Annotated in this window: 54 protein-coding genes (1 of these 54 cut by a window edge); 22 read left to right on the top strand and 32 right to left on the bottom strand. The window is 67.8% G+C overall.

Annotated features, from left to right (window positions below):
* Positions 1–2,279, bottom strand: the 5' portion of a protein-coding gene (locus tag D7X99_RS19105; RefSeq protein ID WP_121779024.1) for a YncE family protein. Its footprint begins 607 nt before the window's first position; only the first 2,279 of its 2,886 coding nucleotides appear in the window; the start codon lies at positions 2,277–2,279; the stop codon falls past the left edge of the window.
* A gap of 236 nt (positions 2,280–2,515) precedes the next feature.
* Between D7X99_RS19105 and D7X99_RS19100 the strand changes: the two genes are divergently transcribed.
* A complete protein-coding gene (locus tag D7X99_RS19100) occupies positions 2,516–5,230 on the top strand; it encodes a LuxR C-terminal-related transcriptional regulator (RefSeq protein ID WP_121779023.1) in 2,715 nt (904 codons plus the stop codon).
* Here D7X99_RS19100 and D7X99_RS19095 read toward each other — a convergent pair.
* Together D7X99_RS19095 and D7X99_RS19090 are read right to left on the bottom strand one after the other, a co-directional pair.
* Positions 5,227–5,487, bottom strand: a complete 261-nt coding sequence (locus D7X99_RS19095) for a hypothetical protein (RefSeq protein WP_121779022.1) — start codon at positions 5,485–5,487, stop codon at positions 5,227–5,229. The genes D7X99_RS19100 and D7X99_RS19095 overlap by 4 nt on opposite strands.
* Positions 5,488–5,498: 11 nt before the next feature.
* Complete coding sequence (locus D7X99_RS19090; RefSeq protein WP_121779021.1) at positions 5,499–6,377, bottom strand: hypothetical protein; 879 nt, start codon at positions 6,375–6,377, stop codon at positions 5,499–5,501.
* Positions 6,378–6,511: 134 nt separating this feature from the next.
* On the opposite strand from D7X99_RS19090, the gene D7X99_RS19085 reads away from it, so the two are divergent.
* Positions 6,512–7,381, top strand: coding sequence for a hypothetical protein (locus tag D7X99_RS19085; RefSeq protein ID WP_121779020.1), 870 nt, complete (start codon positions 6,512–6,514; stop codon positions 7,379–7,381).
* A gap of 41 nt (positions 7,382–7,422) precedes the next feature.
* On the top strand, positions 7,423–8,313 hold the full coding sequence (locus tag D7X99_RS19080; RefSeq protein WP_121779019.1) for a hypothetical protein: 891 nt from the start codon (positions 7,423–7,425) through the stop codon (positions 8,311–8,313).
* A gap of 9 nt (positions 8,314–8,322) precedes the next feature.
* On the opposite strand, the gene D7X99_RS19075 is transcribed toward D7X99_RS19080, so the two are convergent.
* Positions 8,323–9,108, bottom strand: coding sequence for a helix-turn-helix transcriptional regulator (locus D7X99_RS19075; RefSeq protein ID WP_121779018.1), 786 nt, complete (start codon positions 9,106–9,108; stop codon positions 8,323–8,325).
* 70 nt (positions 9,109–9,178) lie between these two features.
* Here D7X99_RS19075 and D7X99_RS19070 point away from each other — a divergent pair, with 70 nt between their 5' ends.
* A complete protein-coding gene (locus tag D7X99_RS19070) occupies positions 9,179–10,114 on the top strand; it encodes a DMT family transporter (RefSeq protein WP_120575334.1) in 936 nt (311 codons plus the stop codon).
* A 72-nt stretch (positions 10,115–10,186) separates the two neighbouring features.
* Positions 10,187–12,838 carry a pentapeptide repeat-containing protein gene (locus tag D7X99_RS19065; protein ID WP_121779017.1) on the top strand — a complete coding sequence of 884 codons (2,652 nt, stop codon included), beginning with the start codon at positions 10,187–10,189 and terminating at the stop codon, positions 12,836–12,838.
* Here the strand turns inward: D7X99_RS19065 and D7X99_RS42860 are convergent.
* Positions 12,835–12,987, bottom strand: coding sequence for a hypothetical protein (locus D7X99_RS42860; RefSeq protein WP_158627034.1), 153 nt, complete (start codon positions 12,985–12,987; stop codon positions 12,835–12,837). The two genes, D7X99_RS19065 and D7X99_RS42860, sit on opposite strands and share 4 nt — an antisense overlap.
* 101 nt (positions 12,988–13,088) lie before the next feature.
* Between D7X99_RS42860 and D7X99_RS19060 the strand changes: the two genes are divergently transcribed.
* Complete coding sequence (locus tag D7X99_RS19060; RefSeq protein WP_120575332.1) at positions 13,089–13,676, top strand: hypothetical protein; 588 nt, start codon at positions 13,089–13,091, stop codon at positions 13,674–13,676.
* A gap of 322 nt (positions 13,677–13,998) precedes the next feature.
* The gene (locus tag D7X99_RS19055; protein ID WP_233596720.1) at positions 13,999–14,409 is read left to right on the top strand and encodes a hypothetical protein; all 411 of its coding nucleotides are present in this window, start codon (positions 13,999–14,001) and stop codon (positions 14,407–14,409) included.
* Between the two features lie 47 nt (positions 14,410–14,456).
* Here D7X99_RS19055 and D7X99_RS19050 read toward each other — a convergent pair whose 3' ends face one another.
* The 4 genes from D7X99_RS19050 to D7X99_RS19035 all read right to left on the bottom strand — a co-directional run bounded on the left by D7X99_RS19050 (position 14,457) and on the right by D7X99_RS19035 (position 18,365).
* Entirely contained in the window at positions 14,457–14,939 is a 483-nt protein-coding gene (locus D7X99_RS19050; protein ID WP_121779016.1) for a tyrosine-protein phosphatase, read from the bottom strand.
* A gap of 42 nt (positions 14,940–14,981) precedes the next feature.
* Positions 14,982–15,482, bottom strand: a complete 501-nt coding sequence (locus D7X99_RS19045; RefSeq protein WP_139919297.1) for a hypothetical protein — start codon at positions 15,480–15,482, stop codon at positions 14,982–14,984.
* Between the two features lie 13 nt (positions 15,483–15,495).
* Positions 15,496–17,301: a peptidoglycan-binding protein gene (locus tag D7X99_RS19040; protein WP_158627033.1), complete on the bottom strand. Its 1,806-nt coding sequence runs from the start codon at positions 17,299–17,301 to the stop codon at positions 15,496–15,498.
* A 218-nt stretch (positions 17,302–17,519) separates the two neighbouring features.
* A complete protein-coding gene (locus D7X99_RS19035) occupies positions 17,520–18,365 on the bottom strand; it encodes a hypothetical protein (protein WP_147476182.1) in 846 nt (281 codons plus the stop codon).
* 165 nt (positions 18,366–18,530) lie between these two features.
* Between D7X99_RS19035 and rph the strand changes: the two genes are divergently transcribed.
* A complete protein-coding gene (gene rph / locus D7X99_RS19030; protein WP_121779013.1) occupies positions 18,531–21,125 on the top strand; it encodes a rifamycin-inactivating phosphotransferase in 2,595 nt (864 codons plus the stop codon).
* Positions 21,126–21,136: 11 nt separating this feature from the next.
* Here rph and D7X99_RS19025 read toward each other — a convergent pair whose 3' ends face one another.
* The 6 genes from D7X99_RS19025 to D7X99_RS19000 all read right to left on the bottom strand — a co-directional run bounded on the left by D7X99_RS19025 (position 21,137) and on the right by D7X99_RS19000 (position 24,309).
* Positions 21,137–21,475 carry a hypothetical protein gene (locus tag D7X99_RS19025; protein WP_120575327.1) on the bottom strand — a complete coding sequence of 113 codons (339 nt, stop codon included), beginning with the start codon at positions 21,473–21,475 and terminating at the stop codon, positions 21,137–21,139.
* Positions 21,472–22,308 carry a DUF2092 domain-containing protein gene (locus tag D7X99_RS19020; RefSeq protein ID WP_158627032.1) on the bottom strand — a complete coding sequence of 279 codons (837 nt, stop codon included), beginning with the start codon at positions 22,306–22,308 and terminating at the stop codon, positions 21,472–21,474. The genes D7X99_RS19025 and D7X99_RS19020 overlap by 4 nt, the downstream gene beginning before the upstream one ends.
* Positions 22,309–22,421: 113 nt before the next feature.
* Complete coding sequence (locus tag D7X99_RS19015; protein ID WP_121779011.1) at positions 22,422–23,015, bottom strand: HMA2 domain-containing protein; 594 nt, start codon at positions 23,013–23,015, stop codon at positions 22,422–22,424.
* Positions 23,016–23,024: 9 nt separating this feature from the next.
* Entirely contained in the window at positions 23,025–23,264 is a 240-nt protein-coding gene (locus tag D7X99_RS19010) for a hypothetical protein (protein ID WP_120575324.1), read from the bottom strand.
* Positions 23,261–23,614, bottom strand: a complete 354-nt coding sequence (locus D7X99_RS43160; RefSeq protein ID WP_199756352.1) for a hypothetical protein — start codon at positions 23,612–23,614, stop codon at positions 23,261–23,263. The genes D7X99_RS19010 and D7X99_RS43160 overlap by 4 nt, the downstream gene beginning before the upstream one ends.
* Before the next feature lie 167 nt (positions 23,615–23,781).
* The gene (locus tag D7X99_RS19000) at positions 23,782–24,309 is read right to left on the bottom strand and encodes a hypothetical protein (RefSeq protein WP_147476181.1); all 528 of its coding nucleotides are present in this window, start codon (positions 24,307–24,309) and stop codon (positions 23,782–23,784) included.
* Between D7X99_RS19000 and D7X99_RS42855 the strand changes: the two genes are divergently transcribed.
* The 4 genes from D7X99_RS42855 to D7X99_RS18985 all read left to right on the top strand — a co-directional run bounded on the left by D7X99_RS42855 (position 24,302) and on the right by D7X99_RS18985 (position 27,552).
* Positions 24,302–24,445 carry a hypothetical protein gene (locus tag D7X99_RS42855; RefSeq protein WP_158627031.1) on the top strand — a complete coding sequence of 48 codons (144 nt, stop codon included), beginning with the start codon at positions 24,302–24,304 and terminating at the stop codon, positions 24,443–24,445. The genes D7X99_RS19000 and D7X99_RS42855 overlap by 8 nt on opposite strands.
* A 218-nt stretch (positions 24,446–24,663) precedes the next feature.
* Positions 24,664–25,197: a hypothetical protein gene (locus tag D7X99_RS18995; RefSeq protein WP_121779009.1), complete on the top strand. Its 534-nt coding sequence runs from the start codon at positions 24,664–24,666 to the stop codon at positions 25,195–25,197.
* A gap of 23 nt (positions 25,198–25,220) precedes the next feature.
* On the top strand, positions 25,221–26,237 hold the full coding sequence (locus tag D7X99_RS18990; protein WP_171805212.1) for a hypothetical protein: 1,017 nt from the start codon (positions 25,221–25,223) through the stop codon (positions 26,235–26,237).
* A gap of 1 nt (position 26,238) precedes the next feature.
* Entirely contained in the window at positions 26,239–27,552 is a 1,314-nt protein-coding gene (locus D7X99_RS18985) for a Dyp-type peroxidase (RefSeq protein ID WP_121779007.1), read from the top strand.
* 36 nt (positions 27,553–27,588) lie between these two features.
* Here D7X99_RS18985 and D7X99_RS18980 read toward each other — a convergent pair whose 3' ends face one another.
* Both D7X99_RS18980 and D7X99_RS18975 read right to left on the bottom strand, forming a co-directional pair.
* Positions 27,589–28,563, bottom strand: a complete 975-nt coding sequence (locus tag D7X99_RS18980) for a M91 family zinc metallopeptidase (RefSeq protein ID WP_121779006.1) — start codon at positions 28,561–28,563, stop codon at positions 27,589–27,591.
* Positions 28,564–28,767: 204 nt separating this feature from the next.
* The gene (locus tag D7X99_RS18975; RefSeq protein ID WP_121779005.1) at positions 28,768–29,580 is read right to left on the bottom strand and encodes a hypothetical protein; all 813 of its coding nucleotides are present in this window, start codon (positions 29,578–29,580) and stop codon (positions 28,768–28,770) included.
* A 140-nt stretch (positions 29,581–29,720) separates the two neighbouring features.
* Between D7X99_RS18975 and D7X99_RS18970 the strand changes: the two genes are divergently transcribed.
* Together D7X99_RS18970 and D7X99_RS18965 are read left to right on the top strand one after the other, a co-directional pair.
* Complete coding sequence (locus D7X99_RS18970; RefSeq protein ID WP_121779004.1) at positions 29,721–30,542, top strand: TIGR02452 family protein; 822 nt, start codon at positions 29,721–29,723, stop codon at positions 30,540–30,542.
* Positions 30,543–30,622: 80 nt separating this feature from the next.
* Entirely contained in the window at positions 30,623–32,281 is a 1,659-nt protein-coding gene (locus tag D7X99_RS18965; protein ID WP_121779003.1) for a choice-of-anchor D domain-containing protein, read from the top strand.
* Between the two features lie 10 nt (positions 32,282–32,291).
* Here the strand turns inward: D7X99_RS18965 and D7X99_RS18960 are convergent, their stop codons facing one another.
* Positions 32,292–33,185 (bottom strand): LysR family transcriptional regulator, encoded by an 894-nt coding sequence (locus tag D7X99_RS18960; RefSeq protein WP_121779002.1) that lies wholly within the window; start codon positions 33,183–33,185, stop codon positions 32,292–32,294.
* Here D7X99_RS18960 and D7X99_RS44290 point away from each other — a divergent pair.
* From D7X99_RS44290 to D7X99_RS18940, 4 genes are all read left to right on the top strand, one after another.
* Positions 33,165–33,464, top strand: a complete 300-nt coding sequence (locus D7X99_RS44290) for a tautomerase family protein (protein WP_255429427.1) — start codon at positions 33,165–33,167, stop codon at positions 33,462–33,464. The two genes, D7X99_RS18960 and D7X99_RS44290, sit on opposite strands and share 21 nt — an antisense overlap.
* Entirely contained in the window at positions 33,464–34,216 is a 753-nt protein-coding gene (locus tag D7X99_RS18950; protein WP_121779001.1) for an alpha/beta hydrolase, read from the top strand. The genes D7X99_RS44290 and D7X99_RS18950 overlap by 1 nt, the downstream gene beginning before the upstream one ends.
* A 62-nt stretch (positions 34,217–34,278) precedes the next feature.
* Positions 34,279–35,109 (top strand): HEAT repeat domain-containing protein, encoded by an 831-nt coding sequence (locus tag D7X99_RS18945; protein ID WP_121779000.1) that lies wholly within the window; start codon positions 34,279–34,281, stop codon positions 35,107–35,109.
* 159 nt (positions 35,110–35,268) lie between these two features.
* A complete protein-coding gene (locus D7X99_RS18940; RefSeq protein WP_121778999.1) occupies positions 35,269–36,054 on the top strand; it encodes a carbonic anhydrase in 786 nt (261 codons plus the stop codon).
* Between the two features lie 19 nt (positions 36,055–36,073).
* Here D7X99_RS18940 and D7X99_RS18935 read toward each other — a convergent pair whose 3' ends face one another.
* Both D7X99_RS18935 and D7X99_RS18930 read right to left on the bottom strand, forming a co-directional pair.
* Entirely contained in the window at positions 36,074–37,063 is a 990-nt protein-coding gene (locus D7X99_RS18935; RefSeq protein ID WP_121778998.1) for a hypothetical protein, read from the bottom strand.
* 212 nt (positions 37,064–37,275) lie between these two features.
* The gene (locus D7X99_RS18930) at positions 37,276–37,878 is read right to left on the bottom strand and encodes a TetR/AcrR family transcriptional regulator (RefSeq protein WP_121778997.1); all 603 of its coding nucleotides are present in this window, start codon (positions 37,876–37,878) and stop codon (positions 37,276–37,278) included.
* A gap of 163 nt (positions 37,879–38,041) precedes the next feature.
* On the opposite strand from D7X99_RS18930, the gene D7X99_RS18925 reads away from it, so the two are divergent.
* On the top strand, positions 38,042–38,833 hold the full coding sequence (locus D7X99_RS18925) for a polymer-forming cytoskeletal protein (protein WP_121778996.1): 792 nt from the start codon (positions 38,042–38,044) through the stop codon (positions 38,831–38,833).
* 33 nt (positions 38,834–38,866) lie between these two features.
* Here the strand turns inward: D7X99_RS18925 and D7X99_RS18920 are convergent, their stop codons facing one another.
* The 4 genes from D7X99_RS18920 to D7X99_RS43760 all read right to left on the bottom strand — a co-directional run bounded on the left by D7X99_RS18920 (position 38,867) and on the right by D7X99_RS43760 (position 42,770).
* Complete coding sequence (locus D7X99_RS18920) at positions 38,867–39,433, bottom strand: ester cyclase (protein WP_121778995.1); 567 nt, start codon at positions 39,431–39,433, stop codon at positions 38,867–38,869.
* A 196-nt stretch (positions 39,434–39,629) separates the two neighbouring features.
* Complete coding sequence (locus D7X99_RS18915; RefSeq protein WP_121778994.1) at positions 39,630–40,247, bottom strand: glutathione S-transferase family protein; 618 nt, start codon at positions 40,245–40,247, stop codon at positions 39,630–39,632.
* Between the two features lie 44 nt (positions 40,248–40,291).
* Entirely contained in the window at positions 40,292–42,235 is a 1,944-nt protein-coding gene (locus tag D7X99_RS18910; protein WP_121778993.1) for a DUF1566 domain-containing protein, read from the bottom strand.
* A 79-nt stretch (positions 42,236–42,314) separates the two neighbouring features.
* The gene (locus tag D7X99_RS43760; RefSeq protein WP_233613526.1) at positions 42,315–42,770 is read right to left on the bottom strand and encodes a hypothetical protein; all 456 of its coding nucleotides are present in this window, start codon (positions 42,768–42,770) and stop codon (positions 42,315–42,317) included.
* A gap of 74 nt (positions 42,771–42,844) precedes the next feature.
* Between D7X99_RS43760 and D7X99_RS44665 the strand changes: the two genes are divergently transcribed.
* Together D7X99_RS44665 and D7X99_RS42850 are read left to right on the top strand one after the other, a co-directional pair.
* Positions 42,845–43,279, top strand: coding sequence for an LCCL domain-containing protein (locus D7X99_RS44665; RefSeq protein ID WP_368667771.1), 435 nt, complete (start codon positions 42,845–42,847; stop codon positions 43,277–43,279).
* Positions 43,280–44,067: 788 nt separating this feature from the next.
* A complete protein-coding gene (locus D7X99_RS42850) occupies positions 44,068–44,277 on the top strand; it encodes a hypothetical protein (RefSeq protein ID WP_158627030.1) in 210 nt (69 codons plus the stop codon).
* A 197-nt stretch (positions 44,278–44,474) separates the two neighbouring features.
* Here the strand turns inward: D7X99_RS42850 and D7X99_RS18890 are convergent, their stop codons facing one another.
* The 5 genes from D7X99_RS18890 to D7X99_RS18870 all read right to left on the bottom strand — a co-directional run bounded on the left by D7X99_RS18890 (position 44,475) and on the right by D7X99_RS18870 (position 50,146).
* The gene (locus D7X99_RS18890; protein ID WP_233613525.1) at positions 44,475–44,915 is read right to left on the bottom strand and encodes a S26 family signal peptidase; all 441 of its coding nucleotides are present in this window, start codon (positions 44,913–44,915) and stop codon (positions 44,475–44,477) included.
* Complete coding sequence (locus D7X99_RS18885) at positions 44,912–46,777, bottom strand: ABC transporter ATP-binding protein (RefSeq protein ID WP_121778990.1); 1,866 nt, start codon at positions 46,775–46,777, stop codon at positions 44,912–44,914. Before D7X99_RS18885 ends, D7X99_RS18890 begins: the two co-directional genes overlap by 4 nt.
* The gene (locus D7X99_RS18880; RefSeq protein ID WP_121778989.1) at positions 46,774–47,295 is read right to left on the bottom strand and encodes a hypothetical protein; all 522 of its coding nucleotides are present in this window, start codon (positions 47,293–47,295) and stop codon (positions 46,774–46,776) included. The genes D7X99_RS18885 and D7X99_RS18880 overlap by 4 nt, the downstream gene beginning before the upstream one ends.
* Positions 47,296–47,303: 8 nt before the next feature.
* Complete coding sequence (locus tag D7X99_RS18875) at positions 47,304–47,855, bottom strand: MauE/DoxX family redox-associated membrane protein (protein WP_255429425.1); 552 nt, start codon at positions 47,853–47,855, stop codon at positions 47,304–47,306.
* A gap of 542 nt (positions 47,856–48,397) precedes the next feature.
* Positions 48,398–50,146 (bottom strand): serine/threonine-protein kinase, encoded by a 1,749-nt coding sequence (locus D7X99_RS18870; protein ID WP_121778987.1) that lies wholly within the window; start codon positions 50,144–50,146, stop codon positions 48,398–48,400.
* A gap of 124 nt (positions 50,147–50,270) precedes the next feature.
* Between D7X99_RS18870 and D7X99_RS18865 the strand changes: the two genes are divergently transcribed.
* Positions 50,271–52,232 carry an ABC-F family ATP-binding cassette domain-containing protein gene (locus tag D7X99_RS18865; protein WP_121778986.1) on the top strand — a complete coding sequence of 654 codons (1,962 nt, stop codon included), beginning with the start codon at positions 50,271–50,273 and terminating at the stop codon, positions 52,230–52,232.
* 5 nt (positions 52,233–52,237) lie between these two features.
* Here D7X99_RS18865 and gspC read toward each other — a convergent pair whose 3' ends face one another.
* From gspC to D7X99_RS18850, 3 genes are all read right to left on the bottom strand, one after another.
* Entirely contained in the window at positions 52,238–53,113 is an 876-nt protein-coding gene (gspC, locus tag D7X99_RS18860; RefSeq protein ID WP_147476180.1) for a type II secretion system protein GspC, read from the bottom strand.
* A 162-nt stretch (positions 53,114–53,275) separates the two neighbouring features.
* A complete protein-coding gene (locus D7X99_RS18855) occupies positions 53,276–54,802 on the bottom strand; it encodes a M35 family metallo-endopeptidase (RefSeq protein WP_121778984.1) in 1,527 nt (508 codons plus the stop codon).
* A gap of 90 nt (positions 54,803–54,892) precedes the next feature.
* Positions 54,893–55,594: a zf-TFIIB domain-containing protein gene (locus tag D7X99_RS18850; RefSeq protein WP_120580343.1), complete on the bottom strand. Its 702-nt coding sequence runs from the start codon at positions 55,592–55,594 to the stop codon at positions 54,893–54,895.
* Positions 55,595–55,738 lie beyond the last annotated feature (144 nt).

The raw sequence follows: 55,738 nt of genomic DNA, 5'->3' as shown, positions 1-55,738 counted from the left end.
TACATGTTGCGCACGTGGGGAATCTTCATGATCTGGCTGATTCCCTCGAAGCTGGCCTGGCCGTCGGTGCCAAAATGTCCCTGTGCGGCGTCGATGGTGTGACAGCCATTGCAGTTGAAGCCGGTGTTGGTGCCAATCGCCAGACCGTCCACGCGGCGGCTGCCGAAGTAGAAGTCGCGGCCAGATGCCTGCGTGGACGTGAGCGAGTTGTCCAGCTTGCGGATGGGGTTGGGCGGCAGCTGCACCTGGAGCTGGTAGTTCGTGAACTGGTTCATCTCCGCCTCGGTGGGTTGGTCCACGCGGCCGAGCAGCCCCGGGAAGGCGACGACGAAGTTCTTGAACGACAGGGCTTCGTCATACGAACCCGAGCCGAAGAAGCCCGTCGACCGGTCCCCGCGCCAGTGCATGGCGCCCGAGGTGGACATGCCGCGCAGGGTCTGCGTCGTCATGGGCCCCTTCATCGGGTGGAAGGAGTTCTGGTTGCCGGTGCCGTTGACGTCCGAGCTCGGGTGGCCGGTGAGCAGGCGGAACGCGCCAATCTCCAGGCTGCTCGCGAGCCGCTTGTCGATGGCGTTGGTCGTCACCGCGTCATCCGGGTTGCCCAGGTCCCAGGCGAGCTCGTCCTTGTCGCCAAAGATGTGGCAGCTGGCGCAGGAGGCTTCGCCGTTGGCCGAGGAGAAGTTCGCGTCGTAGAGGAACGGACGGCCCTGCACGACGGAGGCGGGCTCGGGGTTGAAGAGGGCCGCCGAGGCCACCTGGCTCTTCGTGGCCAGGTCGATGACCTTCACCGCGTTGTCGAAGCGGGTCATCACGTAGAGGCGGTTGCGCGCCTCGTCCAGCACCAGTCCGCTGGGGCCGCCGCCGCTCACGGGGATGTAGTTGGCGCTCGCCGTCCGGGGGTTGAAGGTGTCCGCCTCCAGCGCCGCGGTGTCGAACACGCCGACCTTGCTGGAGCTGAACGCGGCCACGTACAGCTTCGCGCCGTCGCTGGAGATGGCCATCTCCGTGGGCGTGGAGAGGCTGTGGTTCTTCGCCGTGGAGTCAAAGCCGGGGGCGCCGGCCAGCTTCGAATAGTCGATGTGCTTGTTCAGGTGGCGCGGAGACACCGTCGTCCCCTTGATGACGGTGATGCGCATCTTCGCGATGTTGCCCTGCACCGTGCTGCCCCCGAAGGTGCCGGGGCCCTCGAAGCGGGTGTGGTTGTTGGCGTCGCTGTTGGTCGCGTACAGCGCGCCCGTCCGCGGGTTGGTGGCCAGGTTGAAGACGGTGGTGCCCACGCCCGTGTAGAACGCCTTCTGCTGCAGGCCATCCGCGTCGATGGCGAAGACGTCCTTGTCCGGCAGGTTGAAGCGCACGCCGTTGTTCCAGTTGCGGCCGAGCGTGTCCTCCCAGCGGCTGAGGGCGCTGTTCCATTTGACGATGAGGCCCGTCTCCGGTGCCTTCGCACCCTGGGCGTTCGTGGAAGGGCCGGGCAGGCCGCCCAGGAAGAGGTTGTTGCCCCACGGGAACGAGTCCGGCTGGACCAGGCACACGCCCGCGCTGCCAAAGCCGTTGCACACGCTGTCCATGTTGATGGTCGTCGTCCGGTTGCCGGACTGCGCGATGGCCGCATAGACCGTCTTCTTGTCCGGGCTGACGGCGAGGCCTCGCGGCGTGTCGCCGAAGAGGGTCAGGATGCGGACGGGCGTGCCGCCCAGCGTCGTCCCCAGGGACGCGGGGTTGAAGACCCAGATGTCCGCCCGGCCCACGCCCGGCGTGGTGAGCTGCGGATCCCCCGCGCCGGGCACGGAGGCGATGGACGGATCCGTGCGCTGCTGGCCCCGGTGCGCGGTGGTGATGAACGCATTGCCGTTGGCGCCGGCGAACACGATGTCGCGCGGCTCGTCACCCACGAGCAGCGTGCGCACCACGTGCGGTGTGCCGCTCACGCTCACCACGCTGATGCTGTCGGACAGGTGGTTGACCACCCAGACCTCGGTGTTGTTGCGCACGGCGACGGACACGGGCTCCAGGCCCACCGGCACCGCGGCCGCGAGCGACAGGCCCGCGCTGGTGACGTTGAAGACCTCCAGGCGGTTGTCCGGCGTGTTGACGGCGAACAGCTTCGTCCCGTCCAGAGAGAGGGCCAACGGACGCACGTGCGCGCTTTCGAACTCGATGAACGAGGGCGCCTGGGCTGCGGAGGGGGATGCGGCGAACAGCGATGCGGCGGCGCACAGCAGACCGGCTCGGGTGCGCCACCGGTTCTTGCTCGGGCCCACTTGCGGGGTACGGACCATGGGGATCTCCTGGGTGAGCGTGTAAGAGCTGCGCACTCGGGATTACCAGCTAGGCCCGCGACATCGCCCCCTCCGAAGGGAGGGGGTGGGGGAGGGCAATGCACGCCTTGGGAGTGTGGGGATGAGACGCACTTCGGTGTTCGCTGGTTGACGCTGGAGGCGTCCCGGCCCCGGTCCCCGCCCGAGTGGCGCGTGGTCTACTTGGGCAATCAATCGGTCACAGGGGGAACGTGCCCATGGGCGATCCGCTCTCGCACCTGCTGCCGACGAAGCTCACGCCGCCGCGGACGGCGTCGGTGCTCGTGTCGCGGAGCGCGGCGCTCCGGAAGATTGAACGGGGTGTTGGCGGCACGCTCGTGCTGGTGACCGCGCCGCTGGGCTCGGGCAAGACGACGCTGCTGACGCAGTGGTACCGCGAGGTGGGCGGGTCGCGGTTGCTCGCGTGGCTGTCGCTCGACGAGCGGGACAACGCGCCCGAGCGCTTCTTCTCCTATCTCGTCGGCGCCATCCGCCGCGCGGCTCCGGAGTTCGACGCGTACATCGCGAGCCAGCTGGACGCGCAGGTGGCGCCACCGCTCGACCATGCGACGACGGTGGTGCTGCGGAGCCTGTGGAACCTGGGGCGCGAGCTCGTCGTGGTGATTGACGACTTCCACGTGCTGCGGGAGCGCTCGTTGGTGCGGGCCTTCTCGTACCTGCTGGACCACGCTCCGCCGCACGTCCATTGGATCGTCTCGTCGCGCAGCCCGCCGGAGCTGGACCTGGCGAAGCTGAAGCTCACCGAGCAGTTGGTGACGCTCGACGGCCGCGACCTGGGCCTGGACGGGGAGGCCATCCACGAGCTGGGTCAGCGCCTGTGCGGCGCCGCGCTCAATCCGGAGGACGTGGAGTACCTGCGCGCGCGCACCGAGGGCTGGGTGGCCGGCGTGAAGCTGGCCCTGCTGACGGCGGGCGAGCACGCCAGCGTGAGCGACGCGCTCCGCAAGGCCGTCGGCTCCAACCACGACGTGGCGAGGTACCTGGCGGACGTGGTGCTGCGGGAGCAGACGGAGGAGGTGCACGCGTTCCTGGTGCTGAGCTCGGTGGTGGACCGGCTCAACGGGGAGCTGTGCAACGCGCTCCTGGGCATCACCCAGGGGCCGGCGCTGCTGGCGGAGCTGGAGCGGGCGCAGTTGTTCATCCAGTCGCTCGACACGCAGCAGCAGTGGTACCGGTACCACCCGCTGTTCCTCGACTTCCTGCGCACGCAGCTCGCATGCACGTACGGCGACCGCATCCCCCGGCTGCACCGGGAGGCGAGCGCGTGGTTCGCCGCGCACGCGCTGCCGGACGAGGCCCTGACGCACGCGTTCGCCTCGGGGGACCGGAGCTGGTGTCTGGAGCTCACGGCCCGGTGCGCGGAGGAGTGGATGCGCGAGGGCGAGATTGCCTCCGTGCTCCATTGGACGGCGAAGCTGACGGCGGAGGAGACCTTCCACGCGCCGGCCATCTGCGTGGCGCGCATCGCGTGCCTCATCCTGTCCCGAGGCTTCGCGCCCGCCTCCCTGGCCCTGCAGGACGCGCAGCGCCGGCTCCAGACGGCCGCGGCGGACCCGGAGCGCGAGCGGCTGTCGCGACAACTCTCCAGGCTCGCGCTGCTGCACGCCGTCCTGTCGGACTCGGCCCCGGCGTCTGGCATCGAGCTGGAGGCATCACCGGGGGACGAGGACCCGGACGTCTTCATGGCGGGCGCGGTGCTGGCGGCGAAAGCCTACCAGGCGCTCCGGCAGAACAGGTTCGATGCGATGCGCAGGCTCGCGTCGGTCGCGCGCGAGACGCTGCAGGGGCTGAACAACCCCTACATGGTGGGCTACACGGACGTCCTCATCGTGCTGGCGGACCGGGCGCAGGGGCACATGAAGGACGCGTCGGACCGGTGCGAGGCGGCGTTCGAGCGCGCGAGCCGGGGACGGCGCAACCCGGTGTGGGTGAACGCGGCGACGGCGCTGGCGAACACGCGTTACGACCAGAACCGGTTGGACGAGGCCGAGGCGCTCTGCATCGAAGTCCTCCCACTCATGTCACAGGCCGCGGTGTTCGAGACCTTCGCGGTGGCCTACCTGGTGCTGGCCCGCATCAAGGCGATTCGAGGCAAGTACGCGGAGGCCTGGCAGCTGTTGGACTACCTGCACAGCGTGCTCGAATGCGGGCACCAGACGCGCTTCCTGGCTCATGTCTGCGGCGAGAAGATCCGACTCGCGCTGGTGGAGCAGTCCCCCGCGAGGATGAAGACGGTGGCGCGGGAGTTCGACCTGGGCGAGCGCATGCGCCGGGGCGAATGGAGCGAGCGGCGCTTCTACGACGAGACCTGGGAGCAGCTGGGGGTGGCGCAGGCGTGGGTGTTGATGGCGCGAGGGCGGCACGACCGGGCGCACGGGCTCTTGGAGACGCTGAGGGCCAGCGCGCATGACGCGGGCTGCGTGGCCCGGGAGACGGCGCTGCTGGCCGCGCTGGCGGTGTGTCACTGGCGAGCGGGAGACCCCGCTGCGGCGTTCGCCGCGGTGAACCGGGGGTTCGCGCTGGTGCCGCGCTTCGGCTTCAGCCGGGGCGTGTTCGACGAGACGCCAGGGTTGCAGGAGGTCATCGTCGCGGCGGCCACGCAGCGCAAGCTGAGCCACGTGCTGCCGGCCCGTTATACCGAGCGGTACCAGGACCTGCTGTCCCTGGGCCCCAGCGGGCCGGCCGGAATCGCACCCCTGCCGAGCGCGCCTCTGGAGCCGCTGACCGAGCGGGAACTCCAGATGCTCAAGCTGCTGGCGCAGGGATTGAGCAACCAGGAGATCAGCGAGCGCTCCAACGTGGCGCTCTCCACGACGAAGTGGCACCTGCGCAACGTGTTCTCGAAGCTCGAGGTGACGACGCGCACCGCGGCCATCGTGAAGGCGCGGGAGCGGCTGGCGCGGAACCTCTAACCGCGCTCATCCTTGACCGTCGCGGCGTTCAAGAGCCTGGTGGCATCCGTGTTGGCGAGCGACACCAGTCCGGCAATCTCCTCGACATGTCCCTCCCTGGCGCAGAAGACAATGGCGCCCAGCAATCGATCGGTGGGATTCGAGACCCGGCTCAACTGCGCGAGCACGGGCTCCACCTGGTCGCGTCCGAACTTCCGCTCAATCTCAGCGACGCGGTCCGCGTGACTGAGACCGTATTCCTGCTTGTTGCGTGGCATCCTTCCCCTCCTTACGCCGCGCGGGAGAGTCCCCGCCGCTCCATGAAGGCTTGCAGCTCGGGCCACCGGCCGGAGAGGAACTCGAAGTCGCCGGGGCGCGCGGGCTGCAACGACGCGAGCGCGGCATCAATGGACGCCGTGTGGCTCGCCGGGTCCAGGGCATCCAGGGCGAAGGCCCGGAGGAGCTTGAGCCGGCGTGCGTCCCGCCCCACCAGTGAATCCGCTTCGCCCGCCCGTGCATCCAGCGTGGACACGGCGGCGGCGGGGTTGCCTTCGCGGCAGAGGAGCGCGACCTCCGGCAGCAGCGCGTAGATGGGGGGCAGGTCGCTGTTGCGCTTGCGTCCCTCCTCCAGCCAGGCGCGCGCGGAGGTCATATCTCCTTCCGCGAAGCGCACGATGGCGATCAGGTTGGGCATCCACTTGTACATCGCCGGCACGGAGCCCCGGAGCTTCCCGGAGCGCTCCGCCGAGCCGAAGAGCTCCAGCGCGCGCCCGGTGTTCCCCTGTGCCAACTCGCACTGGCCCATCATGGCGACCGACACCGTCCGCTGTGCCCCCTGCGTTGCGCGGCGGGCGGCCTCCTCGAAGCGGCGGGAGGCTTCCTGCTCATCCCCCGCGCTGTAGAAGGCGATCGCCTGGTTGTAGGTCCCCAACCAGCGACGGATCCGCCAGTAGAAGAAGGCGAACAGCGTCAGGAAGACTGTGACGACGAACGGGATGAAGAACCGCGGCTCCCCCAGGGCCTCCCGAGCCGCACCACCGCCTCGGCTGAAATAGTTGTAGGCGACGAGGAAGATGCCGACCCAGACCCCCCACGCGAGGACCCGGTGCGGCGCGACGAATGGAAAGGGTTTGAGGTGAGACTCTTTGGGCAGGGGCAGTTCGTTCACGGGACCTTCCACCCTAACACCCCCTGGCCCTCCGTTCAGTCACTCGACTTTCTCGCGAAGGGGGTGAGGGAAATTCCGCCCGGATTTCGTTGATGGCCCATCACCGACACCCCAGACGGGGAGAAAGACGGACCATGAGACTCCGGAAGCAGACCCACCCGTGGACGGGCGCGGCGCTCGCGCTGCTCCTGCCCGCGGCGGCGCTGGCGAACGAAACCCATGTCTACGGCATCGCCAACTTCGGAGGCGCGGGGCAGTGCAATGCCGAATCGCACTCCGTGCATACGAAGACGGCGGCGGAGTTCGCCAACTACTTCGACTCACTCATCAGCTCCGGACTCTGGACGGATGTCCGCACGATCAACAACTCGAGTGCGCGCACCGACCTCTGGACCGATGCCTCGAAGGGGGCCGCAGCCGACGCGAAGGACACCCAGGCCAATGCCGGCGTGGACGACGCGGACGTCCTCTTCGTGCACACCCACGGCGGCCACAGCGAGGCGAACCTTCGCAGCTGGCTGGTGATGGGGACCAACGTGGATGCGTGCTCCGCCGTCACGGACACCCACATGAGCCTGGGCAACGGCAAGCTGAACATCGCCGTCGTGAAGGCCTGCCAGTCTGGCGACTACCAGGTCTGGAAGCAGGGCGGGTACCGGACCGCGCTCGTGACGCCCACCAGCGGCTTCAGCATGTGGAATGCCTTTCACGGCGACTCGTCGTGCGGCAACTTCGTGGCGAGCTACGTGAAGCGCTACGTGGCGAACTCGCGGGGCGACGGCGCGGGCGAGAACTGGATCGACGAGGCCTACGACTGGGACAAGGGCACCGACAACGACGACTGCCCGGTGTCCATCGTCTTCGGTGAAACCAAGGCGCAGCGCGTGGCGATGTTCGAAGCCGGCGGCTGGCGGGACCGCAAGAGCACCGGGCGCAAGGTCGCCTCCACCATCTTCTACGTGGGGGGTTGCGACCCCTCCAGCGGGCAGAAGCTGCCCGAGTGACCACCGCCCCCCTCGACTTCGAACAGAAAGAACGAACCGCCATGAAAAGCCATCTCCTCATCCGATTCCTGACCGTCCTGCCGCTCGCCGCCGTGTCTGGCTGCGACGACGGTGCCTTCATGGATCCCGCCGCCGTCACCACCCAGTCCTCCCGTGCGACCGTCGGCTTCATCATCGACTCCACGGCGATTGCCACGCCCCCCACCGGAGGAATCCCCACCGCGCTGCTTCCCAGCACCGCGTTTGGTGACGCCGCGTTGCAGGGCTCCCTGGTGGGGACGACCGAGCCCTTCACCCAGACGGAGACGCTGGGCTCCCGCGCGGACCTGGAGTCCCTGTCCTGGAAGCTGGAGCGCGACCCGTCCGAAGGCCAGGTGCTGGTGCTGAACAAGGTCGCCAGTGGCCCGGAGACACCGCAGGAGCCCGCGCTCTTGCAGCGCACCGCCCTGGCCCGCCTGCAGCGCTGGGGCATCCCCACGTCGGAGATCGGGCCGGTACGGCAGGTGAAGTCGTTCACCCAGAGCGAGGACCCCGCGGGCCTTGAAGCGCCCGCGCTCCATCGCCACAAGACCTTCGTGATGCGCGCCATCAATGGCATTCGCGTGGAGGGCCACCGCGCGGTGGTCTCCCATGGGCCGGATGGCAGCTTCCAGCGCGCGCTCATCAGCTGGCCGGCTCTGGGCCGTTCGGGCCACCTGCTCCGGACGCGGCTGACGACGGCGCAGATCGAGCAGCGGGCGCGCGAGGCGCTCCAGGCCGAGGGCGAGACCACGGGCGCCGTGCGCCTCTCCTGGAAGTACGTGCCCACCCAACTCGTCACGGGCGGATGGGCGCTGACTCTCAAGGTGGCCGCCGCGATGCCCCCGGTCACCAGCACGACGAGCACCGAGGAGCCACGCGTCATCGACGTGGACGTGAGCGCCGTCCCCTGAGCCGGCTCCTCACGACGCCACGAAGCCGTGGCCGCGGACCTTGTCCGGCGTGGTGCCCGTCATCCGCCGGAACATCGCGATGAAGGCGGAGGCGCTGCTGTAGCCCAGGTCCAGCGCGATGGCCTCCACCGCGTGTCCCTGCTCCAGCATCGCGAGCGTCTTCACCACGCGCAGCCGCTGGCGCCATTCGCTGAACGACAACCCCAGGTGCTGCTGGCAGCGGCGCTCCAGCGTGCGCTCGGTGGTGTGCAGTTCCTTGGCCCATTCCGTCAGGGAGCGCTCATCCTCCGGGTGTTGCTCCAACGCCGTGAGGACCGGCCGCAGGAGCGGATCATCGGACATGGGCAGGTAGCTGCCATGGGCGGGGGCCAGCGCCAGCTGGTCGATGAGCACCCGGAACAACCTGCGCTCGGCGCTGGTGCGTGGCTGCGCCAGCTCATGGGTGCGCAGGTGCTCCATCAAGGACTTCATCAGCGGGCTGACCGCCATCGCGCATGCTGTCCTGGGCAACCCCCGGCACCACGCGGGGTCGAGGTAGAGCGAACAGTGGCTCGCCTCGAAGCGGTTCATGCCCCGGTGCTCCAGGTCGGGCGGCAGCCAGATGCCGTACTGCGGAGGGGCGAGGTAGTGGCTGCCCGCCAGCTTGAGCTCCATCACCCCGCTGTACGCGTAGACGAACTCACCCCAGGGATGGCGGTGCCGCGGATAGGCCGCCTCCGCGGGCAGGCTCGCCGCCCGGAAATACACGGGGTGTGGAAGCTTTGAGGTGAAGGGAACTTGCAGCTGCTTCGCCATGGCGGCTTCTCGGGATGGGTTGTCGGAATCTCGCTATATCCATCCGCCCCGTCAGCCGCAGGATGAAGTCATGAGCTCCCAACGAAAACCCGCGGATGGCTTCGCGCTCGCGACCATGGTCGTGCTGTGCGCCATCTGGGGCTTCCAGCAGGTGGCCGTCAAGATGGCCGCTCCCTACGTCCCCAACCTCATGCAGATGGCGCTGCGCTCGGGTGTGGCCGCGCTGCTCGTGGCGCTGCTGTGCTGGGTGCGGGGCGAGCGGGGGCTGCTGCGCCGCGGGCCATGGCGCGCCGGCATGCTCGTGGGCGTGCTCTTCTCCCTGGAGTTCCTCTTCGTGGCGGAGGGGCTGCGACACACGAACGCCTCGCACATGGGCGTCTTCCTCTACACCGCGCCCGTCTTCTCCGCGCTGGGCCTGCACTGGTTCGTGCCCTCCGAGCGGCTGAAGCGGACGCAGTGGCTGGGAATTGGCGTGGCCTTCGCGGGCATCGCGCTGGCCTTTGGCGGCGGCTGGCTGCGAGGCGGACTCAGCCCGGGCGTGCTCCGCGGAGATGCGATGGGACTGCTCGCGGGCCTGTCCTGGGGCGCCACCACGGTGGTGATTCGCGTCTCGTCGCTGTCCGACGCACCGCCCACGCAGACCCTGCTGTATCAGCTGGTGGGCGGCGCCGCGCTGCTGCTGCCCGTGGCCTTTCTCACGGGCCAGGCCGGCCCCATCACGATGGTCCCCGTGGCCTGGGCGAGCCTGTTCTTCCAGTGCGTCATCGTCTGCTTCGCCACCTACCTCGTGTGGTTCTGGCTCCTGCGCCACTACCTCGCCTCCAACCTGTCGGTGTTCTCGTTCATGACGCCCCTGTTCGGCATCAGCGCGGGCATCCTCGTGTTGAAGGAACAGGCGGACATCTCCTTCGCGGTGGGCGCGGTGCTGGTCCTCACCGGGATCCTCATCGTGAGCGGCGCGGGCCTGCTGCGCTCCGCGTCCGCGTGGAAGCCGGGCGCGACCTGAGACGAGGGACGCCGCGGGTGCGAGCATGGGTTCACTTTCCGCGAGGGTCCCTGTTGAGTATGCAGTTGTCTCATGACCGCTCGACGCGTTTACGGCGCTGCCCCCTTCAACGTCCCCGGCGAGTTCATCGGCATCGACTTCTCGCCGGACTCGAAGCACCTGTGGGCTGCCCTCTCCACGGGGGATGACGGTCACTCTCACGTGGTGTCTTTCGACGTGGCGAGCGGGAACGCGGTCAAACAGCACAAGGCAGACGGTCACCTTCAGGTGGTGCACGCGCTGCCAGGGAATGAGGTCCTCGTGGGAGGGTGGGGGATCATCCACCGCCTCTCCGCGAAGGGCTCGGTGGTCTGGACGTTGGAGGACGGGCAGCACCTCCGCCTGGCGGGCATGAGCGCGGACCGGTCCCGGTTCGTCACCATTGAAGACAACGTGGCCCACGTCCGTGACGTGGAGGGCCACTCCGTCATCCACAAGCTCAAGGAGATGGAGGGAGACCTGTATGCCGTCGCCTTCAGCGCGGACGGCGCGTGGTTCGCGACCGGGTCGTCGAAAGGCGTGGTCCGCTTGTTCGACGCGCGGACCGGCAAGGCGCAGGCGAAGCGCAAGAGCACCAGGGGCCTGGCCCTGGCCTTCTCGCCCTCGGGTGAGCACCTGCTCGTGGGCCACGGCAACGGCAAGGTGGAGCTCTGGGACCTGCCGACGCTGAAGCCGGTGAAGCACTTCGTGGGACGGCACGAGTTCGGCAAGGGACGCGGACCCGCGGGCTGCCGGTGGGTGGGCTTCTCCGCCGACGGCACGCGCGCATACTCGCTGGGCAACGAGGGCCAGGTGTGGACCTGGAGCGTGCCGGACGGCGACGATGGGCCGACCCTCAAGGTGCCCGCTCGCCACATGCAGGGCCCGGTGACGGTCCTGTCTCCAGATGGGCGGTGGCTCGCCAGCGGGTCCACCCAGGGCGCCCTCAGCGTGTGGTCCATGGAGGACCTTGCGCCCATCGCCGGGGCGGCCGCGCCGTCGCCCATCCTGGGGCTGGCGCTGACGTCAGACACCGTCGTCGCCGCGTCGAACAAAGCGTTTGTCTCGTGGGATCTGGGCTCTGGCGCGCGGAAGGAGGTTGAAGCCAACTTCCCTCCCACGGACGTGAAGGCCCTGTCGTCCGGAACGCTGGTGCGGCTCGACCATTCGTCCATCTACGTCGAGAAGTCGCTCAGCGAGAGCTCCCCCGAGGCCTTCGAGCTGGTCAGCTACGCCTCGGGACCGCTCGCCCTCTCCCGGGATGAGACGCGCATCGCCGCGCCCGCGCAGGAGCGGGCCCAGGTCTGGGTGCTGAAGCGGGCCCTGCTCCAGGCAGACCTGGTGCACAAGGAACGGGTCCAGGCCTGCGCCTTCGGGCCCGAGGATGCGTGGCTGGCCACCGCGGACGACGCCCTGCACCTGTGGCGGCTGGGAAAGAAGCCGGAGCGCATCCGGGACATCGCACTGGATGGCGGCGGACAGGTTGAGGGGCTGGCGGTCTCCCCCCGCGGGTGGATCGCGGTGAGTGTGATTGAAATCGACCGTGATGACGCGGACAGCTGGCTGCTGCTCGTGGATCCGCGAAGCGGCGAGACGCTGTGCAAGCTCGAACGGCCCGACGCGGTCCTGGGGCAGGTGTTCTTCGCGGGCGACACGCGCGTCGTGGTGGCGGATTCACTGGGGCGGCTGCTCCACGTGGACGCAACGGACCCGGCGAACGCGCGCTGGCTGGAGCCCGCCCCGGAGGACGCCAGCGCCACCTCGCTGGTGAAGAAGGCGAGGCCCATCGCGCGTCTCGGCGACACGGTGGCCCATGTGGGGCCGGACGGCAGCGTGGTGGTGGAGACGCTGAAGGACGGGCCGCTCGACGCGGGGGCCCCGTTCCTCCTGGATGATGCGCCAAAGCCCAGGAGCGGCAGGAACGCCCTGGCCCAGAAGCCCGAAGGCCTGTTCGAGAAGCGCCTGGAAGGGGCCCGGTTCCTCTTCGGGGGCCGCTTCAGGGACGCGACGCCCACGTTCCGTGAGGGATTGCTGAAGGAACTGGGCGCCTCGGTCGCTGCCAGACCCGATGCGCAGGTCACCCACCTGGTGCTGGGAAATGGTGCCGCCGCCAGCGTCGCCTCGGGGGTTAAGGCCAAGGGCGCGACGTTCGCGGAGCTCTCCGAGAGACACTTCATGGAGCTGCTGCTGCCGACCACGGCAGAGGCCCTGGCGATGCTGCGGAACGAGGTGAAGGACAGCCAGGCGCGCTGGAACTCATGGCGCAAGCGTTACATGGACGCCCAGGGGGAGCGGTTCCCGGTCCCGTTGCAGGGCGTGGACCTGGCGGGGCTCAAGCTGGGCGCGTACCGGCTCCAGGTGTTGGACTTCACCGAGGCCCGCCTCCAGGGGGTGGACTTCACGAAGGCGGACCTCACCGACACCGTCTTCCGGGGCGCGGACCTGCGCGAAGCGAATTTCACCCGGGCCTCCTGCTACCGGGCTGTCTTCTCCGGGGCGAAGCTCCGTGGAGCCCGCTTCGACGGCGCGGATGTGACGTGGAACCGCTTCGACGGCGCGGACCTGCGAGACGTGGACTTCTCGGGCGCCAAGCTGAACTTCGTGAACTTCCGGGGCGCGGACCTGACCGGCGCGAAGATGCCTGGCAATGCGAAAGAGTCGAAGTACGACGAGAAGACCCGCTGGCCCAAGGGTTACAAGCCCTAGCCCCGCTCCCGCGCGCGGTCGATGCGGATGCGCAGCTCGGGGTCCTCCAGCCGATTCGCGATGGCGGCGGCCCGGGCCAGCGTGCGCTCCTGGTCCGGAGCGCCCTGGATGCGAGCGACCATCCGCAGGCCCATCACCCGCAGACGCACATAGCCGCCATCTCCTGCGTGCTCACAGGCGCGTTGCGCGAGCCGGAGGGCATCCTCACGCTCCGCGCTTCGCGTCCGAATCGAGCCGCGTCAGCAGATTCGTGGCCTCGCTCCTGGCGGGGCGCGAGCACGTCCCCAACCTGACGCTGCTGGGAACAGCGACGCATGGCCCGTTCCGTTTCTTCGGACTCGGGGGGAACCTGCTTCCCAATCTGCTGGGAGCTGACGCGCCCATCGACGGAGGCCGCGGGAAGATTCACGCGACGGCTCGCGACCTCTCTGCGCTGCTGGACTCGGCGCGGCCGAGGGTGCCTGGAGAGGTCCGGGTGCTCGTGACGCACGTGAGCCCAGGAAAGGCGCCGCTGGTGTCATTGCTCGCGGAGGCCCTGGATGTGGACCTCACCGTGTCAGGCCATATGGGGTCGCCCTATGGCTGTGTATGGGATGACTTCGCGATACGCGAGCCCGCCGAAGCGGAGGCCCGCCTCGCCGCCGCCGCGTCCGCGTTTCCGGAGGAGCTGAGGCAGCGGCTTCCGGCTCCAGCGGTGGGCGAGGGGAGGGCGCGTTGGTACCGGGGCACCTTCCACGTCAACCTTCCGGATGCACCGGATGGCCACGCAGTGGCGGAGTTCCGGGAAGGGCGCTTGCGATTGGAGACGGTCTCCGCCGGGTTGCCATTGCGTGGCTGAAGGGGCAGGGGGCCGGTCAGATGCTCCCCCTGCAACGTTGGTTGCCACCGGACGAAGCCGCTTCCTACCTGCGTCCATACGACGGACCGAGGACGAGGCCGCGCGGCGGTACACACCGAAGCGTGGCTGACGGCTCGGCATCGCGGTGCACACCGTGCAGCTCGCTGCACACGGAACGGCATGGTTCCCGGAGGACGCGGCCTCGGGCATGGCGGTTGCTACCGTGTGCTGTATGTCCAAACACCTCCTCATTCTTCTCTGCGTCCTCACCGCGTCCGTGGCCCGGGCGGATCCCTCGTTCCCCAAAGGCGAGACGTGGCTCATGATCGGCCCCCTGTTCAGCAGCTCTGCGCGGGGGTCGGGGCTGGGGCTGGAGGCGTCCCTCAACATCGCGGACGACATCCATGCCCTGGGCGTGTTCGGTCAGGCGCAGCGGATCGAGGATTCACATACCCGGCTGAGCGCGGGCATCCAGGGCAACTTCATGTTGCTGGGGCTGGAGCTGGGCGTGATGCACGAAACGGAGTCCCGGACGCACGTAGCCACCACGGGGCTCCAGATCGCGCCCTACTTCTCCTTCATCTACGGCTCGTTGGGCCTGCGCCTGGGCATCCCGCTTTTCGCCACGGAGGACCAACGGCCCCGGTATGGCTTCGAAGGGGCCGTCGTCCTGAGCCTGAAGCTTCCCGTGCTGTTGGGCGGCACCAGCGTCGCTGCCTTCCCCCATCTGTGAGCCTGATGTGGCCGGCTCCGCGCTACTCCAGCTCCTCGAGTCTGGCCTCACCCAGAAGTGCAGGACCAGGGCTCTACCATCGCATCCCCCCAGGCCAGGCGGTCTGGGCCTACGCCCTCCGCGGTGACCTGACGCAACTCTGCGAGCCTGGCGCGCGCAGCGTCGGCGCTCAGTCCGAGCTGTCGCAAGAGCGCGTAGCCGAACATGCCCGTGCGGTGAATCCCCGCCGAGCAGTGGATGACCAGCTTGCCGCCACCCTCGACGATGGCGCTCAGTTGGCGCAACACCTGCCTGAGCTCCTGGGTCCGCTCAGGGGCCGGGACCGCTCCGCCGTGAAACGGAACCCAAATCCAACCGAGGCCCGCTCGGGTCGCGGCCTCGCCAAGCTGGCGTGCGCCCTCGGTCTCCGCAAGCAGGGTGACGACGTGAGTCACCCCTTCGGCACGCAGCGTGGAGAAGTCCTTGAGCTTGGGGCGATGTGTCAGCGAGATCGCACCGCCGCCAATGGAGACAAGGTGGACATCACTCATGGGGCAGTCCTCGTCACCGGGTGCCGGAGAAGGGCCTTGGCGCTACTCCAGCTCCGAATATGCCTCGTCTAGACCCTCAAGGCTTTCGGCCACATCCTTCGCAGGGCATTTGGGGAGGTGGTCCACCAGCTTGATGACCAGCTCGTCCACCACCTCAAGGCTGACCTCACCCAGCTCGGTTTCACCCGCCTCAACGAATTTCGTAGGCGCCCAGTCCAGGTAGATTCGAACCCGCTCGCCGTCGGCCTTCTCCAGCACGAGCCGCGCGGCATCGTCAGGATGCTGATAGACCCACTTCTTCTCGGAGGATTCGAGCCAGGGAAACACACTGGACCACGCCATCGCGAAGTCGACTCCTGGCACGACGAACAAGGACTTGCTGAAGTCACCCGACTCCGCAGCCGTCACATCCCCAAAGGCATTGGGATGGGAATTCGTACCGAAGAAGATGGCTGTCTGGAAAAGATGGTACCCCACCAGCAAGTCGTCGGCTTCGGACGAGGTGCTTCGCTTGAGCTCCTCGTCAGACAGTACGCACTTCATCCACATGGTGTCCTCACGGAGGAGCAGGGAAGGAGGTGATTATAGCGCCGTCATCGCTAATGGCGACCAGAATGGAGTGAACGGGTTGGCCATCGGGGGTGAATCCCACGGAGTAGGGATACGTCTTCTGCACGCAAAACGAACCGTCAAGACGGACTTTCGTGCCCCACTTGTAGTTGGGACCTATTGTTCCCGTGCGGGCTGAGTCGATGATGGCTTCGAAGATGTCGAAAGATGCCTTGAATTTGCTTTTGCCAGGTTTCGGCGAGTTCGGTCCATGTCCGCCGCCCCACTTGTCGCCATGGATGATGTGATGCAAGCGCTTTCGCGACATTGCCGGAAACCTCCGGAGTCTGTTCGCACGACGTATGTCGACGGGGTTGGCTTGTGTCAGTCTCGAAAGACGAGCCTTCTTATTCGCCTGATGTTCCTGGAGGCGAGCCTTCCCTAATTGGACGCGAGTGTTCTTTAGTTTCGTACGCAGTAATGCTCGGCGTGTCCGAGCCTGAGCCAGCTTCGAGGGATGAAGCCGTGACCAGAAGGATTTCACCTTCCCCTGTGCCTTCACCGCGGAACGGACCCCTGACTTCTTAGCCGCCTGGATCGCCTTGTCCAGGGGCTTCGTGAGGTCTTTCGCCTTCTCCGCGAGCTTCACGAACTTGGGGAATTTCGAGAGGAGCTTGCCAAGCTTTCCCGCCTTGCCTGCCCACTTCACAATGGCGGCTCCCGCAGTAGCAACCGCCAACACGATCTCGACGATGACGTACCCGATCAGCCAGCCCCGGAAATGCTCACGGCGAAGGAGATTTGGATCGTTCCAGCGGTTGGAGAGAGCCTGGATGCCTGCCTCGGTCAGCGTCTTCAGGTTCAACGATGCCGCCAGATCCCACAGGCCCTTCAAGTCCGATAGGATCTCGCCGCTCAGCAAGCTGTAGACGAGCTTCCATACCAACTCCAGCAGATCAATGAGCCCTGTGAGGAGATCCCAGACGGATTCGAGCGCGCCGTGAATCAGGCCCGCGGAAAAGGCCAGATTCCCCAGGTAGGCGTTCCCAACGTTCGTGGCGACAGCTTTGACGTCCTGCCACAGTTCATACGAGATGGAGCCTGAGCCCACCTTGCCTCGCAGGCTCTTGGCGAACTCCATGCTCGGAATCCAGATGAGGTAGCCTTCACGCGTCTGGGTCTTGTCCCAGGCCGCGTCCTCGGTCGGGTTGTAGATTCCGCGGAGCCCCTGGCCCCGATTCGCCTCGACAAGGACATTGGCATAGTAGCGCTCGTCCTGTCCCCATTTGATGGCGGACCCCTTGTAGTGCTGCTTGACGATGGCCAGCGCGCCTTCGCTCTTCTTGATCTTGTAAAGGACGGAGCCGGGGTCGGGTGGGTTGATGCTGATGTATTTCTTGTAGACGAAGCCAGAGTTTCCATCCGCGAGCGTCACGAAGTACCAGTCGCCCGCAAGCTCACGGCTTACGAGAACGCGTGTGTTGAAAGCGAGTTTCTTCTTGAACGTGCCGGTCGGATCGGGCTGGGCTCGAAGGTTCACGCCAGCGCTGTTGGACACCAGGCCGACACTGTAGACCCCTATACCCATCTCGAACGGAAAGCCCTTGGGGCTGTTGGCGTTGCCAATTGTTGAGGCAGGAGCGGAGAGGGTGCTCAGGGCCGCCCAGGTCGAGGGGCCCACGATCCCGTCCGGGCTCAGCTTCCTGTCGAACTGGAACTGTCTGACGGCATAGGCTGTGTCCGTTCCAAAGCAACCATCGATGGGCCTCTTATAGAGTCCAGCCAGCCGGAGATGATTCTGGAGGTTGGCCACCGCGGACCCCGTAGAGCCCAATTGAAGCAAATCCTCGGAAACCTCGAAGCTTCCTGTGGGTTGGCCCATCTCCACCCCCTGACCTGAAGTCGCGGCGTGTGTGAGCTTTAACTGTATGAAGGCGCATCAATGCGAACGAAGAACCCGGGGAGAGGGATTGGGTCTTGTCGCGCAGTGCCCTGGCGCGTTGGGTGAGGCAGGACCTCCGATGAGTCTTTTCAGAGAGCCTTGACGTAGCCGGAGACCTTCGGATTGCAGGCTCCGACCTTCTTCAGCGCGGCCTCGGCTGCTTTCTTCTCCGCGTGGATGCTCGTCACGATGAACAGCCCCGGCGTCAGGCGCTTGTGCGGCGTGCTTTCGAGGACCAGGAAGCCGCTCGCGCAGGCTTGAGCCAGCTGCGCACTGGCGCGCGCTGCGATGGCCTCCTGGACCGTCTTGAAGCTTCCGATGATGGCCGCGTAGCGCGCGGGCCGGTTCCGGAGCTCCTTCACCACTTTGCGGCCAGCGGCATCCCAGCGGTAGGCATCGAGCTTCCACTCATCGGGCTCGGCGGAGAGAAACGCATACTCCCTGTAGAAGCCCTCGACCGGTGAGCCCGGCGTCAGCGGATACGGGCCGACGTGCGAGCTTTCCGGACCCGCGAAGTTCTCATCCCCGTTCCAGGCTTCCGCCACCCCGCCGTCCTTGACCACGTAGAGACGGTGGTGGCGATGGACGTGTTCGAACCCGCCCTGCTGGGTGGCGAGGAGTCCCCACTTCTCGGCCTCCAGTCGTACCGGTTGGACGGAGGTCGTGACGTTCTGTTCCTCCTCGCCGGAGGTCCAGCTCTCGGAGGACTCGGCTTGAATCCCGTACGCCATGCCGGAGGGCAGCTTCGCCTTTCGCCTCCCGCCAGCCGCGTCACTCAACTCGAGCTCGAGCTGGCAGGTGTCGCCCGCCTTGTGGCAGCCCGTCGCGCGCAGGACGAACATCGCCCCGGTCGTCTCGCTCGCCTTGAAGCGCTTGAGCTCCTGTGCCGCGGGCTCGGCGCTGACCGCCCGCGGAACGCTCGCGCCCAGGAGCATGATGAACACCGAACCCAGCGCGGACCGACTTCCAAAACCCATCTCTCCTGCCTCCCTGATTGCGACCTCAGTGTCCTCCGCCAGAGAGTTTCACGCCGCCGGTCGGGCCTCCAGGGGGCACCCAAGGAGTACAGTGCCGCCCTTTCGCGAGAGGGAGGGGAGCGCATGGGCTGCTACGTGTTGGGTCTCCAGGAGATCGACCAGACGCAGGTCGCGGTCGTGGGCGGCAAGGGCGCGCATCTGGGAGAGCTTTCGCGGATCGACGGCATCCGCGTGCCGGCTGGCTTCTGTGTGACGACGGACGCCTTCCAGCGGATCCTGGCGGAAGCGCCGTCCATCGACGAGCAGCTCCAGCAGCTGTCGCGCCTGAAGCCGGACGACCGAGAGCAGATCCGCGCCCTCAGCGCGGAGGTCCGCCGGACGCTCGAAGAGACCCCCATCCCCGACGAATTGGCTGCGGCGATCACCCACGCGCTCGCCCGGCTCGGCGAGCACGCCGCCTGCGCAGTGCGTTCAAGCGCGACAGCGGAGGACCTGCCCACGGCTTCCTTTGCGGGCCAGCAGGACACGTACCTGAACATCGTGGGGACGGCGGCGATCCTCCAGCACGTCAGCCGGTGCTGGGCCTCGCTCTTCACCGAGCGGGCTGTCATCTACCGCCTGCGGAACGGCTTCGACCACCGCAAGGTCCGCATGGCGGTGGTCGTGCAACAGATGGTCTTCCCGCAGGCGGCCGGCATCCTGTTCACGGCCGACCCCATCAGCTCCCACCGGAAGGTCTCCTCGGTGGAGGCCAGCTTCGGCCTCGGCGAGGCCCTGGTCTCCGGACTGGTGAACGCGGACTCCTACAAGGTGCGGGACGGTGAGGTCATCGCCAAGACGGTCGCCACCAAGCAACTGGCCATCCACGCATTGCCGGCAGGCGGGACTCAGGAACAGGCGATTGCTCCGGACCGGCAGCAGCAGCCCGCGCTGACGGATGAGCAGGTCGTGCGGCTCGCCCAGTTGGGCCGGCGGATCGAAGCGCACTTCGGCCGCCCCCAGGACATCGAATGGTGCCGGGTCGATGACGCGTTCTTCTTCGTCCAGAGCCGGCCCATCACCACGCTGTTCCCCATCCCCGTGGCCAGCGACTCGGAGAACCACGTCTACGTCTCCGTCGGTCATCAGCAGATGATGACCGACGCCATGAAGCCCCTGGGGCTCTCCCTGTTCCAGCTGACGGCCTTGCGGCCGATGTTCGAGGCCGGCGGGAGGTTGTTCGTCGACGTCACCCAGCTCCTGGCATCGCCAGCGGGCCGCGCGGTCCTCGTGGAGGGCCTGGGGAAATCCGATCCGTTGATCAGGGATGCGCTGCAGACCCTCCTCGGACGTGGCGACTTCATCCGGCCGCTCCCGGACGCGAGTCCCGTCAGGCCCCCTGCTGGCGGCGCACCCGCCCCGATTGAAACCGATCCGGCCATCGTCGACGAACTGATTGGCCGCAATCAGGCCTCCATCGCCGCCTTGAAGCGCGACATCCAGACGAAGTCCGGGGCGGCGCTGATCGACTTCATCCTGACGGACATCCAGGAGCTGAAGCGGCTCCTGTTCGAGCCGCGAAGCCATCAGGTCATCATGGCCGGGATGGAGGCCACCTGGTGGCTCAACGATCAGCTGCAGGCGTGGCTGGGCGAGAAGAACGCCGCCGACACGCTCACGCAGTCCGTCCCCAACAACGTCACGTCGGAGATGGGGCTGGCGCTCCTGGAGGTCGCGGACGTGATCCGCCCGCATCCGGACGTGGTGGCCTTCCTGCGCCAGGTCGAGGACGAGGGATTCCTGGACGCGATGGACACGCTCGCTGGCGGCCGGGAAGCGCGAGACGCCATCCGCGCCTGGCTCGACAAGTACGGCATGCGCTGCGCCGGCGAGATCGACATCACGAAGCCGCGCTGGAGCGAACGGCCTTCCACGCTCGTGCCCATTCTCCTGGGCAACATCCAGAACTTCGAGCCGGGTGCCGGCGCGCGGCGCTTCGAGCAGGGACGTCAGCAGGCCTGGAAGAAGGAACAGGAGGTGCTGGAGCGCCTGCGGGCCTTGCCGGACGGAGAGGGGAAGGCCGAAGAGACAAAGCGGATGATCGACCGGGTCCGGACCTTCATGGGGTACCGGGAGTATCCGAAGTACGGCATCGTCAACCGATACCTCGTCTACAAGCAGGCCCTGCTGGAAGAAGCCGAGCGCCTCGTGAAGGCCCAGGTGCTTCGCGAGAAGGAAGACATCTTCTACCTCACGCTCCAGGAACTCCACGACGTCGTGCGCACGAACCATGTGGATGAGCTGCTCATCCGTCAGCGCAAGGACGCGTTCAGGTCGTATCAATCACTGACACCGCCCCGGGTGCTCACGTCGGAGGGCGAGGTCATCGCCGGGGCATACCGACGCGATGACCTGCCGGCCGGCGCGCTGGTCGGCCTGGCGGTTTCCGCCGGGACCATCGAGGGGCGGGCCCGCGTCATCCTGGACATGGCGGAGGCCAGGCTCGAAGCGGGCGACATCCTGGTCACCTCCTTCACGGACCCGAGCTGGACGCCCTTGTTCGTGTCCATCAAGGGCCTGGTGACGGAGGTCGGCGGCCTGATGACCCACGGCGCGGTGATCGCACGGGAGTACGGCTTGCCAGCCGTCGTGGGCGTGCAGCAGGCCACCCGGCTCATCCGGGACGGGCAGCGGATCCGTGTGCATGGGACGGACGGCTACGTCGAGCTCCTGTCATAGCCAGACAGGGACTACTCGGCGACGTACACGAGGGTGTCCCCCTGGTAGAAGGGACGGTAGCGGACGCCGCCGCACTGCTGGTAGGCGACGCCGCCCACCGTCGAGGCCGCGCAGCCCGCGGGGAGCGACGTGACGGTTTGCGCGCCCACCGGCGCCGCCACCACGGCCGTGTTGTTGCCGGAGTAGGCGTCCTGACGGGTGGCCGTGCGTCGCGAGGTGCGCCGCGCCACCCGGCGCGACGTGCCGTAGTTCTGGGCCAGGGCCACCTCCGGGAGCACCTCTCCCAGGAAGAAGAGCCCCAGCAACATCGCCGCCGCCCGCTGGCGGGGCTTGCGCGTGTGCGTCGTCATTTCGAGCCTCCTTGCTGCGCTCCGCCCTTCGAGTCCGGTGCGAGGAACGACACGCGCGCGGCATCACGTGGGGGCGTGAACTGGAACTGGTCCGGGGTGAGCTTGGGCGACAGGTTCCACTCGGACAGGGTCACCGAGTACTGCGGTGCTCCCGGCAGGTCCCGCGAGGTGATGACGTACTTGAGCGGCAGGGGCCGCGGGCCGTCCTCGACCCACAGTTCCCAGTCCACGCCGTCGCGGTTGCGGAACGCCAGGTGGTTCACGGGCACGCCGTTCACCTTGGCGCAGCCGAGGTATTTCCCCGAGCGCACGTCCTCGGTGAGCGCGGTGTAGGGATTGCTGACGAGCAGGTCACCCCCGGGCGCATCCAACCCGAGCTTCTGCGAAGCCATGTCCAACGTGGCATCCAGGGTGGAAGGGGCGGGCGTCGTCGCATAGGCGTTGGCCTGCTCGCCGTGGACGCTGAGTCGCTGGCCGTCATAGAAGAGGTGGAGTCTGGCCAGGTCTCCAGCGCGGTCCACGCGGAGCCGGTTGGGCCGCTGCAGGCGCACGTCGCCCGCGCGCTGCAGTTGGACTTTCTGCCCCGAGTCGAGCACTTCATCGAGCGTCCCCTCGGTGCGGACGGAGAACTCGCGCTGCTCGGCCAGGAAGTCGCTCATCTGGCGCAGGATGCGCTGGGCCTGGGGATCGATCCTGGCATCGGACTCGGTGCGCTCGGCGGTTGCCTGCTCCTGCTGTGCGCCCGCGAGCAGGGGTGTTGTCCCCAGGAGAAGGGCGAGCAGGGGCCCGCACCACCTCTTCCTCAACCTCGCGCTGCTACCTGTGTCTGTCATGAACCCCTCCAGTCCCCAGGACGTTGGGGACATGGCCGTGGGGCTCAAAGGCTCACCGGTTCAACCGCCGCGCTGTCTGGTGCCTTGCAAAAGGCCGCCACCGCGGACCGACATCAGTGGGCGACCTTGCCAGGTGGGGGCGCGTCGCCGTTGTTGTGGCGCACGTGGGCGGAGGTGTTCCGGATGGCCAACTCCTCCATGGTGGCGAAGGTGCGGAAGGCCCACCAGCCCAGACTGAACCACGGAGGGGAGTCGAGCTTTCCTTTGACGGCGATATCCACCGCGCCCGCCGCCGCGAAGCCCAGCGCCGCCAGAGCGCCCAGGTCCACGTGGCCCTCGGTGGCGCGTAGCACCTCCACGTTGAGTCCCTTGATGAACAAGGTGGCCGCTCGCGCCACGCCGCTGCCCTTCTCGAGGGACCGCAGCAGGGCGTCCCCGTCGGGCAGTTCCTCTCCAGGGCGCACCACCGTGTCCACTCCGGTGCTCCGGCACACCTCCTCTATCAGGCGCTCGACGCCCATTTCCTCGGGGTCGTGCATGCACAGCACGCTGCCGGTGAAGGGCCGCACCTGCACTTCGTTGATGCCCTCCACCCGCAGCAGGTCGTCCGCCAGCGACGCAGCCTCCTTCCCGTCGCGCCGCAACCACGGCAGCCGCAGGCGGGTGCGTCCCGGTGACGTGTGGATGACGTGGATGCTCTTCGTCATGTGCGCTCCCTAGGCCCTGGCCTCGTCCGTGGGCCGCGTGCGGCCGCCTCCGCGAGCCCGCGCTTTCGCCTCCGCCATCAGGTCCTCGACGTCCTCGTGCTTCATCGCGACGCGCGCGAGCACCAGGTCGACGAAGTGGTAGGCCGAGGTGGCCACCTCCACGAGGAGCGGCCGCAGATGCTTGGTCATCAGCACGGTGCTCGCGCCCGCGCCGTAGCCCATGAGAAAGGAGGGAAGGTCGAACTTCATGAAGGTGTCTCCAGTGAAGAGGTTGTGTTTGTGACCCGCCGCGCTCGTCGCACCACCCGAGCGCCCCACGCGGGCGTCGCGCCCACCCGTGCCGGTAGGAACAGTCCCGCGGCCAGCCCGCCGAACGTCAGCGGGGCCTGCGGCGCGTAGCGCACCCGCAACCGTCCCGTGCGGGGTTCCGCGCGCACGTCCACGACGCCGGGCCAGGTGGCGAAGGTTCGCTCCATCCGCCTGCAGAGGGAGGTGTTCCACCGCGGGTCGGGGACCTCCAGGCGCAGCTTGCGCGCCGCGGTCGAGTGGCGCACCGCCCTTGCGGGCGCGCACTGCCCATCCATGAGGAACACCATCATTCGCGACCCCCCACCCGGGGTTCCGAACGTGGGGATGGCGGCCCGCCGGAACAACACGACCCGGCGGGCCGGCGAAGGCCGCGGGGGTGACACCCGCGCGCTGGCTGTTTCACCGGTCAACACCCACTCCACCCTCAGGGCGGCGTGGGCCCGCGTTGAGGGCATGCTCAACCGGAGCGGCGGCGCCGCGACTTCGCTCGGCGATGCGGCGGCTTCTCGCGCTGCTGCGCCTTGGGGGCCTCGGGCGTCCGGGCGAGGTGGAGCATCTGGTAGAGGCTCAGCAGCATCATCGTCACCGCGCGGGACGCGTCCGGGGCAGGCGACGCTTCAGCCGGCGCGTCCTTCGGGACAAAGGGAAGCCAGGACTCCTCCAGCCGGATCCGGAGCTGGAGTCGCTCCCCGGAGATGCGCAGCCGCTGAAGCTTCGCACCGGGCGGAAGGCGCACCGCCTCCTGGGCCCGGTCCTGTGTCAGCGTCGCGAGCCGCGGGTGCCGCTTCGCCTTCACGCGCAGCCGGGCCTCCAGGAACAGGGTGTCGTACTCCTTGGCCTTCTTGCGACGCCAGGGTGCGTTGGGTCCAGGGACGCTGATCTTGTTCCTGCGGCGCTCCACCGCGCTCAGTCGCAGGTGCGCGCCATCCGCCAGTCGCGTCTCCCGCGTGAGCCACGGATCCAGCACATCCGGCCCTATGGCCACACCGCCGTCCGGAGCGCTGTCCACCCCGCGCTACAACCAGGCGACCACCGCGCTGACCACGGGCGACATCCTGGTCGCGGGCGGCTACCTGAGCCCCAGCGCGCTCAATCCCTCGGTGGAGCTGTACCGCCCGTGAGGTGGAGCGGGGACTCACCTCCACCTTCAACGGGGCGGTGAGTCCTCCTTCCTGTTTCACTGGTGCTGAGCCGTCAGAAGGGCGCCCCGGGGCACGCCCGGCGACGGTGGGGCTGCGCGGAGCGCTCGAAACGCAGCCTGGTCGCCGGAAGTCGGCGGTACTTGCATGCGCCAGGCCCCGTCGCGAGCTTGAAACGTGAGCGTCAAAGGAGCTTCGCGATGGAACTCACACCTCAGGCCATGGCCATCCCCAAATCGACCGAGCACCTCGAGAAGGGGAAGTACGGCCCCATCTTTCCGAAGACTCCCGCATGTTACGGCTTCACCATCGTCGCCAACGTCAAGCCGGGGCGCGCCGAGACGCTGCGCGGCTACGGCCAGCGATTGGCCGAATCCCTCAAGTCCGAGCCCCACCTCCTCGCGCCGCTCAAGCTCCACTACCTGCGCTGGGTGCTCTTCGATAACGACACCCGGTTCATGTATCAGGGCATCTTCGATACCGATTTCGACAAATACACCGAAGACGCGGTCGTCATCTTCACGCGCTCCGGAATCAACACGGCCTTCGAGAACCTCGAGGGCTTCCCCATGGACTGGAAGACCAACACGCAGGCGTTCATCCAGTTCCTCCGGGACCACCAGTGCAACAGCTTCCTCGAATACGGCGAATACCCGTACTTCAGCAGCGATGAGATCAAGAAGGCCCTGAAGCTCAAGGCCGCGTTCACCGAGATGCTCGAGCAGATGCAATAGGACCGCAGCGAGAAGGGCCTGTCATGAGCAAGACGCCCGCACGGACGTACAACCAGAACCACGCACCGAGGAGATATTCGAAGGGGCATCGGCGCGTCAGCGTCTACACGTCCTGGAGCTACCCCGGAGAGGCCAATCGGGATCCGACCGGAATGGACAACCGGTTCTCCACGATGACCGAGGTCCGCCGGGTGCTCTGGCCCACCTACGAGTCCCCGCAGTGGGCGGATCCGCGGAGCTTCCAGCAGGGAATCTCCGGCTCGCTGGAGCTCTTCTTCTGGGCCTGGGTGCGGTTCCAGAAGGTCGTCGAGGAGACCACCGGGTACGGAGTCCCCATGTTCCAGCGGGTCGATCAGGCGGGCTTCTTCCTGCCGCTCGACGAGCGGGTCCTCGCCGACGCGGACACGCTGCTCGTCTTCAGCCTGGACCACGACGTCACCGAGCAGGTGGCCGCGACGGAGGAGATTGAAGCGGTTCGCGCGTTCCTCGCGCGCGAAGGCACCTGTCTGGTGATAGGCCCCCACCACGACGTCGGGCGCTCACCGGACATGCAGGAGCGCGCCCTCGAGTACGCCCATCATGGCGACGCGCTGGTGCCGCGCCAGCAGCGCTTTGGCAACTATGCGCGCTCGTTGATGCAGGGGCTGGGAATCCCCGTCGAGAATCGCTGGGGCCTCCGCCCCGCCGTCGTCGAGGGAACGAACCGGAGCGTCCCCCTGACGGTGCGCGAGGACCTGGACACCCGCGGCTGGCTCAACGGGGTCCAGAACTTCAACTTCCACCTGCACCTGCCGCACTACGCGGTCACGACGGACGATACCCGGTCGGTCCGCGTCCTGGCGAAGCAGCCCATTGATCTGACCCGGCCCCATCCCTTCACGAACGCGGGGAACACCGAGTTCAACGCCCTGGTGTGGATGCCGCCTGGCGATGGCAGGGCCGGCGACGTGCTGGTGGCGGACTCCACCATCTTCAGCACCCTGTTCGGGGCGGACGAGAGCCTCGAGCGCTTCTGGAAGAACCTGGCCACCGGCCGCTGACATGCTCGAACTGGACGACATCCAGAGCGGAGTGCTTCGGCCCCGGCCCACGCCGTACGTCGCGACCTACATCCTCCTCCGCATCGACGACCGGAGGGCAGGGCGGGAGCTGATGCGCCGGCTCGGCTCGGTGGTGTCCTCGGCCGCGCATCCGGAGCGCTCGGCCGCCCAATGCTGGGTCAGCGTCTCGCTCACGTATGCCGGGCTCGAGGCGCTGGGCGTGCCCCGGGACTCCCTGGACAGCTTCGCGTGGGAGTTCCGGCAGGGGATGGCGGCCCGGGCGAGGGCGCTGGGGGACGAAGGGGAGAGCAGCCCCGAACATTGGGAATCGCCGCTGGGAACCCCAGACGTCCATGTCGTGCTGACGGCGCTCGCACCGGACCAGGCCCGGCTCGACGCCGCGCTGGAGCGCGCGGGTGGGGCCCTGCGCGAGCTGGGCGGCGTCCAGGCCCTCTGGCGTCAGGACTGCCACGCGCTCAGTACGGAGCGGGAGCCGTTCGGGTTCAGGGATGGCATCAGCCATCCGGCCGTCGAGGGGAGCGGCATCCCGGGAAGCAACCCTCACGAGGCGCCGCTCAAGGCAGGTGAGTTCGTCCTGGGCTACCCCGATGAGACAGGCAACCCGCCACCCATGCCCCAGCCCGACGTCCTGGGCCGCAATGGGACGTACATCGTCTTCCGCAAGCTCCATCAGCGGGTGGCGGCGTTCCGGCAATACCTGAAGCAAAGCGCGAGCAGTCCCGGGGACGAGGAGCTGCTGGCGGCGAAGATGATGGGGAGGTGGCGCACCGGCGCGCCATTGGCGCTGTGCCCGCACCACGACGATCCCGCCCTGGGCGCCGACCCCCGGCGCAACAATGACTTCCACTACGCGGATGACCCGACCGGCTACAAGACACCTCCCGGGTCGCACGCCCGGCGCGCGAACCCCCGTGACGCGTCCGTCGCTGGAGTGGTCAGACTTCACCGGATGATCCGGCGCGGAACCGCCTACGGGCCCGAGCTTCCCGAAGGCGTCCTCGAGGATGACGGCGCCGAGCGAGGTTTGATGTTCGCCTTCATCGGCTCGCACCTCGGACGGCAGTTCGAGTTCGTGCAATCGGAGTGGATCAACGGCGGTGAGTTCCTGGGGCTGGGTGAGGCGAAGGATCCCCTCGTTGGCGCCAACGAGGGGACCGGCGAGTTCTCCTACCCGAGGCGGCCCATCCCCCGGTGCCTGAAAGGTTTGTCGCGGTTCGTGGTCACCCGCGGAGGCGAGTACGGCTTCATGCCCGGCCTGCGCGCCCTGCGGTGGCTGGCGGACCTCCGGACCTGAACGCCCCCACGGGCGGGGGCAGCGGCCCCCGGTGCATCACTTCTCCAGGTCGCCGACGATCTTCTGGAAGGGCGTCGGCTGGCCGGACACCCTCTGGAAGAAGTTCCGGGCGTCGGTGCCCTCGTCGTAGTTCTTGAAGGCCACGTCGTTGCTGTTCTTCCCGTCGGGCTTCAGGCCCGAGTAGTCCTGGCGGGACGGCAGGCCGTGCTCGGCGCGGATGGCGTTCTCGGTCGGGTTGTTCTTCGTGTGCGGCGTGGGGCGCAGGCCAACGGTCTCGAACTCCTCCGTGAGGCGGAGGCGGTTGTCGACGGTGTCCTTCATGTTGGCCGAGTGCGACGGGTGCTGCTTGAAGACGTCCGCGTTGCTGTGCTTGCTGGCGGCCAGGGGGCTCACCTGGACACCGTTGGACGCGCGCCAGGCGTGGACCGACTCGTGGCCCAGGCTGTTGAAGCGCTGGCCGCCGCCGTTCTCGTTGTACTTGACGTCGCTGGCCGTGCCGGCGCCGGGCTGGCCGTCGAAGCGGTACGCCGGGCGGGTGGACGACAGGGTGCCGTCGTTGCGGGGCACATGCGAGTTGGGCAGCGCCGAGTTGCGGCCCGAGTAGATGTCCATCGACGTCAGCGGCTTGCTCTGCGTGCCCGTGGCACCGGGGTTCACGGCCTGGGTGCGGCCGTTGATGTCGTTCAGCATCTGGTTGCCCACGGGCTTGCTCGTGAGGCGGTTGGTGGAGGTGCGCACGTCCTGCGTGAAGTCCGCGAACTGCGCGCCGGACTGGCCGCTGTCACGGCGGGTCCGGATGCCCTGGAGCTTCGGGTCCACCACGCCGTAGTCGGTGGGCTTGAGGTTGTTCTTGCCCGCCTGCAGCTCCGCGGGCGACGCCACCGGCTTCGGCTTCGCGGTCTCGGGCTTCGCCGGCAGGCTGTCGCTGCGGGGGCGCGAGGTGGAGGGGGAGGGAGAGCTGGAGCCGAACGACGAAGAGGGCTTGGAGAACGAAGAGGAGCGCAGCTTCATGGGAGGGCCTCGGGAGTGGAGTGCAGCGACGGACCACCCCTACTGCACCCCGCGTGCCCACCGTTTCACGGCCCCGGGTTCCGCCGGCCCTTCCTGATTCCAGGGGGTTACGTCGAAGCCACAGGCCTTCCCGGAGGCGGCCCTGGTGACTGGAGTCGGGGGCCTGATGTCTCCAGACATCAGGCCCCGGGTCGCTGCTTCAGCCTACTGGCACCACGCTGGATACGACGGAGTGATGACGGTCCGCCCCGACTCCGTGATGGTCAGGATGGAACCCTCCGTGGCGCCAGTCACGGCCTTCGCCGTGGCGGTAAAGCCAGTCGTTCCGTTCAGCGTGACCTTGTAGATGAACCGGCAGCCTGCCACCCAGGACGCGTCCGGGACGGCGGCGCGAGTGCCATTCGAGCACCCCTCCGGCACGAAGCCGATCAGCGGCAGGTTGGTGGAGTACTGGTCCCTCTCCGCGAAGTACGACTGCTCCACCACGTGGATGTAGCCCATGTTGAGCCGCGCCTCCCGCAGCTGGGCCTCGCAGGTGAAGGATTGCGGCGACTGACACTCCGCGGAGTCCACGTAGCGGCGCACCCCCTGGCGCTCCAGCCAGAAGAGGCGGCCGGAGACGGGGTGGGTGCCAATCTGGAGGGTGATGCCCGCGGACGCCGTCCCCGCCACGCCCTGCGCCACCGCCGTGAAGCCCGGCGAGGGATGCGGCGTGATGCCCGTGACCTTGTAGGAGAAGTTGCACCCGGACACCCAACCCGCTCCCGGCACCGGGGCGCGGCTGCCGTTCGGACACGCCGCGGGTGCGAAGCCGGCGCTGGCGAGGTTCAGGGTGAAGACATCATACGTCGCGAAATACCCGTACTCCGCCGCGTAGATCGACCGCATCTCGCGGATGGCCTCGCATTCCACCGTGCCGCAGTCCACCGGCGTCCCCACGTCCGCCCAGGCGGTCGCGGACACTCCAGTCATTCCCAGGCACAGCACGGACAGCCACTGCTTCAGGTTCGGCTTCATGAGGCGTGAGCTCCTTCTCGGGAAAAAGTCGCGCCTTGGACACGCACGCCCTGTCACCGGTTCCGTTCGACGGTCGCATGTCAGGTCCAGGTGGCAATCTTCGTGTTATGTGCACACTAAGTGGATTGAGGGAGAAGGACATGTCGCTGAAGGGGATCGCGCAGGAGACGGTGGGAATCGTGGAGCGGGGCGAGTACGTGGCGCCGTCCGGGCGGCCCGTGCTGTTCCGGGAGCAGGTGGAGCAAGCCCTGCGCGGGACGGTGCTCTACCGGCCCGGAGACTTCGCGCGGCTGCCCCGGCCCGAGCCTCGCGCGGGAGGCTCCGCGCCGCGCATCCAGGTCACGTCAGAGAAGACCGGTGCCGCTGCGCGCCGCTGCGTGGAGGTGGAAGGCGTGGCGGATGTCGTCGCGCTCAACTTCGCGTCCGCGAAGAATCCAGGCGGTGGCTTCCTGGGCGGAGCGAAGGCCCAGGAAGAGGACCTGGCGCGCTGCTCGGCGCTCTACCCGTGCCTGCTCACGCAGCGCGAGTACTACGACGCCAACCGCGCGCAGTCCTCGCCGCTGTACACGGACCACGTCATCTATTCGCCCCAGGTGCCCTTCTTCCGCGACGAGGGACTCACGCTGCTGGAGAAGCCCTTCAGCGTGTCCCTCATCACCGCGCCCGCGCCGAACGCCGGTTCGGCCGAGCGGAATGCGCCGCACCTGTTGCCCCGCATGGGCGAGGCGCTGCACGCGCGGGCCCTCAAGGTGCTCCAGGTGGCGGCGCACCACGGTCACCGCACGCTGGTGCTTGGCGCATGGGGCTGCGGCGCCTTCCGGAACAATCCCCACGACGCGGCGGATGCCTTTGCCCGTGCCCTGGAAGCGTTCCCAGACGTCTTCGAGCGGGTGGTGTTCGCGGTGTGGGAGCGAGGAGGGGACGGGCCCAACCTGCGAGCCTTCCGTGAGCGGTTCGCCTGACGCGACGACTTCGTGCGAGTCGTTGCTCCGCTGAGCCGGCTTGTCACGATGTCTGGGAGTTGACTAGAAGTCCGCCCCCTATGTTCCGAAAGTCTTTGTCCCTCGTGCTCCTCCTTGGCGCGCCCATCTTCTTCGGCGCGTGCTCCGACGAGCCCGCCGCCGCGCTCGTCATCGACCGGAAGTCGTTCGACTTCGGGGATGTGGAGGTGGGGAAGTCCCCCGGCGAGCAGCTCTTCACGGTGCGCAACGCTTCGCCACACGACGTGGAGTCGGTGTCGGTGTCCGTCGAGGGCTCCGAGTTCTTCGCCATCACCTCCAACACCTGCGAGAAGTACCTGGCCGCGGGCATGGAGTGCGAAGTGCGCGTGCGGTTCGCACCCCTCCTGGGCGGCACGTACTCCGCGCGTCTCAAGGTGACAGGGGCGGCCTCGGTGACGCCGACGGAGCTCCAGGGCACCAGCTTCGCGTGGGTGGACGTGACCTCCATGCCGCCGGGCACCCGCGTCGTGGCGGGAGATGACTCCTTCACGTGTACCCAGCCGTGCAGGTACCCGGTGCGCACGGCGGAGCTGACCTTGTACTTCGGCCCGGAAGGGCTCCCGACGTGGAGCAAGGCCTGCGCCAGTGCGCCCCGCGGAGGTTGTCTGCTCCGCCTGGATGCGTCGAAGTCCGTCGCCCTGGATGCGTGGTTGCCCCTCTATCGGTGGGAGGTGCTGCGCAGCCACCCGCTCGTGACGGTGGCGCCGCTGCCCGATGACAACATCGTCGTGCAAGACGTCCTGAGCGTGACGTCGCTGGACAGCATGGGACAGGAGCGCTGGTCGTTGCCCCTCTCCGCGACCTCGAAGCTGGTCGTCACCAGCGACTGGAACATCTCATTGCTGCGCTACGACGGGATGGTGACCCAGTACGACAGCGACGGGCGGGTGCGGTGGACCTACAAGCCGCTGGAGTTCTCGAGCGCGGAGCACATGGTGGCGGACGTCTTCGGTAACACCTACGTGCTGCTGACGCAGGGGACCCATGACACCACGGTGGTAATGAAGGTCATCGCCCTGTCGCGCGAGGGCATCGAGCGGTGGAGCACCGTCATCAGTGAAGCGCAGATCAACTATCCCTTTGGCCTGGGGGTCGTGGGGGATGGGAGCTACGTCTACGTGGGGGCCAGCGCGTACACTCGGAGCTCCAATGGGCAGGACACGGTGTTCGTGAAGAGCTACGTCCGGAAGCTCACCCCCGCTGGGGCCTCGCTATGGACGAAGGTGGGTAGCTGGAGCGGCGTGTCCTTCAACCACTCGGGTGAGATGATCTCCGTCAACAGCATCTACTCACCGCCAGGCGGCGTTGTGGCCGCGTGGGCTGACGCCGACGGTGACGTGCTGTGGAACACGCAGACGCCAGCAGAACGGGGGCCAGGCGTGGTCGACACGTTCGCTTTCCCCACCAACGTCAACATCGCCCCCAGGCTGCTCCTCGGCGGGCACGAGCTTCTCTCCGGCACCGACATCTACGCCTACGGCCGGGGCTGGTTCGCCGATATGGGCGACAGGTCGAAGCTGGCTGCGGGACGCATCACGTACATCGACTCGCCGAATGGCAATGGGGCCTGGGTCAGCAGCCTTGCCTATACGTACCTCGCTCGTCATTTGGTGGTGGGCGGCGGCTTCGGCAGCGCCGCGAACCCGACGGGGGGCTTCATCCGCCTGTACGACCCCCGCACGCTCACGATGGACCGGTGACGCCTCCGGTTCAGCTGGGACTGGGGGGCGCGGAGAGGGGCCGCGCCTGGAGGAAGTCGATGAGGAAGTCGCGGAAGGCGGACACCTTCCGCGGCACGTGCTGGGCGCGGGGGTGGAGCATGGTCAGGGACGTGGTGGACAGCGTGTAGCGCGGCATCACGCGGACCAGCTGCCCGGAGGTCACGTCCGCCAGGGCGAGGAAGGAGGGGAGCAGCGCGATGCCCGCGCCCGCCTTGGCCGCTTCGCGCAGGAAGAGCATGTCGTCCGCGAGGACGTGCGCATGCTTCTCGGACAGGCCCAGCGCTCCCAGGTGCTTGAGGCCCCGGTACGCGACGAAGTCATGGGAGGCCAGGTCCTCCGTCGCGCGCGGCACGCCCCTGCGCGCCAGGTACGAGGGCGAGGCGAAGAGCTGCACATCGATGGCGCCCAGCCGTCGCATCCGCAGCGACGAATCCGGGAGCTTCGTGCCGGACGCTCGCAGCGCGATGTCGAACCCCTCCGCGACCATGTCCACGCTCCGGTTTGTCAGCCGGCAGTCGATGCGCACCTGGGGATAGCGGGCGACGAACCGCGCGATGACCTCCGGGAGGAGGGTGACCCCCAGGTCGTGCGGCGCGGTGAGCCGCAGCTCGCCGGAGGGTTCCTCGGTGCGCTCCGGCAGGGTCCCCACCGCGTTGCTCAGCGACGCGAGCAGTGACGCCGTCCTCTCGTAGAGCGCGAGCCCGGCGGTGCTCAGTGACACGCGCCGGGTGGTGCGGTGCAACAGCTGCGTGCCCAGCGAGTCCTCCAGCCGCACGAGTCCCCGGCTGACGGACGACTTGGGCAGGCCCAGGCGCAGGGCGGCCTCCGTGAAGCTGCCCGTCTCCGCGACGGCCACGAAGAGGTGGAGGAGGTTCAGGTCCATTGTTGCTCTCGTGGAACGGTCAATTGCGATGGGCGTCCTGGGCGCAACCATGCAACAACTGCTACAGGCATTCCAGGAGGTCCGGCCTTGCCCATCATCGACGTCACCCTCATCGACGGCCGGCCTCCAGCGCTCAAGGCGGAGTTCATCCGCGAACTGACGGACGCCGCCGAGCGGGTGCTCGGAGTGCCCCGTGCCAGCATCCGCGTCCTGCTGCGCGAGCTGCCGCCGGAGAACTGGGGTGTCGGTGGCGAGCCCAAATCCCAGGCGCCCCGCTGATGCACGCCCACGCCGTCGCGGCGCTGCTGGTCGCCCTCCTGGCGGGCTGTAACCGAACGCCCGCGTCCCCACCGGAGCCCCCTGCCATGACGGATGCCCCCAAGCCCACCGCGCGCGTGCTCTCGCTCCCGCCCGTCTCCGGCCGCACGAAGCTGCTGGTGGTGTTGCTGCACGGCGTGGGGGCGAGCGCGGACTCGTTCCTGCCCATCGCGCGGGCGCTTGCCCCGGCCGTGCCGGACGCGGAGTTCGTGGTGCTGGACGGGCTGCACCCCTTCGACGGCGGGACCCAGGGGCGGCAGTGGTTCAGCCTGCAGGGCATCACCGAACAGAACCGTCCCGCGCGTGTGCGGCAGGCCGGCGCGGAGGTGTCCGCGTGGCTGGACGGCGCGCTCAAGGAGCGGGGCCTGGGGCCGGAGCGGGTGGTGCTGCTGGGCTTCTCCCAGGGTGCCATCCTGGCCCAGTGGCTCGCGCTCCACCGTCAGCCGGCGCCGCTGGCCGTGGTGTCGCTGTCCGGGCGGCTCGCGGTGGATGCGCCCGCGGTCCCGGGGTCGACCTCCGTGCCCGTCCTGCTGGTGCACGGGGCGAGGGATCCGGTCATCCCCGCGCGGTTCTCCGAGGAGGCCGCCCGGGAGCTCGAGGCGCGCGGAGCCCGGGTCCGCCTGCGGCTGTTCCCCACGCTCGCGCACGGCGTGGACGCGGCGGTGCTCGAAGAGGTCCAGCGGTTCCTGACAGACACCCTGCCTCCTGACTGAAGTCAGACAGGGCAGGGGCAGAGCCTGGGATGACACGGGCGTCCGGCGCTACGCTGCCCGGCATGGATTCCCCGCCCGAAGCCGACCTCTCCACCGACGCGCTGTTCGCCCACACGCTCCAGGGCGGCGAGGAGGACGAGGGCGCGTGGCGGGCCATCTGGCAGCTGCACCACCGGGGTGGGGAAGAGGTCTTCCAGCGGGCCGCGGCCTGGCTCCAGTCCTCCTCTCCGAAGGAGCGGGGACGCGGTGCGAACGTCCTGGCGCAGCTGGATTTCCGGCACCGGTCCCCGGAGCTCGTTGCCCGGTTCACGGACGCGCTCCTGCCGGCGCTCGCGAAGGAACAGGACGCGGCCGTGCTGGAGGCGATGGCCGCCGCCCTGGGCCACCTGGGGGATCCGCGCGGGGTGCCCGCGCTCCTTCCCCTGAAGGACCACCCGGACCCCCACGTCCGCTTCGGCGTCGTCATGGGGCTGGCGAGCCACCGGGACGCCCAGGCGCTCCAGGCATTGATCCACCTCTCCCGCGACGCTGACGACGTCGTGCGCGAGTGGGCCACGTTCACGCTCGGCTCCCAGGCGCGGGAGGTGGACACGCCGGAGCTGCGCGAGGCGCTGGTGGACCGGCTCTCCGAGCCCCACGTCAAGATTCGCGGGGAGGCGCTCCTGGGACTGGCCTTGCGCAAGGACGCGCGTGTCCTCGAGCCGCTGCGACGCGCGCTGGAGGGGCCCGTGGTCACCACGCTGGACGTGGAGGCGGCCCAGGCGCTGGAGGATGTCTCGCTGCTCCCCCTGCTGCTGGCGCACCGTGAAGCCTTCGACGAGGAGGACGAGGAGCACGCGTTCCGCGCGGTCCTCTTCGAGGCCATCCACGCCCTGGAGTCGCTTCCCCGGTGACGGCCGTCACGGTTTCGTGACAAAGCGGACTAGCTTGAAATAATTAGAAATCTGCACATCTCCGAGTCTCCAGTTATAGGGCGCACCGCGGTGCATTCCGGGTCCAATGCCGGGGTGCTCCTGCTTGTGATTGACGCCTGTATCCAAGGACTCCACACCATGATGCTCTCCCGCACCGACTCCGTGCGTGCCCTTCGGGGCGCGTTGCTGTCCTCCCTGTTGCTCGCCTCGAATGCCTTCGCCTCCGACGATGCGCACTGGGGCTACGACCAGACCCTGAGCCCGGAGCACTGGGGCGAGTTGCCGGGCGACGCCATCTGCGCGCAGGGCGTGGCGCAGTCGCCCATCGCGCTGGTGACCACGGAAACTGCCCACCCGCGCCTGGACGCTCCCAGCTTCCACTACGCCACCAGCCGCGTGCGCATGCTCAACACGGGGCACACGGTGCAGTTCACCTACGACAATGGCAGCACCGTCCGGGTGGGCGGCAACGAGTACAAGCTGGCGCAGTTCCACTTCCACACGCCCAGCGAGCACACGAAGGACGGCGTGGAGTACCCGCTCGAGCTGCACCTGGTGCACACGGACGCGAATGGAACGCCCGCGCTGGTCGTGGGAGTCCTCATCGAGGAAGGCGCGGTGAACGCGGCGCTGTTCACGGCCTTCCGGCACCTGCCCCGGCACATGGGAGAGGAGAGCGCGCCCGCGGGGGCGCTCCTCAACGCGAGCGCGCTGCTGCCGCGCGACAAGGCGTTCTTCCAGTACGCGGGTTCTCTGACGACGCCCCCGTGCACCCAGGGGCTCCAGTGGTACGTGATGAAGCAGCCCATCCAGATGTCCGATGCGCAGATCGCCGCATTCGAGCGGCTGCCGCACCTCAACCCGAACAACCGCCCCCTGCAGCCGCTGAACGGGCGCACGGTCAGCGCGCACTCCGGGCGCTGAAGGCCAGTCGCGCTTCCTGTCATTCAGGAGGTGAGCCGCCGCGCATCGCGCCGGTGTCCGGGGCGGTGGGATGCGGCGGACGCCAGCTCAACATCATGCGCAGGTAGGGCGCGGGCTTCGTCGAGACCGAGAAACTGGAGGCAATGCGCTTCCGGTCCTCGTCGAGCAGGGCGTAGTCGTTCATGAAGTCGACGCCCACGGATGAGCTCAGCCACAGGTCGCCCCTGCTCATCCGGACATTCAGCGTGGGCCCGAAGCGCAGGGACGTCTCACGCGCGAACAGGGAGGTGGGCAGGGGGCTGCCTTCCGGGGAGTGGACGCGGAAGACCTGGACGTCGAGTGCGCCCGTGATGCCCCACTCGAGTCCACTGCCCACCTTCATGAGCATCGCGGCCCGGGGAAAGCCCAGCTCCAGGACGTACGGGTCCTTGTGGTAGGCGAAGCCCACCAGGGGGAAGACGGGCGTCAGGGTGAATGGATATTGCGAGGCCAGGCCCAGGGTCAGGGTCGTTCGCGGGTCTCCTCCGATGAAGTAGTTCGCCATGAAGAAGGCGGACCAGGAGGTGTCGGTCGCGAGGTTGAAGGACTTCGAGAAGTCCGTGCTGGCGGTTCCGGAGGCTCCCACCAACACCAGCCACCGGGGTGTCACCGGCCGTACCAGCGTCAGACCCAGCTGGAAGTTCTGGAGCGTCCCGCCCAGCTCTCCCGCCGTCGAGTTGAGCAGCCGGCCCCGCCGCTGCATTCCCATCCACTCCGTGCTGAAACCCAGCAGTGGAACGAGGCGCGTCTGGCCCAGGGAGAAGGAGGGAAGCATCGGGCGCACGTCGAGTTGGAGGTGCCCATCCAGTTTCTCCCCCTGCAAGCCGATCCGCGTGCCGCGCTTGAAGGTGAAGCCCACGGAGGCGCGGTCAGCCGACGTCTGCGCGTCCGCGGCGCGAGCGGACAGGAAGACGGCGGTGATGAGAAGAAGGGTAGTCCCTGTGCCACGGCTTTTCCGGGCGGGCTTCACAGGAGGTTTTCCCCGACGGGGGGAAGTCCGGGGCGGGCGCTCTTTTCCCTCCGCACGCCGTTCCTTTGGGGGCAGCCCGGGTGGCAACAGCATGAGCAGGTAGAGCGTGAAGAACATGGCGGACCGCCTCCAGTGCCTGGCTTCGCGGGGTTGTTATTGATTTTCTACTCACTAATTGGGCGTGCGGAAGGGATTAGACGGCTTGCGAACGGTCAGCCGCGTTGGGCTCCCTGCATCAGCAGGTCGAGGAGCGTTCGGACGAAGACGGGCGCGGTGGGGTGTTTGAAGGGCGCAGTGGGGGTGCGGAAGAGCTGTCCCACGACGTAGTCCTTGATGCCGCCGAGGAAGGCATAGGTGAAGACCTCGGGGTCGATGGCTCGGAGGCGGCCACGCGAGATCTCTCCTCGGAGATAGGCGGCGAGGAACTCGAAGTAGGGTTCTCGTGGGTGCGCGTTGTGCTCGGGGCCGCCGGGTTCGCGGTGCGTGCCGGGGTTGCTCATCGCGAGCATGGACAGGGGGATCTGCACCCGGAGGATTCCCACGAGCGCGACCCCCGCATCCTGGAGGTTCTCGACCACCGGCCCCACGCCGATGCGCTCCGCGAGCCCTGTGACTTCGGGGGGCGCGGTGAGCTCCAGGTTGAGCGCGGCGCGGAACAGCCCCTCCTTGGTCTTGAACCGGCGGAAGATGATGCCCTCGGACACCCGCGCCCGCTCGGCGACCATCGCGGAGGTGGCGCGCACCCCATGCGCCAGGAAGACCTCTCGCGCGGCGTCGAGGATGTCTTCGTCACGAATGGAGATGGGGCGGGCCATGTCTTTATCGAGCGCGTACTCAACAATCTGATAGTACGCGGCTCCCCGGAGTGTCAAGCGCACGGGCCCGGCTGAGCGCCCGGCTGCCTCAGGGGTCGCACGACCTCGCCGGTGGACGGAACTTCTCGCGACACCTCTCGCGCCCCGGAATTAGGGTGGCCGGATGGCCACGAAGAAGAGCCCGATTCCGAAGGCGAAGAGCTTCAATGCGGGGACTCTCACCGCCGACACCGTGCGGTCCTTGTTGAAGCAGCACGCGCGCGGCACGTTCGCGAAGTCCAGCACGCCGCGCGTCGCGAAGCGATTCATCCAGGAGCGCACCGCCAGCGAGCACGCCGGAGGAGACATCCTCTACCACAAGGGACGGCTCGTCCTTGACGCGCTCACGACCCGCAAGCACCCGTGGATCGGCCTGCTCATCGTCGAGGGCGACCTGGTGGTGAAGGGCCGCTACGAGGACTCGCTCGACCCGGAGTCCGTGGTCATCGTCACGGGCTCGCTGCGCGCCGGTGACATCATCACCGAGGGCTTCCTCGAAGTGCATGGCGACCTCGTCGCCGAGCGGTCCATCCTCTTCCTCGGCAACGATGCCTGCACCGAGGTGTTCGGCGATGTCCGCGCGCCCTTCGTCTACACGCAGTACCACGCCGTCAACGTCCACGGCGGCGTGAAGGCCCAGCTGGTGACCGGAGACGCGAAGCAACACATCCGCGCCCGCCAGAAGCACACCTTCATCGACGAGACCGACCGCCGCGTCCTCGACCTCCTCTCGCCGAAGCTGCTCAAGCGCTTCGCGGACGAGATGTTCGAGGACGAGGACGGCGACGAAGCCGACCCCGATGCGCCGTGGATCGACGCCATCGACGCGGAGACGCTCGCCGACTTCGTCCGGCGCGGCAAACCCGCGCTCGCGGAGAAGGCCTCCGTGGCACGCAAGTCCCGCCGCGCTCCGTAAGAAGGGGGAGAAGTCCGAGGGCGTGGCCGCCCCTCAGGGGGCCAGGCCGAGCTGCTGCATGTACGACTGGTTGTCCCAGAAGAGGTACTCCTCGGTCATGACACCGTCCTTCCAGTGGCCGACGGTGTTCATGATCAGCTTGAAGGACTTGCCGGTGGGGGCGATGGAGGAGCCATCCGGCAGCGGCATGGGCTGGGTGAAGGTGCCCTCCATGAAGCCGACAACGCTGGTCCACTCGCCGGAGCCCAGCTTGATGGGGTGCACCTCGATGCGGGTGTCCGGCGCGTAGACGAACATCGCCTTCAGGTCCGCGATGTGCACGTCGATGCCCTGTGTCTGGTGCCCGTCCGGCCAGTGGACGATGACGTCCTGCGCGTGGCTGTGCTGGAGCCGGTCCCACTCCTGGTGGGTGAACACGTCGAAGTCCAGCGTGTCGAACGTGGCCAGGTGCGCGTTCTCCTGCGCCTCTTCCTTTTGATAGCGCTCCAGCTCCTCCTCCGCGCTGGTGCAGGCGAGGGGGCCCCCAAGCCCCAGGGCCAGCCAGGCGGTGGCGGTGCGGAGGACGGAGGGGGACTTCCAGGACGGCGTCGGGGTCTTCATGGTCGGTTCCTTCCAGCGGGCGGCGCGGACTCGGTTCCGCGTGGTCCCTGCTGTCTGGAACCCAAGATGCCGTTGTTGCCCAACTGCAACCAGACCCTGGGTGAGCACTTCATTGTTGCCAGGATGGAGCGAAGCGCCAGCGGTCCTGGCGCGTCGAGCCCAGTTCGGCACGAGCCACTTCGGATGGCCGTGAAGCCTACGGCGCCTTGAGGACGTCGGTGATGCGCACATGGCGGGGCTGGGCCTGCACCCGCTCGAACCAGGCCCGGATGGCGGGATAGCGGCCCAGGTCGAACCGGCCCTCTTCCGCGACGTGCGTGTACGCATACAGCGCGATGTCCGCGAGGCTGTAGTGCTCGCCCGCGAAGAAGGGCCGCTTGCGCAGCTCGCCCTCCATGATGTCGAGCGCGGCGTAGCCCTTCTGGATGCGCTCCTCCAACTCCTTCTCCTTGCCGGAAGGGATGCCGAAGAAGGTGAGCCACGCCCGCGCCACTGCGATGTAGGGCTCGTGACTGTACTGCTCGAAGAACATCCACTGGAGCATCCGCGCCCGCTCCAGCCGGTCGGTGGGAATGAAGGGCGTGCCCTCGGCGAAGTACCAGAGGATGGCGTTGGACTCGGCGAGGAAGACCCCGGGCTCCAGCTCCACGGTGGGGGTCCGGGCAATGGGGTTCATCGCCTTGAACTCCGGCGTGCGCGTCTCTCCCGCGGAGAGGTCCACCTCCCGCGTCTCGAACGGAATCTCGAGCTGATGCAGCAGGAGGCGGACCTTGTAGCAATTCCCAGAGGGATTGAACTGGTGGAGCTTGATCATGGGCGGTGAGTCTACTCCCATGCGGCGCCGGGGTCAGGCACGGGTCATGGGTAGACGCAGGTCACATCAAAAGCGCCGTTACTGTCGCCCCAGCTTGCGAAGGCGCCGTCGCGCAGGACGACGTGACCGATGCGATAGGGGGTCGAGGTCCAGAGCCACTCCAGCGTCCATCCCGCGTTCGCGAGGAAACGACCGCCTTTCGCGAGGTGCAGGGCTTCCAGTTCCGATGAAGTCGGCAGCCGCCACCCCGCGTGGCCGGCAGTCGTCCTGCTGGAGCAATACGCGTCCGCGTCCACGTACGTTCGCAGGGTCGCGTCCGGCCTCATCCAGGTGAGTCCTGCATGGGAGACGGTGGCGGGGTATTCCCCCGTCCCACGAACGCACGTCAGGAATTGCTTGTCGGCGTCATTGGAATAGCTGATGCCGCCGGTCGCCATGCGAGTCACCTGATGGCCACTGGAATAGGGTGACATCGTCCAGATCCAGTCGAGGGGCCAGCCTTCAGCCGCGAGAAGCCCCGTCCCTTTGTCGAGCCACAAGTCGGTCAGCTCCTCCACGGTGGGCATGCGCCATCCGGTCTGACCCGCGATGACCATGTTCGTGCAGGACGTCTTTCCGTCCATCCAGGTCACGGTGGTTGTCCCCGGCTTCACCCAGGTCAATCCGCCGCTCGTGAGCGTGTCGGTCGGGTCGACGGCCGTCGGCAGCCCGGAGACAGAGAAGGACTTCGAGGCCGAGAGGCCGTGGGCATTGGTGACGACGACGGTGACGGTGGGGGTGACGCCCGGCGCCGTGACGGCAGGCGCCGTCCACACGACATGGCTGGTATTGGCGGTGTTCTGCGCCGTGGCCAGTGCTCCGGTGTTGGCGGTCCAGGCGAAGGTCAGGGGGCTGGCCTGCGGGTCCAGGGCGGTGACGTCAAAAGCCACCGTCTGCTCTGGTGAGGTGGAGGTGGCGGATTGGTAGAAGTTCGTGAAAGCCGGAGCAAAGCGTACGGGGGCGGTGTCGGTGACACAGAGGTTGAGCGAGCCCGTGGTCTGTCCACCCCGGCCGTCATGAACCGTGACGGTGAGACGGCAGTTGTTGCATGAGCCGGCCGGTCTGGAGGAGGGAATAAAAGACGCGGTGCTGGACGTCGCGTTCATCCAGGTGCCGGGGCAGGCGGAGGTCCACTGGTAGGACAGCGCATCCGCATCCGCGTCGGACGCAAGCGCGGAGACGGCGGTGGACTGTCCCGCGTCGAGGCGGTTGAGCGACGCGGAGACCTGGGTGACGACAGGCCAGCGATTGAAGGAGATGTCGAGGGCAGCGTCGCCGGCGGCGAGGTCTGGGACGACGTTGACGGTGAGGGAGACGGAGACGGCGGAGCCTTGGGAGTCCGTCACGGTGAGGGTGAGGGTCTGCACGCCAGTGGAGGCAGGCGCCGTCCACGAAGAGGTCGTGGCGGTGGGGGCGGAGAAGGTGCCGCCGGAGGACGTCCAGGTCAGGGTGAGCGTGTCTCCGGGGTTGGGATCATGGACCGTGGCGGACAGGGAGAGGGAGGCGCCAGGCTGAAGCGCGTTGCTGGAGGCGGTCAGTGAATCAATGACAGGCGCTTCGTTGTCATAGGGAACAGGGGCCGAAACCTCCTGGAGGCTGAGGAACACGGCGGTGGTCTGGTTGGCGGTGATGGAGACACCGGAGGCCTGACCTTGGAAGAGCAGGGTGCCGGAGGTGTCAAAAGCCTCCGCGAGGACGGAGCGGTCGGGCCCGGCGGGGATGTTGCCGACGAGGCCACCCCAGGAGCCACTGGACTTGACCAGTTCGACGATGCGGGAAGACATGTCCGAGGAGGAGACGGTCACCTTGACGCGGGTGACATCACTCGAGGAGAGGGCTTGCTGGACGGAGCTGGCGAGTTGAACGGAGCCGGCGGGCAGGGTGCTACAGGCCATGAGGGCAAGCAGCAGCAATCCGGCGAGGGTGGGGAGAGAGCGGTGGATGGGCATGGTTTGTAGGGAATGAGCTGACGAGTGGAGAAATGATGCGGGAGCTCATCACCCGCGTCCTTCCCGATTGGCACGGCGGTCAGCGTTGGGGGCGCCACCACAGGCCCTTCAGTTCAGCAGCCTCGCAGGCCCGCCGGGCTTCCTCGGTGAAGCAGTAGGAGGTCAGCTCCGGGACACAGAAGACGGGAGGAAAGCCCCCCGTCGGCGGGCGGAGCACGAGGGGCAGGGCCTCGTCCTGACCCAGGACGGATTCACTGGATTGATGGAATGGTACCCCCTTCACGAGGGTGCGCTCGCGGTCCAGACACGGGGTCTCCTCCAGCAATTGGAGGATGACGAAGTCCTCGTTCTTCATCGTCGGGTCCGTTACCGGGTACCAGGTCCGTTGGCGGGTGAAGCGGTCGCGCACGAGGTGCTTGATGCGCTTTGAGTAGATGACCGTGGGAATGGCGCGGTGGCGGAAGGGCCCCACGGATTCGAGCACGCGCACCATGCGCTTGGACACCAGTAACAGGCCCAGAGGCGTGGTGACCAAATGGTCAAGCCAGCGAGTGGACCGGCTCGGACATCACCGCGCTGGCCGCCCTCTATTCCACGGGCGGCGGGGTCGTGAGCTGCTCGAGCTACAACATCCTCTCCTATCGCGGGCAGAACGGGACGCAGATCCGCTGCGGCTGCGGCGCGGTGGGCGCGGGCGCCGTGTGGGGGACGGACCTCTACACCGACGACTCGAGCGTCTGCGTGGCCGCGGTGAGCCTGGCCCGGTTCCGTGGACACCCGAGATGTGATGGAAGGAGCACGGGATGTCCGCGACCTCCTTGTTCATGGGGAGGCTCGCCTTGGCGAACGCGGCCTTCGCCTGGGCGAGCCGCTCCTTGGAGACAGCAGGCGGCGTACACCGTGCCCCATTGTATGAACCATCGAGCGCGGCCGCGTAGACCTCCCACTCGTCCGGGTCTTTTGCTCCGGAGCGAAGCAAGGCGAGCATCACACCATCGAACGGCGTCTTGTTCATGCCCGCGTAGAGACAATTCGTGGGCTTGACGTGCTCGGACGCGCCGGTCGAATTGTCAGTCTGTTCGTATGCCTTCGCGGTCGTCACGACCTTGAGGCCCACGAGGCCGCGATCCACGTCGGCGCCCAGCACTATCAGCGACCGGATCTCGACCCCTCCACTCGCGGCCACCACGCCGGAGTGAATCGGGCTCGAAACCACGGGAGACGCAGCCAGCATCAGACCCATCAAGAGCATTTCCATGATGGGGCATGCTACTTCACCTCCGTGAAGGCCCCACCGTAGAGCGCGGCCTGGGGTGGCGTGTACCCAAGGGGCTCAAGCGGCCTGTCTACCCGCCGGGAGTATCGCTTGGGCGGCCCTCCTCGGTCCTTCCGCACCCTCCCGCTTCTTCAACAGGGCCCCATTCCTTTTATTGGTTTCGCGGAAGGTGGGGCATTGTGTTTGACTGAAACAAGCCAATGGGGGGCGGAGACAGTCCCCCTTCAATGGAAATGTCATGCACGCAATGAGAGCCAGCAGGGTTCTGCTGTTGGGATTGGTATGTGTTGCCTTGAGTTGTAGCAGCAGGGCGCCGGAAGAGAAGCCGTTGGCCCGCGGTGCTTCGCCATTGGCTGCTGTTACTCGTCGACCAATTGTTTGTAGGTCCGCTCTCTTCAGCATGAGGAGCGGTGGCTGTCGGTGATCCCACTCGGAGAGACTTCACCTGTCTCTCCGAGTGGGAGCCCGCGGCCTGATGCGGCGCGGCTAGTAATTGAGCCAGCGGTAGCCCGTGGTCGCCGAGCCCGAGCACAGCAGGGAGTTCGGTTTCTGGGTCGTGGCGTTGCAGCAGTCCTTCGTGGCGTTCGGAGTCGTGCACCGCTGGTTCACGTACTGGCTGCATGACGGCAGCCCGCTGCATGATGACGGACACGCGGTCGACACGCCGTCGCACGTCACGCCCTGGTTGTTCGTCGACGTGCAGGTCGTCCCCGTACAGGAGACCGACGTTCCCCCTGCGCAGGTCGCCGTACAGGTGGCGAGCTGAGACACCGTCCGCGCTTCGTCCTCGGGGGCCATCGTGTCTTCAAGGGCCGGGCCTCCGCACCCAAGGAGGGAGAGGCCAACCAACGTCATCATCGCTGCAAGGGAGCGCTTCATGGGGAAACCCCTGGAGGTGCTTCGAGTGAGCCCCAAACGCTATCAGCTGACGGCGCGCGACTTCTTGCCAGTGCGATACTTCTTTCAGGGCCGCACGATGGCGATGAGGGTCTCCGCGTCGATGTAGCCCAACTGCCGTGAGTCCTGGCTCACAGCGTTGTCTCCGGACACCACCACCTTGCCGGGCGGGACGCGCGTCTGGACGTCGGCACCGAGGGCCGCTCGGGCCCAGTCTGGCACCGGGTCTCCCGCCACGGCGGCCACCCGCTTGACGAGATAGGGCAGCGCTTCGTCGCCCAGCGTGGCGCGCTGCGCCTCGGGCATCAGGAAGACGACGACATCTGAACGCGCATAGCCGTTCGAACGGTCCAGCCGCCTTGCGACGAGCCGCTGCCCGTCATGCAGCGTGGGCGACATGCTGTTGCCTTGCACCGCGACGACAATCCAGCGGCGTCGCGCCCAGGACGCGACCCCGGCCCCCGCCACGAGAAGCGCGGCCCCCAGGCTCATCGCCATGAGCATCATGCGACCTCCTTCGGGCCCGCCCGTGATGCGACGCGCTCGTCCTGATAGCCGCTCGCCTGGAGTGTGAAGAGGCGCGCGTACTCGCCGCCCGCCGCCATCAACGTGTCATGCGAGCCCTGCTCGATGATCTGGCCCTCGGAGAGGACGAAGAGGGTGTCCGCGCTCCGCAGCGCGCTCATCCGGTGGGAGATGAGCAGCCGCGCCCGCCCCGCGCCGTGTCGCGCAAGGGTCCGGTGGATGTGGAACTCGGCGGCGGCGTCCAGGCCGGAGCTCGGCTCGTCCAGCACCAGCAGGTCGACGTCCTCGCGCATCAGGGCCCGAGCCAGCGCCAGGCGCTGCCACTGCCCTCCGGAAAGCGAGGCGCCCGCTGGCATGTCCTCGTCTTCCCCTTCGAGCACGCGGCTCAGCAGCGTGTCGTAACCCGCGGGGAGCGAGGCGAGCTTTTCGTCAATATCCGCCAGCCGCGCCACATCGCGGATTCGCGCCGGGTCCTTCAGCCGGTCCAGGTCCCCCAGGCCGATGTTCTCCGCCGCGGTGAAGTCATACGTCATGAAGTCCTGGAAGGTCGCTGTCATCCGCCGCCGCAGCGCTCGGGCATCCAGCTCGCGGACGTCCACTCCGTCCCAGAGAATCTGACCGCGCTCCGCGTCGTAGAGGCGGCACAGCAGCTTCACCAGCGTGCTCTTGCCGGCGCCGTTGACGCCAACGAGTCCTACCGAGCCCCCCGCCGGAATGAAGAGGCTCACCCCCTGCAGCACCCACGGCCCACGGGCGTCGTAGCGGAACCAGACGTCGCGCAGCTCCACGCCGTGCCGCAGCCGCGCCACCGGACGCGAGGCCTCTGGCGCGCGGACCGGCAGGTCGATGATGTCGAGGTAGTTCTTGAAGGTCTGGACACTGCGGCTCGCGAACTCGACCTGCGAGAGGAGCCCGTTGAAGGCGCCCTGGATGCCCGCCACGGCCGCGAGGAAGAGGGAGACGTCTCCAATCTGGAGCCGCCCCTGGAGCGCACCCCTGGCGACGATGAAGGCCCCGGCCGCCGCCACCGCGGCCGTGAGCACGGACAGCGAGGCCTGCACGGCCAGCCCCTTGCGCGTCACGGCCATTTCGCGGTCCGCCGCCTTGCGCAGCGATGCCACCATCCGCTCCAGCAGCAGCTCTCCCAATCCGAACAGCCGGCTCTCCTTGGCGGCCCGCACGTCCACCAACAGCGAATGGTAGAAGTCGCGCCAGCGATACGTCGGCACCAGCGCCGCTGACAGCTCCACCAGCCACCGGCTGCGCACGAGCTGGGCCATCAGGGCCACGCCCCCCGCCAGCACCAGCAGCAGCGCCATGGGTGGCGACACCATCAGGACCACGGCGCTCAGCGTCCCCACCGAGACCAGCATGCGAAGGAGAGCCCGGACGAACTCGATGAGCTGCTGGGGCGCATCCCGGGCGGCCTCCTCCGCGAGCCGCAAGCGGCCGTGGAAGGCGGGATCCTCGAAGTGGTGCAGGCCCTCCAGTGCCGCCACCTTCGCGAAGAGGGAGCGCTCGACCTCCAGGGTGACGCCCCAGCGAACCACTCCGGACAGGTACTCGGAGACATTGAGGATGGCCATGGAGCCGCCGGCCACCGCGGCGGCGCTCACCGCCAGCGTGAGCGCCCGCTGCGAGTCGGCGAGGGCACCGCGGCCCAGCTCATCCAGCAACTCCTTGGTGAGCCATCCGCCCACTGCGGCCACGGAGCCGGTGCACAGCGTGAGGAGGAAGGCGAACCCGGACGCCAGCGGCGCCGCGCGCCACTGGAGTGTCACGGCCGCGCCCACCGTGCGCGACAACTCACGCAGGATCCCCCGCCCCCTGCGCGGTTCGCTCATGTCAGGACTTCGTGCAGGTAGTGCCCCGAGGCCGCGACCACGCCCTTGTCGACGAGGACGAGCGTGGGATAGCCCGCCTGTTTGATGGCCCGCGTGACGGAATCCCCCTCGGACAGCAACGCCACCCGGGCCACATGCTTCAAGGACGCACCCAGTGCCACCGTGTCCGGGTCGCCAGGGTCACCTTCGATGAACGCCATGAGCGGCATTCCGGGCGGTGATTCGAGGAGCTGCTTGCGCACCGAGGCGCAAGGGCGGCAGCCCGTGGCGAAGAAGCCGACCAGCGTCCTTCCCTCCCGCAGGGCGGCATCCGTGAAGGCCTCGCCCTCCACGGTGGTGGCCTCGAAGCGGCCGACCTCATCCCCCTTCAGCGGCAGCGCCGGGTCGCGCAGGACGACCTGGTTGGCCACCATCTCCTGAAGCGTGCGCAGCCGACCGACGAGCGCGAGGGTCAGCAGAAGGTTGGCCACCACCAGCACGGCGAGGACGACACCACCCACGACAAGCGTTTCGACCATCGGCTGCCTCAGTTTCGGCGGGTTCGCGACAACGCAGCCAGCGACTGCGGTCCTCGGAACAAGAACACCAGATCATCCCAGCGCGTGACGAAGAGCCCCGCCAGGGCTCCGACCGTCCCCGCGATGACGCCCATTCCCACCGCCAGCCCACCCGAGGCGGCCTCGTGGCTCACCGCTCCGACGACCGTGATGGTCAGCAACAGCCCATTGCGAACCAGGTGCGCCGCGCTGACGGGAGCGTTGCTGGCACCGAAGCACCGGCACGCGACCTTCTTTCCCTGGCGAATCACCCACGCGATCCCCAGCGTGAAGCCCACCAGGAGCAGCAGCGCCAGCACATACCCCGCCCCCATGCCCACCAGGAGCAGCAGCGCGGAGGCGGCTTCCGCCAGGATCAACGTGGCCGCCAGCGGCGCCCCAGCCAGGGCGCGCGGAAGACCAAAGCTCTTGAGTGTCTGGATGAAATCTTCAAAAGGTTTGCGTCCGCGCGCCTTTCCCAACGCGGCGAGCGCGAACACCATGGCCAGCATCAGTCGACAGCCTAGATTGACCGCGTTCAACGGAAGCCCTCGCGAAAACCACGGCTGGACGTGAATGGCTCACGTCCAGCCGCGGCCATGAATCAGGAATCAGCAGACAGTGGACTTGACACAGGGCCCGGTGCAGCTGTGGGACATCCGCTTGGCGGAACAGCACTCGCCGTGGTTCGGAACACAGGCACCTGCGGGAAGCTCGGACAGGAACAACTTCAGGAAGCGGTCACTCAACGCCTTGAGGATCTTCATGGTGTCTCCCTTTCGGTCTGCGTCGAGGGGAGTCGTTCCCTCGGCGCGAAATGAAGGCTACCTCTCGATGCGAATGTTATGGAAGGGGACTTCTCGGAATTCGAGTATTCGAGAATGACGCAATGCGCACTCGCGCGAACCGGCGCAGCGCGGCAATGACGTAAGACTTTGCTTTGAGACGACTCCTCAATCCCAATCATTTCCACGCACGGTTCTCATGAACCTTGCGAAAACGATTCAAAGGGATTGCGCGTGGCGCCAGGGCCAGAACCTGACGCCACCCACACAAATAATGCGCTGAGACTTGAACCCGCTGCCTACTCGAACACGCCGATGCCCGGGTCGCTGCCTCCGGGCTTCGTGGGCTTCGTGGGCCTGGGCGGCGGCGCGGCGCGCACCGGCTCCAACCGCACGCTGACGCGCTGCTCCGCCGTGTCCGCGAGCCGGCTGTAGTCCAGGGTCTTCTCCTGGTCCTGATGTCCGGAGAGCTTGAAGCGCAGCTCGGTGACCTTGGAGCGCGGCATGAGCAGCCTGGTGGGCGTGGTGCCGATCTGCGCATCCCCGTCGAAGATGGCCGCGCCGGACGGCGAGGAGGTGAACTCCACTGTCACGTCCTGCGGCAAGGCCGCCGGAGGAGGCGTCGTCGGCGGATCCTGCACCCGCGTGGACGGCGGCGTATCCACCGGCGCCTTCGGAGGCGTCATCACCACGGGGGCCTGCGCCGTCTCACCACCCCCGCGAGCCATCACCACCGCCACGCCCGCGCCAATCAGCAACAGCGGCACTCCAATGAGCGCCGCCTTCACGCCCCCGGACATGCCCTTGGGCGGCGGCGGAAGCTCCGGCTCCACGTGGCGGGGGGCAGGGGGACGCGGCCTGTTCGAGGACGCCAGTGCCGGGCTGTTCCCGTTGGACGTCGCCCGCGGAGCCGCTGCCTGTGCTCCCTCCGACGTGCCGCCCCGAGGCGGAGCCATGCCCACTCGCGACCCCGTCTTGCCCGTGGCCGGAGCACGGCCCGCGCGGCTGCCGGAACCCAGCCGGCTGCCAGAACCCGCGCGGCTGCCAGAACCCGCGCGGCTGCGGCTGCCCGTTCCTCGCTCGGCGCCGGGCGTGCCGCCCGTGGGGTGCGCGTCCAGCTCCTCGGGGGACAGGCCCTCCACCGCGTCCAGCAGTGAGTCGATGAACTCCTGCGCGTTCTGGTACCGGTCCTCCTTCTCCGGCGCGAGCGCCTTGCTGAAGAAGGCGTCCAGCTCCGGCGGCACCGGCGCGCCCTGGCGCTTGCTGTTCACCGGGGGCACGGGCTGCGTCAGCGACGCCGTCAGCGCCTTGCGCACCGTGTTCGCGCCGTAGGGCGAGCTGCCCGTGAGGCAGAAGTAGAGGACGCCCGCCATCGAGTAGAGGTCGGAGCGCTGGTCCACGGACTCGCCGCCGGCCTGCTCGGGCGGCATGTACTGCGGGGTGCCCAGCACCTGGCCGGTGGAGGTGAGCTGCTCCTCCTCGTCCTGCTCCAGGGCCTTCACCAGACCGAAGTCCAGCACCTTGACGAAGTCCTTCCCGTCGAGCGCCTGGACCATGATGTTGTGCGGCTTCAGGTCGCGGTGGACGCAACCCTCGTCGTGCGCGTGCGCCAGCCCCAGCGTGGCCTGCTCCAGCAGGTTCACCGCGCGGCGCAGCGTCATGGGCCCTTCGCGCTTCACCAGCTCCTTGAGGCTCTCCCCCTTGAGGAGCTCCATCACGTAGTAGCAGGTGCCGTCCGCGGCCCGGCCGAAGTCGAAGATGGTGATGACGTTCGGGTGGCGCAGGCGGCTGGCGATCTCCGCCTCGCGGCGGAAGCGCTCGAAGAACTGGGGCGCCGCGGCGAGCGACGGGTTGAGCGTCTTCACGGCCACCGGGCGCTGGACGGACGTCTGCGTGGCCCGGAACACCATGCCCATGCCGCCCTGGCCCAGGACGCTTTCAATCTTGTAGCGGCCGTCCAGCACCTGGCCCAGGAGCTGGAGGCTCTGCGCCGTGCACAGGTGATCTTGACCTTCGGTACTACCGCAGTGGGGACAGGGGGCGGCCATGGGTGCCGGGAGTATAGGCAAGCCCCGCCTTCCGCCCAACCGGGGAGATGTGCCCCCTGGGCAGTCAAGCAGGCATCAGAACCGTTCCCGAAGGGCTTTCGGGCTGTTATCTCCCCCCTCCGCCATGAGCCTCGTCATCGCCCAGGACATCAGCCTCGCCTACGGAAAGAAGGTCCTCTTCGACGAGGACAATTTCACCCTCGGTCCCAGGGACCGGGTGGGCCTGGTGGGGGCCAACGGGACGGGAAAGTCGTCCCTCATGAAGATCATCGCCGGGGCAAGCCTGCCGGACGGGGGTACCGTCCAGTACAGCCGCCGGGCCCGGGCGGGCTACCTGCCCCAGGAAATCGCCGGCCTGCCAGAAGGCACGGTGGTGGAGGCGGTCATGAGCACCGTCCCCGGCCGGGACTCGCTGGAGGTCCGGCTGAAGGACACGGAGGCGGCGCTCGCCGGCAGCTCGGACGAGGAGGAGCAGCTGGAGCTGGCCCAGACGCTGGCGGACCTCCACGCGGAGCTGGACGACTTCGAGAACCGCTACGGCCGGCACCACGCCGAGCGAATCCTCAAGGGCCTGGGCTTCAAGGACGCGGACCTGTCCAAGCCCACCCAGGCGCTGTCCGGCGGCTGGCGCATGCGCGCGGCGCTGGCGGGACTGCTCCTCCAGGACCCGGACCTGCTGCTGTTGGACGAGCCCACGAACCACCTGGACGTGCCCACGCTCGCGTGGTTCGACGGGTTCCTGCGCCGCTCCAACAAGGCGATGGTGCTCATCTCCCACGACCGAGACTTCCTCAACCGGCAGATCAACCGGGTGGTGTCGCTGGAGATGGAGGGCGTGCGCGAGTACTCCGGCAACTACGAGGACTACAAGCGCCAGCGCGCGGAGGAGATGGTGCTCCTGCAGGCGCGGGCCGAGAAGGTGGAGCAGCGCCGCTCGGAGCTGCAGGGCTTCATCGACCGGTTCGGCGCGAAGGCCACCAAGGCGAAGCAGGCGCAGAGCCGCGCGAAGATGCTGGCCAAGCTGGAGAAGGTCCAGGTCCTGGAAGAGCGCCAGACGATGAAGTTCCGCTTCCCGGAAGTGGAGCGCAGCGGCCGGGACGTGGTGTTGATGGAGGACATCACCAAGCGCTACGGCCCGCTCACCGTCTATGACGGGCTGAACGCGCGGCTGGAGCGCGGCCAGCGCATCGCTGTAGTGGGCGCCAACGGGGCGGGCAAGACGACGCTGCTCAAGATGGTGGCGGGAGAGCTGGCGCCGGACAGCGGCAAGGTGACGGTGGGGCACAACGTGGTGGTGGGCTATTACGCGCAGCACCACGCGGACAAGCTGGACCGCCGCAACACCATCATCGAAGAGGTGCGGCCCCTGGCCGAGGACAAGCCGGAGAGCTACGTGCGCGGCGTGTTGGGCGCGTTCCTCTTCAGCGGCGACGACGTGGACAAGCCCATTGGCGTGCTGAGCGGTGGCGAGCGGGCCCGCGTGGCGCTGGCGAAGCTGCTGCTGGTGCCGTCCAACTTCCTCCTGATGGACGAGCCGACGAACCACCTGGACCTGGACTCGTCGGAGATGCTGATTGAGGCGTTGAAGCTGTACGGCGGCACGCTGCTGTTCGTGAGCCACAACCGCAGCTTCATCAACAACCTGTGCACGCACGTCTGGGAGGTGGCGGACGGCAAGCTCACGTCGCACGCGGGCAACCTGGACGAGTACCTCTACCACCAGGAGCAGCTGCGCTTGACGGCGGAGGGCGCGGACACGGGCGCGGCGAGCGGGAAGGGCGGGGCGGCGGGTGCGGGCCCGGTGTCGGAGAAGGACCGCAAGCGCCAGGAGGCGGAGGCCCGTCAGCGGCGCTCCGTGGTGGAGGGCCCCATCAAGAAGGAGATCGCGAAGCTGGAAGAGCGCATCGCGAAGGTGGAGGCCGAGCAGAAGGAGCGCGAGGGGCAGCTGGCGGACCCGGTCCTCTACAACGACTTCGCCCGGGCGAAGCCGCTGATGGACGCGCACCGCACGGGCAAGGAGGAGCTGGAGGACCTCTATGCCCGCTGGGAGGCCGCGCAGGAGAAGCTGGCGGCGGCGCAGGCGTAAGGGGCCTACTGGACGTCGAAGGTCTTCCGGACCGGGGCGCCGCCGCGCTCGATTTGCAGCTCGATGCGCCGGGCGTCCCGCAGCTTCGTGAAGGCCTCCAGCGCCTTGTCGGGGCTGTCCAGGTCCAGGCCGTTGATGCGCTGGAGCACGTCTCCATTGCGCAGCCCCATCCGTGAGTAGAACGACTCCTCGCGGATGGAGAACAGCTTGAAGCCCACGGGGCGGCCGTCCTTGAAGGCGGGCACCACCCGGGCCTGCATCGACAGCTCGGGCAGGTGCGTGAGCGCTTCGGTGACGTCCTCGCGGGGCACGGTGTAGGTGTCTGGCCCCGTCTCCCGGATGCCGCGGCCCAGGCCGGAACCTCCGGGCTGCGCGGCCCCCGGATGGGCGTTCACCGCGACGGGCGGCACGCTCCCGAATCCGTCGACGTATTCGAGCCGCCCGTCCACCAGCAGCAGGATGCGCTCCCGCTCGATGGCGAAGACCCGCGCCCCCTGGATGATGTCACTGACCATCAGGCTGTGCGCGCTGCCGGCCGGCAGCTCATGGATGGAGGCCATGGACCACCGGGGATCCTGAGCCACCAGGGTGCCCAGCAGCCGGATGGCCAGCGTGCTCCGGTGGAGGTCCGGCGGCCGCTCTGGAGCCACCTCCACGCCGGTGACGAATGAAAGCCCCGTCAGTTGCGCCAGGCGCGTCTCATCCAGCGCCGTCGCGGGAGGCTCATGGGATGGCACCTGCGCCGCGGCCCAGGTGTCGCGGATGCCTGGCAGCACGAAGGCGCTGGTCACCTGATTCGCGATCAGCGCGACCGTCAGGGCACACGAAAAGACAAGCAGGACGAACAGGCCCTGAGTGGGCCGCTGCATTTCACCATTCATGACGAAGGCCTCCCTGTTTGGAACAGGGAGGCCTTGAGCAAGTCAGGGGCCAGCGGCTCCCCAGAGGGAGCGCGGGGGGCGCTGACGCCCGGTCAGGGACCTCGTGTCAGGAATCGCGGTGCCAGCAATGACAATCCGTCATGACACGGTGTCCGTTCGCCCTCAGTGGCCGTAATAGAAGGACGAGCCCCAGAGGTAGGCGGTCCGGCTGGCGGGAGCCGTGCCCACCAGGCAGTGCGCGCCGTCATAACCGCCGATGACGCAGTGGGGAGTCGGCGTGATGTAGAGGTTGTTCGCCCACTTGAACGGCGTCGAACCCCAGGGCAGCGGCATGACGAAGCAGTTGGCACCGTCGAACGTCGACGGCGCGGGGCACGCGTTGCCGGGGCCGGGCGTCAGGTAGAGGTTCCCGGACCAGACGAAGTAGCTGGTGCTCCAGGACGGGTAGGGGAGGATGTAGCAGTTCGCCGTGTCCCAGCCGGAGGGCGCCGGGCAGTAGGTGCCGGGCAGCGCGTTGACGTAGTAGGCGTTGTTGTGGACGAACGCCGTCAGCCCGGAGGGCACGTTCATCACGAGGCAGTTCGCCCCGTCCCAGCTCGCGGTGAGGGGCGCGCCCGTGTGCGACGTGACCTTCGGCGCGCAGGGGTTGTAGGGGTTGTAGGGCGTGGCTGCTGAGAAGAACGCGTACGAGTCCGCGTTGCGGATGGCGCTGCTGGGATCGCTGCTCGCGAGCGCCAGGTTGGCGGAGTAGCCGTACTGGACGTCATCCGTCTTCGCCACGACCCGGAAATGGCTGACTTCATGAATCAGGGTGTCTGCCTTGGAGCCCGCACCCGTCATCGGCGCGGGCCAGAATCCGGAGCACAGGTGGATCTTGTATTCCTTCCGGGGCTTGACGTAGGCGTAGGCGTTGCTTTGGTTGCAATCGCAGTAGAACTTGAACGTCTCGTTGTCCACGGCGTTCCGAATCTTCCGGAAGTTCTCACGGACGGTGCTGTAACGAGAGCTGTCGTAGGCGCCGAACCATTGGGTGTAGCGAGTCACCGGGTTCCCCGCCACCAGGTAGTCATAGGAGTCGTTCGCGTAGTTGAGGGCGTGCTGCCGGGCGTCGATCAGCGCGTTCTTCTGCGAGCTGTTGCACTGCTTCCACTTCTCGTTGCTGCCATTGACGATCTTGGTCTGCGGCTCGTCGTCCAGGTCGTCCGGATCCAGGGGCGGCTCGCGACCCTCGATGTCGAGGAAGACGACGTTGGAGACCGCCGTCCCCTGGCGCATTCGTCCGTCCAGGAGTTCGGTCTTGAACTGGACCGCGTAGGTGCCCGAGACGGAGAGGTCGTAGTTGTCCCAGAGCGAGGCGATGCCCGAGATGCTCTCTCCCGGCTTCAGCGTGAGGTAGTCGCTGTCCGCGGGCGCGTCGCGCCTGTAGAGCCGGCCGATGTAGTCCACCGGCTTGCGCTCCAGGGAGACGGTGAGGATGTCCGCCTGGATGCCATCCCCGACAGGCGTCTGGTAGCCGAGGATCCGCACCGGCTCCTTCGATACGTTCGTGAACGTGACCGCGAGGTCCACGGGCGCGTCCGCCGGAAACTTCGCCACCTTGGACGTGAGCTTGATGTCGATGGCCTCCCCGGCGCTTGCGTGTAATGGGATTGAAGCGAGCGCGGCCACGATGAGACAGATCAATTTCATCCAGACAGGGTGCAATATTCTGGGTGAAATTTTCAACGTGACAAATGCGTCGTGCGAGACGCGGATTTGTAACCTGAATTGCTACAGCGGCTATTTGAAGATCTTCGACAGGAGCCACACGACGGCGGATTCGGCGGCGCTGTTGTTCAGGTGCCGGGCCCGGCGGCCGTAGGTTTCGCTGGGCTGGGCCTTGGTCAGCTCGTCCGTGTACGGCGCGGAGCCATCCGGCGCGCAGCTTCCACAGTACAGCCGCTCCTCCCAGACGAACCCGTAGCGCACGTCCATCCGCCGGCCACACGTCACGCAGGCCGGCTCGTCACCCACGCGCACCTTGGGCAACAGGCTCAGGCTTCGCTTGGGGTCGTACTCGTGCTCGAAGTCAGCGGCGATGGGCTGTGGCTCATGGCGGGCTTCCGGCTCCGCGGTCTTCTGGAGCCGGGCCAGCTCCTCCGCGTCCAGGGCCACACCCCGGCACTTCGTGCAGACGTCCACCGCCACGTCCCGCAGCTCCACCATGGACAGTGGCGCGCTGCCGCACGTGGGGCAGGTGGGCGCCTGACGCCCGCAGGACGGACAGCCCGGGACGTACTGGAGCGAGGCCTCACAGCCCTTGCAGCGCCCGGGTTTGCCCTTCGCCTGTTCGAAGACGGCCGTCAGCGTGGGCGCGCCGACGACGCGCGCCAGCATCTCCTCCTCGAACCAGGCGGCCCCGCAGGCTCCGCACTCGTCGCGCACCAGCCCCCGGGCGTAGGTGTTGCGCATCGTCGTCTGGCAGAAGGGGCACGCCTGCATGGCGCCCTCAGCCTACCGGGTCTTTCCCGGAAACGGGATGCCGCGGGACTCACCCCGTGCGGCGGCGCTTCTCCTTCTTCGGCTTGGGCTCGGGCGTCTTCGGGGCCGGCGCGGGTTCGCGCAGCTCCTCCGGGACGGGGAGGG

It is taken from the genome of Corallococcus sp. AB032C (assembly GCF_003668935.1).
GTDB classification, from domain to species: domain Bacteria; phylum Myxococcota; class Myxococcia; order Myxococcales; family Myxococcaceae; genus Corallococcus; species Corallococcus exiguus.
Note: the sequence above shows the minus strand (reverse complement) of the source record. Positions and strands in the feature narration are given on the sequence as shown.

Coding starts and splice junctions, on each gene's coding strand:
- D7X99_RS18975 (WP_121779005.1), bottom strand. CDS start 29,580: ATGAAGCCGAACCTGAAGCAGTGGCTGTCCGTGCTGTGCCTGGGAATG.
- D7X99_RS19020 (WP_158627032.1), bottom strand. CDS start 22,308: ATGACAGACACAGGTAGCAGCGCGAGGTTGAGGAAGAGGTGGTGCGGG.
- D7X99_RS18950 (WP_121779001.1), top strand. CDS start 33,464: ATGCACGCCCACGCCGTCGCGGCGCTGCTGGTCGCCCTCCTGGCGGGC.
- D7X99_RS19010 (WP_120575324.1), bottom strand. CDS start 23,264: ATGAAGTTCGACCTTCCCTCCTTTCTCATGGGCTACGGCGCGGGCGCG.
- D7X99_RS19095 (WP_121779022.1), bottom strand. CDS start 5,487: ATGCCACGCAACAAGCAGGAATACGGTCTCAGTCACGCGGACCGCGTC.
- D7X99_RS42855 (WP_158627031.1), top strand. CDS start 24,302: ATGGCCACACCGCCGTCCGGAGCGCTGTCCACCCCGCGCTACAACCAG.
- D7X99_RS18855 (WP_121778984.1), bottom strand. CDS start 54,802: ATGAAATTGATCTGTCTCATCGTGGCCGCGCTCGCTTCAATCCCATTA.
- D7X99_RS18910 (WP_121778993.1), bottom strand. CDS start 42,235: ATGCCCATCCACCGCTCTCTCCCCACCCTCGCCGGATTGCTGCTGCTT.
- D7X99_RS19075 (WP_121779018.1), bottom strand. CDS start 9,108: ATGGCGAAGCAGCTGCAAGTTCCCTTCACCTCAAAGCTTCCACACCCC.
- D7X99_RS18940 (WP_121778999.1), top strand. CDS start 35,269: ATGATGCTCTCCCGCACCGACTCCGTGCGTGCCCTTCGGGGCGCGTTG.
- D7X99_RS19100 (WP_121779023.1), top strand. CDS start 2,516: ATGGGCGATCCGCTCTCGCACCTGCTGCCGACGAAGCTCACGCCGCCG.
- gspC (WP_147476180.1), bottom strand. CDS start 53,113: ATGAATGGTGAAATGCAGCGGCCCACTCAGGGCCTGTTCGTCCTGCTT.
- D7X99_RS18985 (WP_121779007.1), top strand. CDS start 26,239: ATGCTCGAACTGGACGACATCCAGAGCGGAGTGCTTCGGCCCCGGCCC.
- D7X99_RS18885 (WP_121778990.1), bottom strand. CDS start 46,777: ATGAGCGAACCGCGCAGGGGGCGGGGGATCCTGCGTGAGTTGTCGCGC.
- D7X99_RS18915 (WP_121778994.1), bottom strand. CDS start 40,247: ATGATCAAGCTCCACCAGTTCAATCCCTCTGGGAATTGCTACAAGGTC.
- D7X99_RS18920 (WP_121778995.1), bottom strand. CDS start 39,433: ATGAAGACCCCGACGCCGTCCTGGAAGTCCCCCTCCGTCCTCCGCACC.
- D7X99_RS19085 (WP_121779020.1), top strand. CDS start 6,512: ATGAGACTCCGGAAGCAGACCCACCCGTGGACGGGCGCGGCGCTCGCG.
- D7X99_RS18850 (WP_120580343.1), bottom strand. CDS start 55,594: ATGCAGGCGTGCCCCTTCTGCCAGACGACGATGCGCAACACCTACGCC.
- D7X99_RS18865 (WP_121778986.1), top strand. CDS start 50,271: ATGAGCCTCGTCATCGCCCAGGACATCAGCCTCGCCTACGGAAAGAAG.
- D7X99_RS18980 (WP_121779006.1), bottom strand. CDS start 28,563: ATGAAGCTGCGCTCCTCTTCGTTCTCCAAGCCCTCTTCGTCGTTCGGC.
- D7X99_RS19025 (WP_120575327.1), bottom strand. CDS start 21,475: ATGACGACGCACACGCGCAAGCCCCGCCAGCGGGCGGCGGCGATGTTG.
- D7X99_RS18945 (WP_121779000.1), top strand. CDS start 34,279: ATGGATTCCCCGCCCGAAGCCGACCTCTCCACCGACGCGCTGTTCGCC.
- D7X99_RS19055 (WP_233596720.1), top strand. CDS start 13,999: ATGATCGGCCCCCTGTTCAGCAGCTCTGCGCGGGGGTCGGGGCTGGGG.
- D7X99_RS18965 (WP_121779003.1), top strand. CDS start 30,623: ATGTTCCGAAAGTCTTTGTCCCTCGTGCTCCTCCTTGGCGCGCCCATC.
- D7X99_RS18970 (WP_121779004.1), top strand. CDS start 29,721: ATGTCGCTGAAGGGGATCGCGCAGGAGACGGTGGGAATCGTGGAGCGG.
- D7X99_RS18925 (WP_121778996.1), top strand. CDS start 38,042: ATGGCCACGAAGAAGAGCCCGATTCCGAAGGCGAAGAGCTTCAATGCG.
- D7X99_RS19045 (WP_139919297.1), bottom strand. CDS start 15,482: ATGAAGTGCGTACTGTCTGACGAGGAGCTCAAGCGAAGCACCTCGTCC.
- D7X99_RS19065 (WP_121779017.1), top strand. CDS start 10,187: ATGACCGCTCGACGCGTTTACGGCGCTGCCCCCTTCAACGTCCCCGGC.
- D7X99_RS19035 (WP_147476182.1), bottom strand. CDS start 18,365: ATGCTCCTGGGCGCGAGCGTTCCGCGGGCGGTCAGCGCCGAGCCCGCG.
- D7X99_RS19070 (WP_120575334.1), top strand. CDS start 9,179: ATGAGCTCCCAACGAAAACCCGCGGATGGCTTCGCGCTCGCGACCATG.
- D7X99_RS18880 (WP_121778989.1), bottom strand. CDS start 47,295: ATGGTCGAAACGCTTGTCGTGGGTGGTGTCGTCCTCGCCGTGCTGGTG.
- D7X99_RS18960 (WP_121779002.1), bottom strand. CDS start 33,185: ATGGACCTGAACCTCCTCCACCTCTTCGTGGCCGTCGCGGAGACGGGC.
- rph (WP_121779013.1), top strand. CDS start 18,531: ATGGGCTGCTACGTGTTGGGTCTCCAGGAGATCGACCAGACGCAGGTC.
- D7X99_RS18995 (WP_121779009.1), top strand. CDS start 24,664: ATGGAACTCACACCTCAGGCCATGGCCATCCCCAAATCGACCGAGCAC.
- D7X99_RS18930 (WP_121778997.1), bottom strand. CDS start 37,878: ATGGCCCGCCCCATCTCCATTCGTGACGAAGACATCCTCGACGCCGCG.
- D7X99_RS18990 (WP_171805212.1), top strand. CDS start 25,221: ATGAGCAAGACGCCCGCACGGACGTACAACCAGAACCACGCACCGAGG.
- D7X99_RS18870 (WP_121778987.1), bottom strand. CDS start 50,146: ATGGCCGCCCCCTGTCCCCACTGCGGTAGTACCGAAGGTCAAGATCAC.
- D7X99_RS43160 (WP_199756352.1), bottom strand. CDS start 23,614: ATGATGGTGTTCCTCATGGATGGGCAGTGCGCGCCCGCAAGGGCGGTG.
- D7X99_RS19015 (WP_121779011.1), bottom strand. CDS start 23,015: ATGACGAAGAGCATCCACGTCATCCACACGTCACCGGGACGCACCCGC.
- D7X99_RS19050 (WP_121779016.1), bottom strand. CDS start 14,939: ATGAGTGATGTCCACCTTGTCTCCATTGGCGGCGGTGCGATCTCGCTG.
- D7X99_RS19080 (WP_121779019.1), top strand. CDS start 7,423: ATGAAAAGCCATCTCCTCATCCGATTCCTGACCGTCCTGCCGCTCGCC.
- D7X99_RS18890 (WP_233613525.1), bottom strand. CDS start 44,915: ATGATGCTCATGGCGATGAGCCTGGGGGCCGCGCTTCTCGTGGCGGGG.